Here is a 57,153-nt window from a genome sequence, read left to right as displayed (position 1 = left end):
AATAATTGCCATAAGCTTTCATATGGAATGATATTTAATGCGTTCTGCTCTTACCGCTTTCAGACCGTTCCAGCCTGACACGCCGCTGCGAAATGCATCGACGATCTTTATTCTCACCACCTTGTTCTATTTTGTGGGCGCGGAATTACGTCTCGTGGAGGCCTTGTCGCTGTTCTGGCCACTCAATGGCGTGATGGCAGGGATCTTTGCCCGTTATGTTTTCCTGAATCGCCTGCATTACTATGCGGTATCCTATGTCGCGATGCTGTTGTACGACGCGGTCACGACCAGCTGGGGGATGGCCTCCGTGGTGATCAACCTGTCTAACATGGTCTTTATCGTCGTTGTGGCCGTGCTGGTTCAGCGTGACAAGCGGCTGATGAAGAAAACCCCCGATCCGCTTAACGCATTACGCCTGTTCAACTACTGTCTGATCGCCGCGCTGCTGTGCGCGTTGCTCGGCGCGGTAGGTTCGGTCGGGATTGACAGTCATACGTTCTGGCCGTTGTTCGCCGACTGGTTTAGCGAGCAGTTCTCAACCGGCGTGCTTGTTGTGCCGTGTATGCTCACGCTGGGCATGCCCGTGCGCGAATTCAGGTTGCGTCTGGAGCAACTGTTACCGGTTATTGCGCTAATTGTCTCGGTGGTCGCGTCGGTGGTGATCGGCGGAGCGGGGAGCCTCTCTTTTCCTCTGCCTGCGCTTATCTGGTGTGCGGTACGCTACCCATTGCCTGTGACCTGCTTGCTGACGTTTGTCACGGGCGCCATAGAAATTATTCTGGTCGCCAATTCGGTGATTAATATTGCCGTGGCGACGCCGTTTACCACCCCAATGATGTTTTCTGCCCGGCTGGGTATTGCCACGATGGCGATCTGTCCGGTGATGGTCTCCGTCAGCATGGCTGCCATTAATTCCCTGATCCGTCAGGTTTCCCTGCGGGCGGATTATGACTTCTTAACGCATGTTTACTCGCGTTCCGGGCTTTATGAGGCGTTAAAACACGAAGAGACGCACCGGCACTCGCGCTTTCTGACCGTCATGCTGCTGGATATCGATTACTTCAAAAGCATTAATGATAACTATGGCCACGAGTGTGGTGACCGCGTGCTGGCGTCATTTGCCAGACAGGTTCAACAGGTTGTCGGCGAAGACGGCATGGTTGCGCGAATGGGCGGGGAAGAGTTCGCGGTGGTGGTAAACTCTGGTAATGCGCAAAACGGTTATGAACTGGCGGAGCGTATCAGAACCACCGTCGCCAGCCATCCTTTCACGTGGCGCCACCAGACGCTCTATCTGACGGTCAGTATTGGCCTCGGAAGCGGAAAGTCTGAGTCATGGCAGTTGACCGAGGTCTTCAACACGTTGATGGCCGAAGCGGACGATCATCTTTATCGTTCAAAAAAAGCGGGTCGAAATCGTACCAGTGCCCGGATGTCGGACGAGCAGGTTGCCGCGACCTCCGGGAGTGAAATATAGCTGCGTTAATCGTCATAAGGCATTGACGTGAATAGCAAGCGGCTTAACAGGATGTTCGAACACTGACAATGTCTCTGTTTAAGCTACGCTTTTAGTAACGCTTTACGTCAGGAGACATTATGAAAGCACCTGCAACCCCTGAAAATGAAACAGACAGACTGAACTCGCTGCGCGAATCCGGTTTGCTTGAGATCGACAGCTCCCCGGCGTTTGACCGGTTAACACGTCTGGCAAAGCGCTTCTTCCAGGTGCCGCTGGCGATGGTCAATCTGATTGATGAGCATTCACTTATTGTGAAGTCGGCCGACGGGCAGGCACCCAATTCCGTACCGCGTAACATTTCGTTTTGTGGCCATACGATCCTCACCGAAGCACCACTGGTGGTGGGGGATATGCTGCAGGACGATCGTTTTGCGGATAATCCGCTGGTGGCCGGTGAACCTCGCGTGCGTTTTTACGCGGGCTTCCCGCTGCGCCTGCGTGACGGCGCGAGCGTGGGCTCGCTCTGCCTGATTGACTACGCGCCCAGGGAGTTTTCAGCGGCCGATCTCGCCGTGCTGGGGGATCTTGGCGCGCTGGCTGAAGATGAGTTTGCCGCTATCAGCGCGGCGACAACGGATGAATTAACGGGTTTATTCAACCGTCGGGGCTTTAATCAGCTGGTGCGGTTCACGCTTTCTGTTGCCCGGCGCCGGGCTGAGCCGCTCACGCTCGGCTGGCTGGATTTGGATCGCTTTAAGGAGATTAACGATCGCTACGGGCATGAAGAGGGCGATAAGGCGCTGAAAGCCATGGCGCAACTGATGCGTGCTTCTTTCCGTGAAGCGGATCTGCTGGTGCGTTTTGGCGGGGATGAGTTCGCTGTGCTGTTCGCGGATACCGACGAGCAGGGTGCCTGGATTGCCATGCAGTATCTCGCTGAGCAGGTGGAACACTATAACGCCCGCAAGCTGCATCCCTGGTCGCTTCATTTCTCATGGGGTCTTAGCGAATTCGATCATAACGGCAACGACCTGCAGCAGTGGTTAAAAGATGCCGATGAAAAGATGTACGCCATGAAACAGCAGCGCCAGCGCGCCCGGTGACATAACAAAAGCCTATGTCCGATCTGCTTGCGTTAATAAGTTGTTAAATACAAAGTGAGTGTATTCAACGTAAGGAAAAACAATGAATACCTCACTGCAAATCAAAAATCTCACCCGGGAAGAGATCCTCACCCATCTTGATGCGCTGGCCGGGATCCTCGAAAACTGCGTAAACGGCGGGGCATCCGTCAGCTTTATGCTTCCTTATGGACTGGATAAGGCCCGTATTTTCTGGCGCGGTATTGCCGAAAGCGTCGCGCGTGGCGAGCGGCTGGTGCTTGCCTGCGTCGATGCGCAGGACGGCGTCATCGGAACGGTGCAGCTGATCACAGATCAGCCGGAAAACCAGCCGCATCGCGCCGATGTGGCGAAGCTGCTGGTTCACGAGAAAGCGCGCCGGAAAGGGGCCGCGATGGCATTGATGGAAGCGCTGGAAGCTGAGGCCAGAGCCAGAGAGATTTCGGTGCTGGTGCTCGATACCTCCACCGGCAGCGGGGCCGAGACTTTCTACCAGCGTGCCGGCTGGCAAAAGGTTGGTGAAATCCCGCGCTATGCCCTGATGCCGGACGGTGCCATGACATCCACGTCCGTGTTTTATAAGTTCTTATAATTTTTCTGCACAACTACGCGACGTATTGATCAAAACAGGGTTTCTGGTCGTTAAGTTTTGATAAGTTATCGTACCAATCTTATCAGGCTGTATGACTAATCATAAAAGGAACCTCTTGTGAACACGCTCAACCGTCGCGATTTTCCCGGTGCTCTGTATCCCGAACGCATCATTCAGTTTGGTGAAGGCAACTTCCTGCGCGCGTTTGTCGACTGGCAAATTGACCTGTTAAACGAACATACCGATCTTAACGCCGGCGTAGTTATCGTCCGTCCGATTCAGAGCGACTTCCCGCCGTCACTGAATACGCAGGACGGTCTCTATACCACGCTCATTCGTGGTCTGAATGAGAAGGGTGAGGCGGTGAGCGCGAGCCGGCTTATCCGCTCCGTTAACCGGGAAATCGACGTCTACGACCAGTATGATGCGTTCCTGAAGCTGGCACACAATCCGGATATGCGCTTTGTTTTCTCGAATACCACCGAAGCGGGTATCAGCTACCACGAGGGTGACCGGTTCGACGATGCCCCTGCGGTGAGCTATCCGGCGAAGCTGACGCGTCTGCTGTTTGAGCGCTTTAGCCACTTCAACGGTGCGGCTGACAAGGGCTGGATCATCATTCCCTGCGAGTTGATTGACTACAACGGTGACGCACTGCGTGAACTCGTCTTGCGCTATGCGCAGGAGTGGGCGCTGCCCGCCGCCTTTATTCAGTGGCTCAACGACGCCAACAGTTTCTGCTCGACGCTGGTTGACCGTATCGTGACGGGGTATCCACGTGACGAAGCGGCTGCGCTTGAAGCTGAGCTGGGTTATCACGATGGGTTCCTGGACACGGCCGAACACTTCTATCTGTTTGTTATTCAGGGACCTGCATCCCTTGCCCGCGAACTTCGTCTGGATAAGTACCCGCTAAATGTACGGATTGTCGACGACATCAGACCCTACAAAGAACGCAAAGTTGCCATTCTGAACGGGGCGCATACGGCGCTGGTGCCGGTCGCCTTCCAGGCCGGGCTGGATACGGTAGGCGAGGCGATGAATGATGCGGAGATCTGCGCGTTCGTCGAAAAAGCAATTTATCAGGAGATCATTCCGGTCCTCGATTTGCCGCGTAACGAGCTGGAATCTTTCGCCAGTGCGGTGACTGGGCGTTTTCGTAACCCTTACATCAGACACCAGCTGCTTTCCATTGCGCTTAACGGTATGACCAAATACCGTACCCGCATCCTGCCGCAGCTGCTGGCAGGGCAGAAGGCAACGGGGCAATTACCGGCACGTCTGACGTTTGCCTTAGCCGCGTTGATCGCGTTCTACCGCGCGGAGCGTAACGGGGAGAGCTATCCGGTGCAGGATGATGCGTGCTGGCTGGAACGCTATCAGCAGCTCTGGGCGCAGCACCGCGATCGGCAGTTGAGCACCCGTGAGCTGGTGCAGTCGGTGCTCAGCGCGCGCGAACACTGGGAGCAGGACTTGACACAGGTAAGCGGTCTTGTCGACCAGGTCACGCTGGACCTTGATGCCATTCTGCTGAAGGGCATGCGCGCTGCGGTTAAACCGCTTTGTTAATGCGTTCACCCGGCTTCGGCCGGGTTTGAATACGATCTATTTAGTTACAACATACTATTAGCTTTGTTTTTAAAAAGCACATGCAGCACTGTGCGGATTTCGCTAATCAGGGGAGAAAATGCAATGTCCCGTTAACAAGCTTGCAACGGTGACGTGGATCTCGTTTAATAGCCTCGCTCTTTTCTTTCCTGAAACTCACTATGATCGTTCGTCCTAAACAGCACTGGCTACAACTGATTTTTGTCTGGCACGGTTCGGTACTGCCTAAGATCTATACCCGATTGCTGCTCAATTTCCTGCTTTCTATTGCCGTTATCCTGATGTTGCCGTGGTATACCTCACTGGGCATCAAATTTACCGTGGCGCCATTCAGCATTCTCGGCGTGGCGATCGCTATCTTTTTGGGTTTCCGAAACAACGCCTGTTATTCGCGCTACGTTGAGGCTCGCCTGCTCTGGGGGCAGTTGATGATAGCGGCACGCTCGCTGTTTCGCGAGGTAAAAAACACCTTGCCTGACGATAAGCACCTTGGCGAATTCGTGCGACTGCAGATTGCTTTTGCCAACTGCCTGCGGATGACCCTGCGCCGGGAGCTGAACGCAGAGCAACTCTCTCGCTATCTTTCTCCGGATGATTTACGTCAGGTGATGAACGCCAGCGCGCCCGCGAACCGTATTTTACTGATCATGGGGGAGTGGCTGGCCGTGCGTCGACGTAACGGGCAACTCTCAGACATCCTGTTTCACAGCCTGAATAACCGTCTGAACGATATGTCCATCGTCCTGTCCGGCTGCGAGCGCATTGCGACCACGCCAGTACCGTTTGCCTACACGCTGATTTTGCACCGTACGGTCTATCTGTTCTGCATTATGCTGCCGTTTGCGCTGGTGGTGGATCTGCACTACATGACGCCCTTTGTCTCGGCGCTGATTTCATACACCTTTATCTCGCTGGACACCCTGGCGGAAGAGCTGGAAGACCCGTTTGGCACAGAAGATAACGACCTGCCGCTGGACGCCATCTGCAACATGATGGAACGCGATCTGCTGCAGATGAACGACGAAGAGAATATTCCGGAAAGGCTGGTGCCGGATAAGCACTATCAGCTGACCTGACGGGCGTTCCACTCGTCGCGGGTGATCTCCCACAGCTCGGAGTCCAGCATCCCGCTGACGTAGGCTTTCTTCTCCGTCCTGATAAGCCGCATGCCGCTACTGTCTGAAATACGACGGGAGCGGCTGTTAGCAGCGGCCTTCGGGGCCCGCAAAACGGATTTGTTTAGCGTGTTGAACCAGTAATCCGTCGCGGCAATGCTGGCTTCGCGCATATATCCCTGACCCTGGAACTCCGGCGCGAGCCAGAACCCGCGGTTGTTATCCTCGACGTCGTACAGGCAAATAATGCCCATCAATTCATCCGGCACCTCACGTCGCCGGATGCTCCAGAACCAGGCAATCCCTTTCGCCATATCCGGCAGCGCCACGTTGTTGACATAGTTTTCCGCGCCGTTATCCGGATAGGGCCAGGGCACGGAAGAGACCATATAGCGGACAATCTCCCAGCGCGGATACAGCGTTTGTATCTGGACGGCATCTTCCGCAACCAGTGGTTTCAGCAGTAAACGTTCTGTCGTGAGCGTCGGTATCGTCATGCGCGGATCTCCCTATTTAGGCGTTATGCTTTTGTTTGCGTTCTAGTATTTTCATCTCTATCACATTCTGTTGAGACGTGCTGTGGTTATTCACTACCAAAGATGGGTTGCATCTCTAATGGCGAAATTTTAATGGAATTTTTGTCTCTTTTAGTTGGACGCGTATTCCAGAATCTCTTGCAGCATGGCAGAGAGATAGAGGAAGCTGTTACCCGTGGGGATACCCGACCCACTCCCGAGCTTGAACGGTATTTTTCGCGCCCCCTCAGCGAGCTTCCGCGTCAAAATCCTTATCCGGTAGCTATGCTGTTACCTCTGTTTTTAGTGGCGTTTGCGTTAAACCTTTTGCCTTTTCTCAGCACGTTGCAGGGTTTGTCTCCTTTACATCATGCATTGAGCTTTTTCTTACCATCATTGACGATGACAGGCGCGCTCATTGTGACAAGCGCACTACTGGCTCGTGGTAAGACGTCGGGATTGTCGGGCTTTATGGCGTTGTTCATCATCCTGCTGATAACGACCCTCGTTCAGGTTCTACATATCCTGCTTTCTCATGATGGAAGCCTCTGGCCACTCGTCATTGCATCTTTCGCGCTGTTACTTTGTCGGATGGTGATGAACAGCAGCGGCTTTGTGCTGTTTACGCTCTATTGTCGTACTCAGCGTCTTGCCAGATCGGCACGGGAAATGCGGCTAAAAAGCCGTTAAAGGGGGAGCTGATGACATTACGAAAAGCCAGGCCACAGGAAGCCGAAACACTCTGGAATATTCGCAACCAGGCGATTCGTCACGGCTGTAAAACCAGTTACGACGCAGAGGTCATTGCGCGCTGGACGCCTGATCTGATGCCCGAACGCTATCGGCAGATGGTCATTGAATACCCTTTTTACGTGGTTGAAGATGAAAAGGGCGATGTTGCGGCAAGCGGCTATCTCGATCTGGATACCCATTGTCTGGAGGCGATTTTCACCTTGCCCGCAGCCTTCGGTAAAGGCATGGCGACCCGGATTATTGAGGCACTCAAACATGAGGCCCGCAGCCGGGGGATAACCCGCCTGACCCTCGATGCGACGCCTAACGCCCAGTCGTTTTATCAGAAGCTTGGGTTTGTTACGCTGAGAGAACATAATCATCATTCGCGTATGGCGGGGGCTTATTTACGCTGTTTTGAAATGGCAATTGACCTGTAATGTGAGGAAAACATGGCAGTTACGGTAAGACCTTTACGCGCAGAGGATTATTCCCAATGGCGACCGCTGTGGGATGGTTACACCCATTTTTATGATTGCTTCCTCGAGGAATCCGTCACCGCAGCGACGTGGGAAAGGGCGCTCTCAGCGCATTCATCGATGTTCTGCCGGGTCGTGGAGAAGGACGAAAAGGTCATCGGTTTCGCGATGTGTGTTCTGCATGAAGGCACCTGGTCAACCGCGCCCATCTGCTACCTGGAAGATCTGTTTGTTGATGCTACCGAACGCGGGGCGGGAGCCGGTAAGGCGCTCATTGACGCGCTGATTGACGAAGGCAAGCGCGAAGGGTGGTCGAAACTGTACTGGGTCACCCGGGAAAACAACCCGGCGCGTAAACTCTATGACAAATATGGTGAAGCTGACGATTACGTCCGCTATCGTCTCTCCCTCTAAAACTTCAGCGCCTGTGTTTGTATCACACTGTATCAGCGTCCCGGATACATACACAGGCTTGCAATAAACCCGCTTTCGCACATATCCGCTATACATTGAGGTGTTGTGATATCCCCGTGAATTGTACTCAACCGGAGATACCAACATGTTCAGCAAACTTGCTTACTCAACCCTCGCACTGACCGTTTCGCTTGGCACCGTGATGTCCTGTCAGGCCGAAGTCACTGGCACAAACGTCGCCGCAGCCTTTGATCATCCTCAGCAAATTAACGCCGGTGATCTGAATGTCGGTTATGTCGACATTGGCCCGAAAGACGGTCAGCCGGTTATTTTACTGCACGGCTGGCCCTACGATATTCACAGCTATGCCGAGGTTGCACCCGCACTGGCGGCAAAAGGGTACCGGGTCATTGTGCCGTCTCTGCGCGGCTACGGTACCACGCGTTTCCTGTCAGCAAACACACCGCGCAACGGCCAGCCCTCGGCGATGGCGAAAGATATCGTTAATCTGATGGATGCCCTGAATATCAGGCAGGCGGTATTTGCAGGATATGACTGGGGCGCCCGGACGGCGGATATCGTCGCGGCGCTGTGGCCTGAGCGCGTAAAATCACTGGTGTCGGTGAGCGGGTATCTCATCAGCAGCCAGCAGATTGGCAAACAGCCGCTGCCGCCAAAAGCAGAGCAGCAGTGGTGGTATCAGTTCTATTTCGCCACCGCGCGCGGTGCTGAAGGCTATGCCAAAAACACGCATGACTTTGCGCGCTTAATCTGGTCGCAGGCCTCGCCTGACTGGAAATTTAGCGATGCGGTCTTTAACGCCAGCGCCAAATCCCTCGATAATCCGGACCACGTCGCGGTGACGCTCAGTAATTATCGCTGGCGTTTAGGGCTGGAAAAAGGCGAGCGTAAATACGACCGCTACGAGCAAAAACTGGCCACGCTGCCGAATATCACCGTCCCAACGATCACCATCGAAGGCGGCAACAACGGCGCGCCGCATCCGGCACCGCAGGCCTATGCAGCTAAATTTACCGGCAAATATGAGCACCGCACCTTCGGCGCAACCGTGGGGCATAACCCGCCTCAGGAAGATCCACAGGATTTCGTCAAGGCAGTTATCGACGCGGATAAGCTGTGAAATGTGCTATTTTCAGTACGTTACCCTTCGGTCTGGAGAGTTCGGTGGAACATATTGACCACATCCTTGTCGTCGATGACGACAGGGATATTCGTGAACTGATTGTCGATTATCTCGATAAGTCTGGCTATCGCGCGACGGGCGCGGCCAACGGCAAAGAGATGCGTAGCGTACTGGATAAACAGCATATCGACCTGGTGGTGCTGGACGTCATGATGCCCGGCGATGACGGTCTCACGCTATGCCGGCAGTTACGCAGCGGCAAACATAAAGATCTGCCCATCCTGATGCTGACGGCGCGCAATGAGGAGACGGACAGGATCCTGGGTCTGGAGATGGGGGCGGATGACTACGTGGTGAAGCCGTTTGTCGCCCGTGAGCTTCTGGCACGCATCAAAGCGATTTTACGGCGTTTTCGCACGATGCCGCCCAATCTACAGGTGACAGAAGCAGGGCGGCTGGTGATGTTCGGTGAATGGCAGCTCGATACCGTTGCTCGCCACTTAATCGACCCGGAAGGGGTGATTGTGGCACTCAGTGGGGCGGAGTATCGTCTGCTGCGCGTTTTCCTGGACCATCCGCAACGCGTGCTGACCCGTGACCAATTGCTCAATCTGACGCAGGGTCGTGACGCCGAACTGTTTGAACGTTCTGTCGATCTGCTGGTAAGCCGGGTGCGCCAGCGTCTCAATGAAGATGCCCGCACGCCCGCCTATATCAAAACCGTGCGCAGCGAAGGTTACGTCTTTACGATGCCGGTGACCATCAAAGAGGTTAACGAATGACGCTCTGGCCACGCTCTCTGCTGGCCCGTTTGCTGATCGTCGTGCTGTCCGGTTTGCTGCTGGCTAACGCCCTGAGCCTGACACTGGTCATGACTGAACGCATGCACAGCGCGCGCACGGTGATGCTCGGTAATCTGGAAAACGATGTCGCAACCAGCGTCGCCATTTTAGACCGCTTACCGGCCAGCGAACGCGCCGCCTGGTTGCCTCGGCTTGAACGAGGTAACTATCGTTATATTCTGGGTACAGGGGAACCCGGCGCAGCGCCGACGGATAAGCGTTCGCAAGATGCCATCCGAACCTTAAAAGCGACGCTTGCCGCGCATTACCCACTTAGCTTTACCGCGGTTCCCGGCGCCATTTCGCATATTCAGGCCCATCTTACATTACGCGATGGCGCGCCGCTGACCATTGACCTGATCCCGCGCATGCCGCCCGTCGCCAGCTGGCTCCCGATCGTTCTCGTTTTGCAGCTGCTGGTTCTGGCCGTCTGCGCCTGGATCGCCGTGCGGCAGGTGGTACGGCCTTTTTCACACTTTACCCGCGCGGTGGACGCGCTGGATCCGGCGGCCAGCACGCCAATGACGGAAAAGGGGCCGCTTGAGGTGCAGCGGGCAGCGCATGCCTTCAACGCCATGCAGGCGCGCATTCAGTCTTATCTCCGGGAACGCGCACAGATCCTGGCCTCGATTTCCCACGATCTCCAGACGCCCATTACTCGCATGAAGCTGCGTGTCGAAATGGCCGGGGAACCGGAACTACGCGACAAGCTCCTCAATGATCTTGATAGCATGTCTCGTCTGGTGCGAGAGGGTATCGCGTATGCCCGGTCATCAGAATCACTGGAAGAGACGTCGCTGAAGCTGGAGCTGAACGCCTGGGTCAACAGCATCGCCAGCGATTATCAGGACATTGGTAAAAACGTGCAGTTTCAGGCAAGCGAAACCCGCTTGCCCATCGTCACGCGTCCACAGGCGCTTCGTAGAGTGATGACTAACCTGCTGGATAATGCGCTGAAGTTCGGCGGCGGTGCCGTCATTGCCATTGATATTTCGTCTGCCGAAGAGGTGGTGATTCACATTGTGGACGACGGGCCGGGAATACCCGAAGCCGAACTGGAGGCGGTTCTGCAGCCGTTTTATCGGGTTGAAACCTCGCGTAATCGCGATACCGGCGGGACAGGACTCGGCCTGGCGATTGCCGCGCAACTGACCGTACAGCTGGAAGGAAAACTCAGGCTGGCGAACCGCGCCGGAGGTGGACTGGATGTCGCCATTACGCTACCGCGTCGTTCGTAAAATTGTACGGCTTTGTATCTCCCGGCCTGGGTGATACAGAGCCAGACAAAAACCGCGCGTTTACACATATCCTGAACACATCAGGACGATGAAATAGCCTCACTGCAGTGTCGCAGGACGTGTAATGTGAGGTCATTATGTTTCTGTTAATCGCTTTTCTGGGTGGGATGATAAGCCTGCTCAGCCCATGTACGCTCCCGGTTATTCCACTCCTGTTTGCCGGTTTTCAGGGGCAACGACGACATATTTTGGCCCTGCTCGCAGGGATGGTCGTGATGTTCACCCTGGTGGCGATGGTCGTCACCGTCGCCAGCGAGTGGATAACAGAGGCGACCATTGTCGGGCGCTGGATCGCGCTCGTCATTCTGGCCACCGCCGCGCTGGCCTTAATTTTCCCGTCTTTCGCCCAGCGTATTGCCGGTCCGGCCGTCAGCGCGGGAAATGTCCTCAACACCCGAAGCGGGCAAACGCGCGGAATGGCATCGGCTTTTCTGGCCGGGCTTGCGGTAGGACTGCTCTGGTCTCCCTGCGCGGGCCCCATCCTGGGAGCGATCTTCAGCATTAACATTGCGGGGCATTCCGCCATTACCACCGGCGCACTGCTGGCTGCCTATGGCAGCGGATGCGCGCTGATGCTGGGATTACTCGTCACTGGAGGCCGCACGCTAATGACCCCGCTGAGAGCAAAATCGGCACTCATGGCGAAGCTGCGTCAGGGGGCGGGGGTGGCGATGTTAGCGTCAGTCGTCCTGAATGCGACGGGGATGACCTCGTTGCTGAAAGGCGCTAACGGCGTCGCAGACCGTCTTGAGACCGCGCTCTTAAACCTGGCAAAACCCACAACCGCGACGGTGAAGCTCCAGCCGGTGGCAATCGCTGAGCCCAGCAGCCAACTGCCTCCGCTAAGTGGTGGAACAGGATGGATTAATGGTGACCCTGTCACGTCTGAATCATTGCGAGGGAAGGTTGTTCTGATTGATTTCTGGACCTGGGACTGCATTAATTGCCAGCATACGCTCCCATATGTGCGGGAGTGGGCTACAAAGTATCAATCGCAGGGTCTGGTGGTGATTGGGGTTCACACCCCGGAATACCCTTGGGAAAAACCGCTTTCGTCGGTTAAAAATGCGGTGAAAAAGTGGCAACTGCCGTATCGGGTCGTGACGGATAACAACTATCAAATCTGGAATGCGTTCGGCAACCAGTACTGGCCAGCGCATTACTACTTTGATGCCAAAGGGCAGCTGCGCTATACCGCCTTTGGCGAGGGGAATTATGCGCAGCAGGAAAAGGTTATCCAGCAGTTGCTCAAAGAAGCCCGCCTGTAATCGGATCAGGGCTGGCGTTGAGCCACGATAAACAACCGAGGAAAAGCCAGCAGTATCTGCCCGTTTTCCTGAAGCGGATACTGCTCTTCCAGCAGTTCATGGTAGCGTTTCAGGAAACGTTTCTGTTCGCTCTCATTCAGTTCCTGGAGCCAGGGCCGCAGGCCGGTGGCGCTTACCCAGTCAATAATGGCCTGATGAGAGCTCATTTTGTGATAATAGGTTGTCCGCCAGATATCCACGTCACAGCCAGCCTCCGACAGAATATCGTAATAAGCATGTACGCCCGGCAGAGGTTCGCGGCCCCGGTCTGGGTAGTCTTGCTCCAGCGCCACTTCACGCATCGCCACATGAGTAGGTTCCAGCCAGTTGTCGGGCATCTGGATCGCCAGCACGCCATTTAACTTAAGCAGGGAGACAAGATGCGGCAGGAGATCGTAATGGTCCGGAACCCATTGCAGCGACGCGTTGGCATAAATCAGGCTCAGCGGCTGGCCAGGCTTGTACTGCCGGATATCGGCCTCAACAAAGTGGCAGTCAGGTAAGGCGGCGCGTGCTTCCTCGAGCATAGCAGGGGAGTTATCGACCCCGGTGATGTGCGCAGAAGGCCAGCGATGCTTCAACAGTGCCGTGCTGTTGCCCGGACCGCAGCCCAGATCGGCGATAGTCGCAGCCTCATCCAGAGGAATTCTGGCGAGCAATTCGGCGGCTGGACGCGTTCTTTCTGCGCCAAATTGCAGGTAAAGAGAAGGGTTCCAGTCGGCCATCATCAATTCTCCGTCTTACATGATTCAGCAAGAATAGCACAGGCAGATGTCTGTAAAGCGGTACCGACGAGGGTTTTGGGCAGATGAAATCAGCAGAGTCAGTAAAACGAAGGGAAGGTAGAAAAAATAAGCAAACGGAAATATTACCCCTTAAAAGATTAAGGGGCAATGTTTTTATTGTAATTATTTTGTGATTATTGTTTTTTAATATTTTATCGGCAAAGTGCTTCTTATGCTCTGTACCCGAAACTTTAAATATTAGATAATCATCGATGGGTATATCCCTGGTGTTTCGTAGGTCTTTGACCTCCTGACCGCTTAGTTTTGCGAGAACTTCGTGGTCAGGTACTTTTTAAGTATAGGGAATATGCGGCACAATGAAAGCTGTCCTTAAAGACAGGTGATAATAGTTTCAGGTGTTATTATCAGGAACAAGAGCATGAATTCTGTCATTGAATTTTTTTTACACGACTACGATGATTTACCACCAGCATTAGCACACGAACTCTACCGACTCAGAAGAAAAACTTTTCGGGACCGACTCGACTGGAAAGTGGAATGCATCGAAGGTATGGAAAAGGATCAGTTTGATTCCCATAACACGACATACTTGCTGGGGATGTATGATGGACAGCTGTTATGCGGCGCGCGATTTATTAACGCAACGCAGCCGACAATGATAAGCGAGATCTTTCACAACTATTTCGATAATCCCATTGTTTTTCCAGCAGATGTTCCCTGCTGTGAAGTGAGTCGCTTATTTTTAGATAAAGAAACACGAGACTCTGCAAGTCTGCAGGGCGTGCCCGCCAGTAAAGCATTGTTTCTTGCAATGAATATTTATTGCCTAAAGAAAAAATATCACGGGATGTACGCGGTAGCCAGTCGTGGTATGTATGCCATATTTCGCCATGCAAACTGGAAAGTTGAAGTAATTCAGCGCGGTGTCTCTGAAAAAGGGGAGGTTATTTATTATATTTATATGCCTGCCAGCCCCAGCATTATTGAAGACATTATTAGCAAAGATAAATCCAGTCACTGGCTTCGCGAAATGCTCGAGCATTTACGCCATTTATAACCAGTGGCTGAGGCTCAGTCCTCCAGTAACCGGAGTTCCGTTCCAAGTTTTATTGCGTGTCTGGCATTATTTACACCGAGTTTTTTCATTATATTGCCCATGTGAAATTTAACGGTGCGCTCAGCAATAGACAAAATAACCGCAATTTCTGCGTACGTTTTCCCGGCGCTGACCCATTTAAGGATTTGGCGCTCGCGTGGTGATAAGAAAACATTCTTTTTCTGCTGATGCTGACTATAAAGATTGAGTGTCTTCTGATGTAACTGAACCAGGAAGCGTAGAAATTGCGGTCGATATTTCTCTATGTCAATGCCAGAATGCTTAGGACTGATGACGGATAAGACCACAAGATTATTCAGATAGTCATGCAGAGGAAACGTCTGTCCCTGGTAAATATCATACTGGACACTTTCGTCGAAAATGCGTGTCAGGTTGTAACCATCCGACAGGACGACATCACTTTCCCAGAAAAAATCGTCAACACAGCGCAAAGCCCGAATAATGACAGGGTCAATGAACTGATATTTTCTTTCAAGATAGATATTAAACCACTCGGGACTATTATTGAGTATCCTCATCTGCGAAGGATCTTTCTTGTTCATAATAGCGTAGGCGAAGACGATCCCTTTGAAATCCTCAAAAAACGCGTCCAGCTCACTCTGAATTTGCGTGTTGATCGTTATGTCGTTGTAATATGTATCCTTCACGTGAGTTGCTGCCTCCTGTTCGAGTGGAGGACCAAGTATAATATGCTTCGTTATCTGTAGCGAGTCGCATTTTAATCCAGACAACCGATAAGACAGGCTACCTCAGCAGGCAGCCTCGTGAACGTTTGGCATTTTTGAATGATAAATGCAGGTGACTGAGGGAATTGTTGATGATTTTATCGAATTTCGGAATCGCTCACTAAATATAGTAGGCTGCAAAATTTAGGAGGTTTTCCGCTTTTCATCCGGGTAGCGCACAAGCGTACCGATTTCATGCGCCTTCAAATCAGGATGTAAACCAGTAGGTTACAGAATACCTTTCAAGGCAACATGATAAAGCAGCATGATGGTTTTACCGTCGACAATCTTGCCCGTTTCAATGCTGCGTAAAGCCTCTTCAAGCGTCATTTCCAGCACATCGATATCTTCCCCCTCAGCCATGATCCCACCGCCTGCGCCGGTTCTGTCATCTGGCTGGTACTCGGCAAGATAAAAATAGAGTTTTTCCGTGACGGAGCCTGGGCTCATATAGGCTTCAAAGATTTTCTGCACGCGCGAAACGTGAAAGCCGGTCTCTTCTTCCGCTTCTGCTTTTATGCGGCTTTCGGGATCCATGTTGTCCAGCAATCCCGCGGCAGCTTCAATTAAATCGTCCTGGTGGCCGTTGATAAAGACAGGGAAGCGGAACTGGCGCGTCAGGATCACCGTCTTTTTCTCACGGTTATAGAGAAGAATCGTCGCGCCGTTGCCACGGTCATAGACTTCCCGATGCTGCCGTTGCCATTCACCATCACGCCGCTGGAGGTCAAAGGTATATTTTTTAAGGATGTACCAGTTGTCAGAAAGGGTTTCACTGTCGATGATGCGCACATCTGCACGTTTTGATTGCACGATTGTTCCTCCTTACGTAGAGTAATGATCATAAACAGCAATATCATGCATGTTCAAGATGAAACATGCAACATCAGGAATTCATGATGCTCACCAGTCAGCGAAAACAATTGATCCTTGAAAAGCTGGGTGCCGAAGGCCAGGTCCAGTCAAAAGCGCTCAGCATTCTCTTTGACGTCTCTGAAGACACCATCCGGCGCGATCTGCGCGAGCTGGCGGCAGAAGGGCGTTTGCAGCGTGTTCATGGCGGCGCGCTGCCGTCATCTTCCGCTATAGCTCCGTTTGCAGAACGGCAATCCGTGAAGATGGATGCAAAAAAAAGGGTGGCCCGGAAAGGAGCACAGCTGATTTCATCAGGCCAGGTGGTGATTGTCGACGGTGGCACGACTACCTCGGAGCTGATTACATTTTTCCCTCCTGACTTGCGCATCACCGTGGTGACGCACAGCCCAAGTATTGCTCTGGGGCTCGTTGATCATCCTTCCATTGAGGTGATTTTAATCGGCGGACGCTTGTATAAACACTCGATTGTTGCGGTCGGCGCTGCGGCCATCGAAGGCATAGAGAATATACATGCAGACCTGTTCTTTATGGGGGTGACCGGTATTCATCCCGATGCGGGGCTGACAACCGGTGATTTCGAAGAGGCATGCATCAAACGTGCATTTTCCGGCAGAGCCGCGGAAACGGTCGTTCTGGCGTCTCCGGAAAAGATCAACACCGCGTCGTCGTTTGTGATTGGCGATGTATCTTCAGTGAATACCATCGTCGTTGAAGACGGTACGGATAAGGCGTGGATCCGCGCGGTATCGGAAAAGGGGGTATCCGTCGTGCTGACCTCAGATCGTGACCGCCTCTGACAGCCAGCCTTTAACGTCAGGCTGGCTGTCGTCCAGGCTTACGCTTCTGGAATGTTCTCAAGCGCGGTATACACGCTGAGACCATATTTTCTGGCTACCTCAATGTCCATATCGGCACCTTTAGACGCACCGGCAATACGATAAATCGCATCGCATTTTGCGATGAGCCGGTGAGCAACGGGGTACAGCATCGCTTCGCTGATTTCATCACCCACCGTTTTTGAGCCTGCGGCTTTTGCCAGCGGCAGCGCAAGCCATTCACCAATGACCGGGATGTGGCCACGCTGGTAAACGGCTAATGCTGCGTTTTCGAGACGCGCCAGATTCTCGTCAATTCGCGCCTGAACACCATCGGTTCCGCTGCGATAGGGACCGGCAATTAAAATCAACTGTTGTGTCATTAATACCTCTGTCAGCGTTATTGCATGAAACTGCACATTTACAGAGGATACCTTACGCCATTACCGGCCTGAAATACAACTCCTCGTGCAACATCGTGCACAAAGTCGCATGAGCATTTTGACAAAGGCGTTGTGCTACCGGCTCTCCGGTGCATGGCACACGGCCTCGATGTTATGACCATCAGGTGAGATGACAAAAGCGGCATAATAATTTTCACCGTACGGTCGTAATCCCGGCCCGCCGTTATCACGTCCGCCAACGCGCAGCGCGGCGTGGTAAAAATCATCAACCTGCTGACGTGTAGTAGCCACAAACGCCAGATGCAGAGGCGCAGGTTTATCATTTGTCTGGAAAAGGCAAAGTGAAACGTCGCCAGCGCTCATTTCAACACCGTAATCTGGCGCGCCTTCATCAATGAGTTCCACACCAAGCGGGCGAAGCGCCTCGAGGAAGAAGGTTTTGCTTTTTTCATAATCACTGACGCCGAATTTAACATGGTCAAACATTATCGACTCCTCAAAAGAGATAGAGAAATGAAGAGTATAGAAGGTGAGAGGAGTCGAATATGATCAAGGGCGTGTCTATGTGACAGATGTCTCGCTACAGAGCAGACCGTTTCCGTCCAACAAATGTCCAGCGCAGATAGTCGTAGAGCCAGTTAAACAGCATCGTGTACGGCAGGAAAAACAGTACAAGACCGATCTCTACAAAAAAAGCCTCCGTCACCGTTAAATTCAGCATCACCATTGCTACAGGAATTAACGTGATGATAAGGCCAACTTCAAAACAGGCCGCATGGAGCGCGCGGACCAGAAATGTTCTTTCAAATCGGTATTTTTTCTGAAGAGAGTCAAAGAGTTTGTTAAACACAAAATTCCAGGCCGTGGCGGTTAGCGCGGATATCACGGACAGCGAGCCTGACTGGAGTACCGACACGTTCATCAGCCAGGCAAGCGACAGCGCGATAATAACGTTGGCCGTCACTTCAAAAATGACCGCGTGGAAAATCCTTTCTTTGACACTTTTATCTAATTCAATTTCCATAAGTTTACGGCAGCAGTGGTCAAAGGCTGAAGTATATCAAACGTCTTTCAACCATGTGTAAACGTAGAGGTTGGGTTGTGTGGGTATCATGACAGCATGAACGCGTGAAAAGGCGACTGCACGAGCTCTGAATGGGCTAGGACAATCACGACCGAATAAATCCAGATTTTGAGGAACCATACATTGGTGCGCATAATGTATATTATGTTAAATTGCATTTATAGGTCTATTCTCCATGGTGCTCTCATGTAGCTCCAGAAATTAGTACGTTGGTGTCCTCCCTTCTCGATAAAATCCACCGTCGATAACAAACCATTTGTGAGAAAAACTCACAGCACCATTCGATAGCACATGCTGTTCCCCTTCATACCAGTGCAATAACCTGTCGCATACAGAATTGCTGGTAATAAAAGAAGGAACACCGAATGAAGTATGTGAATCTGGGTCGTAGCGGTTTGAAAGTCTCCCGTCTTTGTCTCGGTTGTATGAGCTATGGTGACCCCGAACGTTTGCCTCAACCCTGGTCCCTGGATGAAAAAGCGTCACGTCCGCTCATTCGTCAGGCGCTTGAAGCTGGCATTAATTTTTTTGATACCGCAAATATCTACTCGGGCGGAAGTTCTGAAGAGATCACAGGAAAAGCGCTGAGAGAAATGGCCAGACGCGACGAGATCGTTGTGGCGACAAAGACCTTCTTTCCATGGCGCAACTCACCCAATACCGGGTTTCTTTCCCGCAAGGCCATTTTTCAGTCTATTGACGATAGCCTGATGCGCTTAGGTATGGATTATGTGGATCTCTTTCAAATTCACCGCTTTGACCACTCCACGCCTGTTGAAGAGACCATGGAGGCTCTGCATGACCTCGTTAAATCAGGAAAAGTACGTTACATCGGCGCATCATCTATGGAAGCCTGGCGCTTTGCAAAAATGCAGCATACTGCAGAGCGTAACGGCTGGTCCCGATTTATTACGATGCAACCGCAATACAACCTGCTTTACCGGGAGGAAGAGCGCGAGATGCTGCCCCTGTGTGAAGACCAGGGCGTTGGTGTGATCCCCTGGAGTCCGATGGCACGCGGCAGGCTCACGCGCGACTGGAGTGTCACGTCCCGACGAACGCAAAACGATGCCTTTGCGTTAAAAATGTATGAGAACGCAGCCCTGCTGGATAAGCCCGTTGTTGATGTTGTTGCCAGAATTGCTGAAAAGCACGATGTGCCAAGAGCCCATGTTGCAATTGCCTGGTTGCTATCAAAAACGGTCATCACAGCACCGATCATCGGCGCGACGAAACCAGAACATCTTTCCACGGCTATCAGCGCGCTGGACTTTTCACTTAGCGATGCAGAAATCACGGAACTCGAGGCACACTATCTGCCGCACCCCGTCGACGGGATCATCCCCCCACTTCCGGATACGCCACCTTCACTCACGCCGCCTTCAGCAATACAGGACTGTTAATGCCCTACCCTCGCCCGGCGTTGCCGGGTCCCCCAGTAAAGGTTTAACTTTTATCAAACTGACTCTCGGTTAACGGGTCTGCGCGACCACCCTACATACGGTAATTACCAGGCATAAGCCTGGGGCGCTTCTCCCCCGGGTCCGGGCCAGATTTCGTCGAGACAGCTCATGGTGTCGTCTGATAGCGTGATTGTCGTTGCGTGAAGCGCCTGATGGAGTTGTTCGACCGTACGAGGCCCGATAAGTGGAGCAGTAACGACAGGATTCTGCAGGAGCCACGCAAGCGCCACATCGGAAGGGGTTTCGCCGAGGTCCTCACATAATCCTTCGTAGGCTTCCAACTGAGGACGGTGTTGTTCAATTAGACGGGCAAACGCGGGCCTTGCACGGCGCCCGCTTGCCATCTTTTTCAGTGCGCCGCCAAGCAACCCTCCGGCAAGTGGGCTCCAGGGGATCAATCCCATGCCAAAATGGCGGCATGCGGGAATGACCTCCAGCTCAACAGTTCGGGCAGTTAGATTGTAGAGACTTTGCTCAGCAACCAGGCCAAGGGAATGACGGGCCGTAGCAACTGACTGCGCAGTCGCAATGTCCCAGCCCGCGAAATTGCTGCTACCGATATAAAGCACTTTTCCCTGCTGAACAAGGAGTTCCATGGCCTGCCAGATCTCTTCCCATGGCGTATAGCGATCGATGTGATGCATCTGATAGACGTCAATATGGTCGGTCTTAAGCCGTCGCAAACTGTCCTCGCAGGCCTTGCGAATATGGTAAGCAGAAAGACGGCGATCATTCGGACCTGGCCCCATTGGCTGATAGACTTTCGTCGCCAGAACGATACGGTCACGGCGTCCACCCTGCTGGATCCAGCGACCAATAATCTCTTCGGACAGCCCCGATCCTTGCTGGATATCGGGTGATTGTTCGGTGCCATACACGTCTGCTGTATCAATGAAATTTATACCTGCCTCAAGCGCTTCATCCAGAATGCGGGCGCTGGTTTTCTCGTCGGTGACGTCACCAAAATTCATGGTTCCGAGACAAAGGCGGCTGACTTTCAGGCCGGTGCGGCCAAGATGCGTATAGTTCATACACGGCTCCGTTAGGTGAATGTTCCGCCCTGACCGACGGCCAGAGCGCATAATTTTCAAGAATAACGAAGCACAACGTGTTCAGTGAGAGGCGATGAGTGGATGGAATTGTGAAATAAATTCAGCAACGGATTAGCGCTAATCGGTCTATGGTGTATATCATTTCCGTATCAATACATTCGGGCCTTAACGCACAAGGAAAACGATTCTGTATGCAAATAAGCAGAGCGGATGTCGCCGATCTCATTTATTTCATGGCTATTGCACGTCATCGCAGTTTCAGCCGTGCGGCGATTGAATTAGGTGTCAGTGCATCAGCGCTTAGTCATGCCCTGAAGGGACTGGAAACCCGGCTCGGGGTTCGCCTCCTTAATCGCACGACCAAGAGCGTTACACCTACGGCTGCAGGTGAAGAACTGGTTCAGTCTGTCCTTCAGCCTTTCGACAAGATAGAAGGCGCGCTTGAATCGCTTAACCGGTATCGTAATACCCCTACCGGACGTATCCGCATCAATGCTGCCGTTGAAGCGGCCAATCTTTTGCTTGCGCCAGTTATGCCCGCGTTTATGGATCGCTATCCCGATATTGAAATCGATATTGTGGCCAGCAACCGTATGGTTGACGTCACTGATGCGGGCTTCGATGCCGGTATCCGCTATGGTGGCACCGTCCCGGAAGACATGGTTGCCCGGCGTTTATCTGCCGATATTCGCTGGGTTATCGCAGCATCCCCCGACTACCTTGAACGCTACGGAACGCCTGAACATCCTGATGATTTATTACACCATCGCTGTATAAGCAATCGTCTCGGCGACGATCGGATTTATCGCTGGGAACTTGAGCGAGACGGCGAAACGTACCAAATCACTGTGCCAGGCTCTGTGACGGTCAATCAGGCTGAAACGGGCCTTGTGGCCGTATTAGGCGGAGCCGGCCTGATGTATTTTCCGGAGCCTCTTGTTGCACCCTATGTGAAGGATGGCCGGCTCCGCCTGGTGCTTACGGAGTGGTCCCCGCTGGAGGAAGGTTTTCATATCTATTATTCAAGCCGCCGGCAACTACCGACCGGGCTTCGCCTTCTGATTGAGTTCATACAGGAGGCCCGACCGCTAGGGTTGTGAAATAGCGCCTCCATACTGAACGAGGCGTTATCGTCCCGTAGCGGATATCAGAAAATCAATCAGGGCCTTCACTCTTTTCGTTTTACCCGCGTTTTTGGGGTAATAGAGATACACTGGCGGGTAGGTTTTCCAGTAGCTCTCCATCACGGGTATAAAGCGCTCCCTGTCCGGCTGTAACTGCAAGATGGGTTCAAACAAACGTCCGATTCCCAGGCCGTTACGGATCCCGTCTGCCATAACGTCAATATCGTTGCTGATTAACTGCCCGGGCATCTCAACCGTCAACTGCTCTCCGCGATCGTTCAGAATCAACGGAAGGATGCGGTTGTTAGTAATAAAACGGTAGCCAATTAGCTTGTGTTGACTGAGGTCAGCCGGCACCTCGGGCATTCCATGCTCGCTGATATAAGCTGAGGATGCATATAACCCTTCACGAAAGGGTTTCATTAACGGCCGCGCCACCACCCCACCTTCGAGGATATCGCCAAAACGGATCCCAAGATCAAAACGCTCTTCGATAACATTCACGGTACCGTCGTAAACCGAAATTTCAAGCTGTATACCCGGATATTGCTGACAGAATTTCGCCATTGCAGGCTTAAGAATTAACAGATAGGCAAAACGCGAGAGCGTGATTCGCACGATACCTGAGGGCTCCTGATTCTGGTCGCGAATGCTTTCAAGCGAATGTTCCAGCGACTCCACCGCCGCAGCGGTCTGTTCCAGCAACAGCTGCCCAGTTTCCGTCAGCTCAATACGGCGGGTCGTACGCACAAAAAGCGGATGGCCAATATGATCTTCCAGCAGCTTAAGCGCATTGCTGACGGAGGGAGGCGTAATTTCCAGTTTTCTTGCGGCTGCCGAAATATTGCCCTCACGTGCAATGCTCTGAAAGATCCGTATCTGGTTATACAGGGCGTTATTCATAATGTTTTCCTAAAGCAATCTCCGCCTGATTATTAAGTACAGTCTAAAGATGCTTAAGTCAATGCTCCTCTAATCTTCGTGAAATTCGCCTCTTATACTTTTATCTCTTTCTACAACGACCTGAGTTCAGGAGACTATGATGCGAATTTTATGTCTGGATATCCCCGCACCTGGAGCATCGCTGGAAAAATATGCTCCACACCTTAACGCTGAAGCGCTGCACGCCTGGGGATTGTATAAATCCGGCTTCATCCGCGACATCTACTTCCGTCAGGACAGACCTGGCGTCGCTATTTTTCTTGAATGTGACTCTGTCGATGAAGCGATGAACGTAATGGCCGAATTCCCGCTGGCAAAAGCTGGCTTATTAAGCTTTGAGTGCATTCCGCTTGGCTCCTTTATTAACTGGGAAAATCTCTTTGCCGCTGAATTTAAAAATAAATAGTGAGGGCCGATATGAAACCTGCAGATAAACCCGTGCTGTGTGTCGTTTCCAGCCATCCGATTAAAGGCGCATCCGGTGTACCAACCGGTTTTTTCCTGGCCGAGCTGACCCATCCGCTGAAAGTACTGGAAGATGCCGGACTAAAAACGATGATCGCCAGCATTCGCGGGGGACAGCCGCCGGTGGATGGATTTGACCTCAGTGATCCTGTCAACGCCTGGTACTGGAACGAAACCGATTTTCAGCAGCGCCTGGCAACAACACCAGCGTTATCCGAGCTAAACGGTACCGATTACAGCGCCGTTTTCTTTGCAGGCGGCCATGGAACCATGTGGGATTTCCGCGACAGCCAGGATGCCCAGCGTATTATCCGCGAAATATATGAAAGTGATGGCATTGTCTCAGCCGTCTGCCACGGACCTGCGGCACTGGTTGACGCAAAGCTCAGTAGCGGCGAATACCTGGTGAAAGGCAAAAACGTGGCGGCCTTTACCAACAAGGAAGAGGAAGAAGTTCACACTACAGATGTGGTTCCCTACCTGCTTGAGACTGCACTCCGCGAGCATGGCGCGCTTCATCATGAAGCCCCGAACTGGTCTGAAAATGTGGTTACTGACGGTCGCCTTATCACGGGGCAGAATCCCGCTTCAGCGCACGGTGTCGGTGTGGCGCTGTTAAATGCCCTCCGCCAGTCAGCTTAATCCATTCATCTCTTTTTCACCGTTACTCACCCTCTTTGGCCGGTTTCCGTCAGCAACGTTCCGGCCTTTTTACAGGAGCTGAATATGAAAACACTACCTCCCGTCGCGCTGGGCACATGGTCCTGGGGCACAGGTTTCGCCGGTGGCGACACCGTCTTCGGCAATCATCTTTCTGATACTCAGATGGCAGACGTGTTCACCACGGCCATGAGTAAGGGCCTCAATCTCTGGGATACCGCAGCAGTATATGGCTTGGGGAGTTCCGAGGCAGCGCTGGGAGCATTAGTCCGTCAGTTCCCCCGCGAGGATATGATTTTATCCACCAAATTCACACCGCAGATTGCGAACGAACAGTCAGCGCAGCCTGTCAGCGATATGCTTGAGGCCAGCCTTGGGCGTCTGGGTGTGGACGCGATTGATATCTACTGGATCCATAATCCCCTCGACGTTGAGAAATGGACGCCAGGACTGATCCCACTTTGACAAAGCGCTAAGGTCAAACGCGTAGGTGTTTCCAACCACAATCTGGCACAAATCAGACGCGCCAATGAAATCCTTAACGCTTCCGGTTATTCCCTCAGTGCAGTACAAAATCACTACAGCCTGCTCTATCGCGCTTCTGAAGAGGCCGGGATCCTTGATTATTGCCGACAAAATAACATCACGTTCTTTGCTTACATGGTTCTGGAGCAAGGCGCGCTCAGTGGCCGTTATGATTCAAATCATCCCATGCCTGCCGGGAGTGGCCGGGCCGAAAGTTATAACGCGGTACTGCCGCAGATTGAAAGATTAACCGCCGCCATGAAAAAAATGGGAGCCGAAAGGAATGCCAGCGTTGCACAGATAGCCATCGCATGGGCTATTGCAAAAGGTACCCTTCCCCTCGTTGGTGCGACTAAAGTCCATCACGTTCTGGACGCCGCCTGCGCTTCAGACATCCAGTTACGCGATGAGGAAATCATCATGCTGGAACAATTCGCCGCAGAGACCAGAGTGGATACACGAGGCGCCGGGGAAAAACCGATGGTGTAAAGCCCATCCGGAACAGACTGTCATGAATCACATTCACGTATGGACAGTTCCGGGCGATCCTAATCTGTATCACTTTTACTGCTTTGTATGAAGGGTGAGAATATGAAAATCATTTGCCTTGAAGAACATTATCTCGACAGCGAGTTAGGCCGAGCGTGTATGCCTGTTGCGCTTGAGCAGGCGCCTTTCCTTGGCGACTGGGGAAAAACCGTCGCTGATGGTCATAATCCTGACCGAAGCCGGCCGCAGATAGAAAAGAATGCGCTGATAAACGCGAAAGGCGCTGATTTGGGAAGCCGCCGCCTCAGGGATATGGATGAGGCTGGAATTACCCTTCAGATCCTTTCTGTGGGCGGATTCCCCCAGCTGGCACCTAAGGATGAAGCGGTAACATTAAATACGGCGGCAAACGACCGCCTTGCCGGGGCGGTAAGAAATCATCCGGATCGCTTCGCGGCATTTGCCACTCTTCCCTGGGCACAGCCGGAAGAGGCTGAAAAAGAGCTTGTCCGCGCAGTTGAAGAACTGGGGTTTAAGGGGGCACTTCTGAATGGCCGACCCTCTTCATGCTTTCTCGATAATCCTGACTATGACTCCCTGCTTTCCCGCTTTAATAAACTGAATGTGCCACTCTATCTTCATCCCGGATTACCGTTTAACAGCGTGCAACAGGCCTACTTCACGGGCTTCAGCGCAGAGGTCAACGCCCGGCTCTCTATGTTTGGCTGGGGCTGGCATCACGAAGCCGGGATCCATTTGTTACGGCTGATGTTATCGGGCGTATTTGATAAATATCCCCACTTGCAGGTAATCAGTGGCCACTGGGGGGAGATGCTGCCCTTCTGGCTGCAGCGTCTTGATGACAGCCTTCCACTGGCTGTAACGGGTCTGTCACGCACGCTAACGAGAACCTTCCAGGAGCACGTTTACGTTACCCCGTCAGGTATGCTGTCGCTGCCGCACTTCCAGTTTATCTACGCGTTAATGGGGGCAGAAAGGATCCTGTTCTCCGTCGATTATCCCTATCAGACCCTGGACGGTGTAAAAACCTTTATCGACAGTCTGCCCGTCAACAAGGCTGAAAAAGAGGCCATCGCATTTCGCAATGCAGAACGTTTACTGGGCATCACGGCGTAGTTCACGGGTTCGTGATGACCGGTACAATGAGAACAGTCGACCATTATTAGTTTTTGTCTAAAAGTGAATGAGTCTTTACTGCTCTAAAAAAAATAATGGTGTCACTCTATACTGGGTTAAACATTCACCAAATATATTTAACTCATTGAAATGAAAAATATCCTTATTGTTTCAGGCCATCCTGAGCTTACCCATTCCGTCGCCAATGCCACGATCATTGATGAAGTGGCGACCGCCCTTCCCGATGCTGAAATTCGTCGTCTGGACTGGCTCTATCCGGACGGCAAATTCAATATCGCTGCGGAGCAGGAAAGCCTGCTCAGGGCCGATGTGATTGTCTGGCAGTTTCCTTTTTCCTGGTATGGGCTGCCCGGGTTAATGAAACAATGGCTGGACGAGGTCTTTGTCCACGGCTTCGCGCATGGCTCAACGGCGAAACTGGGCGGTAAAAAGCTGCTCCTCTCCTTCACTACAGGGGCGCCACAGGCGCTCTATACCGCTGACGGTTTCTTTGGCCATGCCATTGAAGAGTATCTTATTCCGTTCGAGACCACGGCAAAACTGTGCAATCTTGAGCTGCTGGCGCCGGTTTATACCTGCGGTATCAGCTATGCCGACCGGGATGCCGACAAAATCGCGCAGCAAAAAACGCTTGCCCGGGAACACGCTTCAAGGCTTGTCGATCTGCTCAATTCCGTCGTGAATAATCCAGAGGGAGAATAACGATGCAGTATACCCGGCTCGGTAAAAGTGACTTACTGGTCTCCCGCATCTGTATGGGATGTATGGGGTTTGGCGACCCGTTAACGGGCCAGCATCGCTGGACGCTGGACGAAACAGCAAGCCGGGACATCATCCGCTACGGTCTCGAAAACCGCCATCGCCTATCAGAACGGCTCCAGCGAACGATACGTTGGCCGGGCGCTGCGGGAGATGGCAAAACGCGAGGACGTGGTGCTGGCCACCAAGTTTCTGCCACGAACCGCCGCGCAAATTGCCGCCGGGATCGGCGGAAAAGAGGCAATAGCCCGATCACTCGACCAGAGCCTGCAGAATCTGGGGATGGACTACATCGACCTCTACATTTACCACATCTGGGATTACAACACGCCAGTTATTGAGGTGCTTGAAGCGCTTCATGCCGCCGTTAATGAGGGCAAAGTGCGAGCTATTGGTATTTCCAATTGCTATGCCTGGCAGCTTGCGAAAGCGAACGCCCTTGCCGAACGCGAAGGGCTGACGGCCTTTGTTTCCATGCAAAGCCACTACAACCTGATTATGCGTGAAGATGAACGAGAGCTCTTCGGTCTGTGCGCTGAAGATGATATCGCCATGACCCCCTATAGCGCGCTGGCCAGCGGTCGTCTCTCCCGGAAAGAAGGCCACACGCGGCGAGCCTCCGAGGATGCCTATGCCCGCGGAAAATATGACAGCACGGCTGAACAGGATCGGAGCATTATCGAGCGCGTCGCCGAGCTTGCTGAACGACATCAGGTGTCCATGACGGAAATATCTCTCACCTGGCTGCTGACAAAAGTCACGTCACCTGTCGTAGGGGCCACAAAAAAAGATCACGTCGATGGCGCGGTAAACGCCGTAAATCTTCAACTGAGCCCGGAGGAAATCCGGTTTCTGGAAGAAACCTACCAGCCGCACGTTCTGACGGGGATCATGGCGCAAAACACGCCGCAAACGAAAGACGTTAGTCAGGTCTGGACGCGGTAGCAAACAGTAATTTCAGTAAAAGGATCATCGTGAAAAAGCCCCTTATGCTTTTAATTTGTATGCTCATAAGCAGCCCTGTCTTTGCAACAAAACTGGACGCGCCGGATAAGCGAGTGATGAATATCTTTGAGCTCGGCGTCAGGCACGATCGGGACAAAGATTTTGCAGACGTAGCCAGACAGACGATTTCCGCTTCGGTTGATCATGAAGCAGGTACGCTGGCGATGTACGCCCTGCACCGCAGCGACAATCCACGTCAGGCATTCATGGTCGAACTTTATGAAAACGAAAGTGCTTACCGCAAACATCTGAATGCCGAACCATATAAGGCATTCGCTGCCCGGGCACCTGACATTATCGATCGGAAAAATAAAATCACCCTGGAGCCCCAATTTCTGGGGGACAAACACATCATACCGGATGAGCGAACCATTAATAATCTGGTGATCGTCGAGGTAAAGCCTGAATTTCAGACCGAGTTTAAAAACATCGTCCTGCCCGAAATGGCGGAATCGCTCAAAGTAGAGAAAGGCGTATTAGCGATGTATGCCGCTACAGATTCACAGACTCCGAACCGCTGGTATTTCTATGAGATTTACGCCAGTGAGGAAGCGTATCAACTGCACCGACAAACGCCACACTTCCGTGACTATCTCAGGCAAACGGCGCATATGAGCGCCAGTAAGGACGCTATCCCGGTAAAACCGGTATTTCTTCGTAACAAAAGCGGAATCAAACAGGATCCGCACCGTTGACCAGTGAGGAATAACATGAAAAGCGTAATTGCAGCGGCGGCCATGTCGCTTGTTATTTCTGATTTTGCTACTGCTGAGGAAACAAAAGGTAAAGCGATGATGAAAATTGAACCTTCAACAACTTCGGAAGCTGATATTCGTTCCGTCTCACCGGCTCTTGCGCGCTTTGGTCGAGAAGCGATTACTGAAGATCTGTGGACACGCGATGCCCTCTCGCCCAGGGATCGTAGTATGGTGACCGTCGCCATGCTAATTGCCAGAAACCAGCCTGGCGACCTTAAGCACTATATAGACATTGCCCTTGATAATGGCGTTACGCCAGCGGAGTTGTCAGAAATCATTACCCATCTGGCGTTCTACTCAGGTTGGTCAAATGCCATGTCAGCCGTCAGCGTGACCAAAGCAGTATTTGAAACTCGTGGCGTCACGGCAGATGTACTTCCTGAAGCTTCTCCGGACCTGCTTCCTCTCAATCAGGAAGCAGAAAAGCAGCGTTCAGAGACAGTGGAAAAAAATGTTGGCCCAATATCTCCGGGCCTGGTTAAATTCACTACAGATCCACTGTTCCTGGATCTCTGGCAAAGACCCGCGCTGAAACCCCGCGACAGAAGTATGATTACGGTCAGCGCGTTAATCGCATCCGGACAGAGCGCGCAGATTGGCTATCACCTCAATAGAGCAATGGATAATGGACTTTCTGTTGAGGAAGCTGGTGAGATCGTTACCCAAGCCGCGTTCTACGCTGGCTGGCCAAACGCATTTACTGCTGCTCCGGTTGTCGGAGAGGTGCTAAACAATCGATCATCGAGTAAAAGGTAATATTACTGAACACTAAAACCTGACGCACATCACAAAATTAGAACGAACAGTTCATGAACCAACAGGCGTGACATCGAGTGATTTATGGACAGCGTTTAACACAGTTATGAACCAAAACTGAGTTCATAACTGTGAGTTTGAATCGCCATTTGATTAATATGCATTTAAAACAGTTTGTTATACTGTTTCTGGTGCTGTCGTAAATTATGTATATTCCTCAAACCCAGAATAGTTAAATACGATATGCCAATAACCATTCTCTACGTGATAACCCGGCCTTCCCACTAACAAACGCCCCTTTTTTAAGGAGCGTATCAGTAACGTCAATAATCACTGAGAGGCTTCGCAGCCGATTAATTCTCTGTCATCTGGCGACGATGTTGTTGCGCCTGCTGCTGATGGCTAGCCGAAGACTGTCCGTTATTCGCCGTTTCGTGTGCAATCGCCGCTTTCTCGTGTTCATTCATCGCAGAAAACGACGTCGCTGTTTCGTTAGTACTGCATGGACCGTTTTTGATCATCTCCTTATGCATGTCAGCCATGCTCTGGTGTGCAGCTTCTGTGTTGTTTTGCATCATGTCATGAGACATTGCTGCCTGTTCGTTGTTGTTTGTCTCTGCAGCCCAGCTGGATGCAGAAACCGCCAGGATGGCAATAACAGATAAAAGGAACTTTTTCATGGTTGTATCTCCGAAATTAAAGTGCTCAACAGTTGGTGGCCTTCTTTATAATGAATTATAAAAACCGGCCGCTGTTTATCGCATGACTGGCGAGTGACATTTCTGTCACTCCAGGGGCTTAATCCCTACCCTGTTCCGGGACTCAAGGAGTGAGAGAGGCAAAACTTTGATTATTCAAATAATTAGAAGAGCATCCCGTCGCCTGCAACACTGTAACGAGGTGGCTACCAGCATAAGCAATACCTGCCCGACACAGCTGCAACAGCTAAAGACTCGGTTGGCTGAAGAAATGGGCAAACCTGTGGGTCTACACACCATGGGTATTCCGGCGGCAATCAGCACTCTCGGGATAATTGTCAGCTTCGCGATTCCTCAGCTGTGGTTGGGCTATGGCGTACTCGCCGCACTCGGCCAGCCAGCCGAACGCGTATTCGTGTGGGTTGTGCTGATCGCCCTCCTGTTCGCAAGCGTCAACGGCGTGACGATGTTTATGATTGGCAAAGGCAGCATGCGCGCCGTGCGGTTACATCTTACGCTGGCGGTGATGAGTCTGGTATTAACGGCAGCCTATTTGCTGGCCGCGCTGAGCGGTAGCGCTGCTCCGGGCGTCAGTCTGACCGCTGCGATGGTGAGTACTGTCATGCTGGGGCTTAGCGGCAGCTGCATCTTCTCTACCGCTTTCTATAAGATGCTGCTATTTACTCTGCATAACAGAGCCTGGCGCAAACTGATCAGCAAGGCGCGCTAAGCATTCAACCCGTAAAAACCCGCCGCTACCGGCGGGTTTTTTTATGGCTTTTTATGTCTGCGCAACCAAATTAACTTATACGCCGCAGGAATAATAAACAGCGATAGCAGCGGTGCCGTAATCATCCCGCCGATCATGGGCGCCGCTATCCGGCTCATGACTTCTGACCCTGCGCCGGTCCCCCAGAGAATGGGCAGCAGACCCGCGATGATCACCGCGACGGTCATTGCCTTTGGCCGCACGCGCAGCACGGCACCATGATAAAGCGCCTCATCAAGCCCCTGTTCGGTGAACGTTTCCTGGCGGGACAACGCCGGATGTGCTTCAACGGCATGACGCAAATACATCAGCATGACCACCCCAAATTCTGCCGCCACCCCGGCCAGGGCGATAAACCCGGTGCCGGTTGCAACTGACATATGAAAACCCTGCCAGTAGAGGAACCATATCCCGCCGACCAGCGCGAACGGCAGGCTCATCAGGATCAGCAACGCTTCATCCACGCGACGGAACGCCAGATAGAGCAGAATGAAAATGATCATCACCGTCATCGGCACCATCAGCTTCAGTTTCTTGTTGGCGTGTTCAAGCAGTTCAAACTGTCCGGAGAATGACACGCTGGTACCCGGCCTCAGCTTTACGTTCTGACTGATGGCCGTTTTAATGTCGTTCACTACGGACACCATATCCCTGCCGCGGGCATCGATATAAATCCAGCTTGCAGGTCGGGCATTCTCCGTTTTTAGCATCGTGGGGCCGGAAACAACGTTGATATCCGCCACATCACCCAGCGTGATCTGCTGTTTCATCGGCGTCAGGATCGGCATCTGCCTCAACGCGTTCGGGCTGTTCCGGTAGTCCTGAGGATAACGAATATTAATCGGGTAGCGGGCCACGCCTTCCACCGTTTCCCCCACCGTCGCGCCGCCGATGGCCGAGGAGACGAACAGCTGCACATCGCCCACCGTCATCCCGTAGCGGGAGGCTTTTTCGCGGTTGATATCAACATCGATGTAGCGCCCGCCTTCCAGACGTTCAGCGAGGGCAGACACCACGCCCGGCACCGTTTTGGCGACTGCCTCTATGCGCTGCGCCGTGGCGTCGATATCAGCCAGAACGGTACCTGAAACCTTGATACCAATGGGGCTTTTAATCCCGGTTGAAAGCATATCGATGCGGTTGCGGATGGGCGGAACCCAGAGATTCGCCAGGCCAGGCAAACGAACGGTCTTATCGAGCTCGTCAACGATCTTGTCAATCGTCATGCCGGGTCGCCACTGATCCTCAGGCTTAAGCTGAATGGTGGTTTCGACCATTTCGAGCGGCGCGGAATCCGTGGCCGTTTCGGCTTTACCGGTTTTACCGAACACCGACGCTACCTCAGGTACGGTTTTGATGAGTTTGTCTGTGGTCTGCAGGAGCGCCGCCGCTTCTGCCGGAGACACGCCTGGCAATGTCGAGGGCATATACAGCAGATCGCCTTCGTTGATCTTCGGTAAAAACTCGCCACCCACCTGGCTCAGGGGCCAGATCACCGTGAAGATGGATAATGCCGCAACCAGCAGGGTTGTTTTAGGCCAGTGGAGCACCCGAATCAGAAGCGGATGATAGGCGTTAATCAACAGTCTGTTCAGCGGGTTACGGGTCTCGGCGGGAATTTTACCCCGGATCCAGAATCCCATCAGAATGGGGATCACGATGATGGCCAGCGCGGCCGCGCCCGCCATGGCATACGTTTTCGTGAAGGCCAGCGGACCAAACAGCCGCCCTTCCTGTCCCTCGAGGGTAAAGATGGGTATGAACGACAAGGTGATGATCAGCAAGCTGATAAACAGGGCTGGCCCCACTTCAACGGAGGCACTGGTGATCACCTGCCAGCGGGTGGCGTTGTCAATCTGCTCCCCCGGATGCTGGTGATCCCACTCTTCCAGCCGTTTATGCGCATTTTCAATCATCACGATGGCGGCATCCACCATTGCACCGACGGCAATGGCAATACCTCCGAGCGACATAATATTGGCGTTCAGCCCCTGGAAATGCATGACGATGAAGGCAATACACAGGCCAAGCGGCAGAGAGATAATCGCCACCAGCGCTGAGCGAATGTGCCAGAGGAACAGCGCGCAGACGATGGCCACCACGATAAACTCTTCGAGAAGCTTGCCGCTCAGGTTATCAATGGCCCGGTCGATGAGCTGGCTGCGATCGTAGGTAGTCACAATCTCAACGCCTTCCGGCAGGCTGGCCTTCAGCGTCTCCAGCTTATCCTTCACCGCCGTGATGACCTCGCGCGCGTTTTTACCCGAACGCAGGATCACCACGCCGCCCGCCACTTCACCCTGCCCGTTCAGCTCGGCAATACCGCGGCGCATTTCCGGCCCTGTTTGTACGCGGGCAACGTCACGCAGATAGATCGGTACGCCGTTCTCGCCGGTTTTCAGGACGATGTGATTGAAATCATCGATGGTCTGCAGATAGCCGCTGGCCCGCACCATATACTCCGCTTCCGCGATTTCTACGGACGATCCCCCTGCTTCCTGATTAGACGATTCAAGGGCCTGCTTAACCTCCGGCAGGCTGACGCCATACTGTGCCAGCTTTAACGGGTCAACCTGAATCTGATACTGCTTCACCACGCCGCCGACGGAGGCCACTTCGGCCACGTTCGGGATCGTTTTCAGCTCAAACTTCAGGAACCAGTCCTGCAATGAGCGCAGCTCGGCGAGATCGTGTTTTCCGCTGCGATCCACCAGCGCATATTCAAATATCCAGCCCACGCCGGTGGCATCCGGGCCGATCTCGGAACTCACGCCAGCAGGGAGTTTGCCCTGAACCTGGTTCAGGTACTCCAGCACGCGCGAACGGGCCCAGTACAAATCAGTGCCATCTTCAAAAATGACATAGACATACGAATCACCAAACTGCGAAAAGCCGCGCACGGTCTTAGCGCCGGGAACCGACAGCATGGTGGTGGTGAGTGGATAGGTCACCTGGTTTTCAACAATCTGCGGGGCCTGGCCGGGATAGCTGGTTTTGATAATCACCTGAACGTCAGACAGATCGGGCAAGGCATCAACCGGGGTGTTGATGATGGTCCATGTCCCCCAGACGCTGAGAAACAGCGCCCCCATCATAACCAGGAAACGATTAGCCACTGACCGCCGGATAATCCATTCAATCATCATCGTCTCCTTAATGGCCAGAATGGGCGTCGTCAGGGGTTTCAGCGTGGCGCATGCGCTCCAGCGCACCGGTAATATTGGCCTCCGAGTCAATCAGGAACAGACCGCTGACGACGACTGACTCCCCCTCTTCCAGCCCGCTACCAATGCCGGACTGCTGCTGAGATTCATGCAGAACGTGGATCCTTTTCGGTACAAAATTCCCGTTAGCGTCAACGGTAATAACACGCTGCTCTTTGCCGGTATCGATAACGGCCTGAGACGGAATCAGCAGCATTTCCTGACTTTGGGTATTCAGCTTCAGGTAGGCATTCATGCCCGGTTTCAGCAGCTCATCCTTGTTGGAGACCTGCAGGCGCACCTGCAGCGTACGGGTGGTTTGATCCACGCTCGGCAGAAGACTCCACTTTTCAACCGGGAAGGATTTATCCGGCCAGGCCGGTACCGAAACAGCAAACTGCGAGGTATCTTTCAGCAGATACGCAATCGATTCTGGGACCGCCGCGCCGATCCAGACCGGATCCATCCCCTGAATTTGCGCCACGACCTTATCTTTCGAAATATTCATCCCGGTGCGCAGGTCAAATGCCGTGATCACCCCGTCGATGGGCGCCCTGATGGTAAACCGGGTCTGGATAGTGCGGGTCGCACGCAGCCGCTGAATATCCTCATCCGGCATACCCGCCAGCCTAAGCCGTTCCAGAACCCCTTTAATCTGCGTGGGCGTTCCACCGGTGCCGGAGAGCAGCAGGAACTCGCTCTGCGCTTCGACCCAGTCCGGAATGGTAATATCAATCAGCGGCGTGCCTTTCTTCACCTTATCGCCGATCGTCAGCGGGTAGACTTTCTCAACGAACCCATCCGCACGCGCCTGCACAATGACAAACTGATAGTCGTTATAGCTGACGTTGGCCGGGATCGTCTGGGCATAATTCAGCGTTCCGCGCGTCACTTTTTGCGTTTTTAATCCTAAATTCTGGACCTGCGTCGGATCGATACGGATACCGCCACCGCTTTTATCGTCATTTTCGTCCGCATATTTCGGGACCAGATCCATATCCATAAACGGTGATTTACCGGGCTTGTCGAATTTCACGTCAGGCTTCATCGGGTCATACCAGAAAAGGACCTTTCTTTCCGCAACGCTATTTGCTGTTTTTTCAGATGAATAGAGTGTCTGCCATGCCGTCACGGATATCAGCCCTCCGGCAATAAGGCTGCTGACTATCATGGCAGCGTATTTTATTTTTAATGAGGCCATGCCGTTTCTCGCTATTTAATGCTCTTTAGTAAAGAGATATTGCCCTGCTGAACAAATGAAAAATCAACGTGACTGCCGACCTTTAAGGCGTTGATGCTCTCATCGGCCTCAATAAAGGTGAAACGCATGGTCATCGCGGGCCAGCCAATCGCCGGGATGGCCTCATGAGAAATCGTGACTTTTTTATTTGTGAGATCAATGTCTTTCACGATACCGGTCCCCGTAATAACCTGCTCAGCGGCCCCTTCACGGGCGGCGCTCATCGCCTCGTGCTGATGAACCTCAGCCTGAAGGCCGGCAGAAAACGTCACGGCGATCGCACCGAATACCACGGCTGTAAGTGAATTACGCATTTTAGTTTCCTCTTTAAGTACAGTTATTCGACCCAACCGCCGCCCAGGGCGGTGAAGAGCGTTATTTCATTAACCTGTCGGGCATAAATAAGGTCGAGAAGGGTCTGGCGGGTGGAGAAAAGAGAACGTTCCGCGTCCAGCACGTTGATATAACTGACCGCACCGCTGGCATATAATCCTCTGGCACGCTGGAGCGTAATCTGGAGCGAATCAAGATAACGACGCTGAGCGTCAATTTGCTGGTTAATGCTGTCCCGCAGCGCGAGCGCATCGGCGACCTGTTTGAAGGCGGCCTGTATTTTTTGTTCGTAATTCACGACCGACTGCTGCTGACGAATTTCAGCCAGCTTCAGGTTAGACTTATTCCTGCCCGCATTAAAAATGGGAATATCGATTTTAGGGATAAAATTCCACATCCCGCTGCCCGCGGTGAACAGGCTGGATAATTCCGTGCTGCCTGTGGAAAGCCCGCTGGTCAGGGAAATCGACGGGAAAAAGGCGGCACGCGCGGCGCCGATATTCGCATCGGCCGCGTTAAGCTGATACTCCGCCTCCATAATATCCGGGCGCTGCAGCAGTATCTCTGAGGAAAGATGAGGCGGGAGTTTTACCGGCGCAATATCGCTGGCGTTCATTCCACTGTCGCCCGGCAGCGCACGGTACGTCCCGAGAAGCAACTGCAGGGCATGATTGGCCTGCGCCAGCTCCCCCTCACGTTTGGCAATCTCTGCCTGCGTGCTTTCGATCTGTCCCCGGGCCTGCTCCAGCGCGAGTACGTTCGTACTGCCCGTCACCAGCTGTTGCTCAACGAATGCATAAGACTGCCGGTAATTTTCCAGCGTTTCCCGCGCGATACGCAGCTGTTTATACGCCAGCTGCTGGTTGAAATAGCTCTGGGAAACGTTAGAGACGAGCAGGATATGTACCGCGCGACGGGCCTCTTCCTGGGCATAATAGTTTTGTCGATCAGCCTCACTCATGTTCTTCAGCCTGCCGAAAAAGTCGAGTTCGTAACTGAGCGCAAGACCCGCGTCGTACTGCTGCGAAGTCGGTTTGTCACTTTTCAGTCCCCCGCTGTACGTGATACCCGCGGATTCGTTCAGCTGCGGATAACGCCCCGCCTCCGTCACGTTGAACTGCGCCCGCGCCTCTTCAACCTTCAGGACGGCCATTTTTATATCGCGATTATTGTTCAGGGCTTCCGTAATCAACCCGGCTACCTGCGGATCGACAAAAAAGGTGCGCCAGCCGGTGTCCTGATACCCCGCCACCGCGGGCGTCAGGCCGTTGCGTGAAAGCGAAAACTGCTGGGGGACCGGTGACGCCGGGCGCTGATAGTCGGGAGCCAGCGAGACGCAGCCTGCCAGGATGAATACCGTACTGATGCTAAGTCGTTTTATCAGGAACATAACGGTTCAAATGAAGTCCAGAGTATTTTTAGGGCTACTCTACTGAACGCTTCCTGTTTGACGGGTGACGGCATAATGACAATGTTGTCATTTTTAACGTAAGTCATTGTGAACGGTAGCGGGCGCCATAGAATGTCATCAGCAGCCAGTCAGGGGAGCAAGATGAAAATACTGATCGTTGAAGACGAAATGAAAACCGGTGAGTACCTCAGCAAGGGACTCACTGAAGCGGGGTTTGTCGTGGACCACGCTGATAATGGCCTGAACGGCTACCATCTCGCCATGACCGCTGAATACGATCTGCTGATTCTGGATATTATGCTGCCCGATGTGAATGGCTGGGATATTGTCCGCATGCTCCGCTCTGCCGGCAAAGGTATGCCCATACTGCTTCTGACGGCTCTCGGTACGATTGAACACCGGGTAAAAGGGCTTGAGCTGGGTGCAGATGATTATCTGATCAAGCCATTCGCCTTTGCCGAGCTGCTTGCCCGGGTAAGGACGCTGTTAAGACGCGGAAATACGGTGATCGCAGAAAGCCAGCTTCAGGTAGCAGACCTGACGGTTGACCTCGTGTCGAGAAAAGTCAGCCGGGCCGGTAGTCGGATTATGCTCACCAGCAAGGAGTTCAGCCTGCTGGAGTTTTTCATGCGCCATCAGGGGGAAGTGTTACCCCGCTCCTTGATTGCCTCCCAGGTATGGGACATGAACTTTGACAGCGACACGAACGCGATTGACGTGGCGGTAAAGCGGCTGCGCGCAAAGATCGATAATGACTTTGAACCGAAGCTGATCCAGACGGTGCGCGGCGTGGGCTATATGCTGGAGGTACCGGATGCGCGTTAAGCCCCTCCGACGCCCGTTCTCTCTTGCGCTGCGGCTGACCTTTTTTATCAGCCTCTCCACCATACTGGCCTTCTTCGCCTTTACCTGGTTCATGCTGCACTCCGTTGAGAAGCACTTTGCCGAGCAGGATATCAGCGACCTTCAGCAGATCAGCACCGCAATGCACCGCATTCTGCACTCACCGGCAGATCCCGACCAAAAGAAAATCAGTAAGATCAAAGAGTCGATCGCCAGTTACCGCAACGTGGTCGTCCTGCTTCTGGATCCGCAGGGCAATACCCTGTTCAGCTCGACGCAAGGGGCGGCATTGCGCCCGGCAATGAAGACGGCGGACTTTAGCGAACACCGTCGTGCACAGGATGTGTTTCTCTGGACGGTAGAAGACCCGGCCCCCCCCATGCATGCCGGGTCCGCCATGAAAATGGAAACGTACCGGATTATCGCCTCCTCAGGAACGGCGACGCTGCAGGGCAAAACCCAGGACTACGTCATGCTGATCGGGCTCTCCATTAATTTTCATCTCCACTATCTTGAGGCGCTGAAAAAAAACCTTCTGGCGATTGCCGCGGTTATCAGCCTGCTGATTATTCTTGTCATCCGCATCGCGGTGCGTCAGGGACATTTGCCCCTGCGTAACGTCAGCAACGCCATTAAAAACATCACCTCCGAAAACCTGGATGCACGACTGGAGCCGTCCCGCGTCCCCGTTGAGCTGGAACAGCTGGTCATCTCCTTCAACCAGATGATCGAAAAGATTGAAGATGTCTTTACCCGTCAGGCTAACTTTTCCGCCGATATCGCGCACGAAATCAGAACCCCTATCACCAACCTGGTGACGCAAACCGAAATCGCGCTGAGTCAGAACCGTTCTCCGAAGGAGCTGGAGGATGTGTTGTACTCCAGCCTTGAAGAGTACAACCGGATGACCCGCATGGTCAGCGACATGCTGTTCCTTGCACAGGCCGATAATAATCAGCTCATCCCGGATCGGGTGATGTTTGATTTGAGCGCCGAGGTCATGAAGGTGTTTGATTTCTTCGAAGCCTGGGCGGAAGAACGCCACATCGCGCTGACATTCAATGGGATGCCCTGCCTGATAGAAGGCGATCCGCAGATGTTCAGAAGAGCCATCAATAATCTGTTATCTAACGCCCTGCGCTATACGCCAGCGGGCAAAACGGTGACGGTCTCACTGCGAAAACAGGATAACGACGTTGAGCTGGTGACAGAAAACCCCGGTACGCCGATCCCGCCGGCGCATTTGCCGAAGCTGTTTGACCGTTTTTATCGCGTCGATCCGTCCAGGCAGCGTAAAGGCGAAGGCAGCGGCATTGGGCTTGCCATCGTGAAGTCCATCGTCACGGCACACCACGGAAAAGTCCGCGTGGAATCGGATGCGGTGTCGACGCGCTTCATCCTCACCGTGCCGGGGAAAGTGCTCTGAGCGTCAGCAAACCGCGCGGCACACTTCAAGGACCTTTTCCCTGAGCCAGCGATGCGCCGGGTCCCGTTCCATGCGCGGATGCCACATCTGGGATACCGTAATAGTGCGGGTCTTAAAGGGCAGTTCAAAAACGTGCACGCGCTCGGTCATCGCCTGATTGAGCAGGTATAACGCTGGCACCATGGCAATCAGATCGGACGCCAGCGCCACGGATAACGCCGTCGGAAAGCCGGGCACCACGCTGGCGACCTTGCGCTTCATCCCGCGCTCCGCCAGCGCCTCATCGACAAACCCGTGCAGCGATCCGTCCGGCGAGGCCACCACATGCCCCCAGGCGACATAGTCACTCAGGCTGACCTCCGGCTGCTCTGACAGCGGATGCCCCTTGCGCACCGTGCCAACAAACCGATCCTGGAAAAGCCTTTGCAGCCGTATTTCAGGCCCCATGTTGCCCTGCACGCCGATCTCCAGATCGACAAGTCCCTCACGCAAGTAGCGCGACGTTTTTTCCGGTTTCGGTGAGAAGCGGATGCACACCCCGGGCGCAACGCTCGCCACCGCAGCAATAAGCAGAGGCCCAAACGCCACCACAAAACCGTCATTGGCCCGGATGGTGAACAGCCGTTCGAGGTTTTCCACCTTCAGCGCGTCGGTGGAGGGCTGCAGCACCGCCCTCGCCTCGTGCACGGCGCTTCTGGCGCGGTCCCGGGTGGCTTCGGCCCAGGGCGTCAGCACCATGTGACGACCGGCCCGCACCAGGATCGGATCGCCGGTCACCTCCCGCAGCCGGCTCAGGGTGCGGCTCATGGCGGAGGTGCTCAGGTTCAAACGTCGCGCCGCGCCCGCCACGCTGGCTTCTGCCAGCAAAACGTCGAGCGCAACCAGAAGGTTAAAATCAGGATCGGACACGATGGCTCCTCAGATATGGCGTTACGTGCAATGATTAAGTGCAAATGCTGCGTCTTCCGCCCTGTATACCGCATGATTATAGTTTCGTCATCACGATTCTTATTCGGAGTAACGACGATGACGCTCTTTTCAAACCAGCCCGGCGATGAAGGTTTACCCGGACATGAACGCGCCAGGGTGATGGCCGCCGTTATGACCACCACGCTGATGGGTGTTTTTGACGGTACCATGATCAACATCGCGCTCCCCTCCATGGCAAGCGCGATGCAGGTCCCCGCGAACGTTGCGGTCTGGTTCGCCAACGGTTATCTGCTGTCAGCGGCGATGACGTTGGCCATCTTCGCGGCGCTGGCGGCCCGCGTGGGCTATCGCCCAATCTTTCTGGCCGGGCTTGCCACCTTTACGCTCACTTCGCTGGGCTGCGCGCTGGCAACAACGCCGGAAATGTTAACCGGGATGCGAATTCTGCAGGGCATCGGCGGCGCGGCGACCCTGAGCATCGCCCCGGCGATCCTGCGGTCCGTTTTTCCGGGCCGACTGCTGGGCCGTATTCTGGGGCTGCACGCCCTGCTTATCGCCTCCAGCACGGCGATAGCCCCGGTGCTCGGCGGAACAATACTGGACGCTCTGAGCTGGCAATGGCTGTTCGCCATTAACCTTATTCCGGGCAGCATCGCCCTGCTGCTGGCATGGCGGGCCTTGCCGCGGGAATCGGCCGTTGACCGCACTCCCTTTGACGCGCCGGGCGCCGTGCTCTCCGCCGTCCTGTTAGGTTCGGCGATCATGATGGCCGACAGCCTTCAGCACGTGACGGAGCACATTAACCGGCAGGCCGTCTGCTGGGGCGTTCTCGCGCTGGTCAGCGCCTTCGCCTTTACCTGGCGTATCCGGCGCGCGCAACATCCGTTACTGCCGCCGGTGATGTTCAAAAACGGGCGCTTCACCCTCGCCGCGCTGACCTCGCTGGCCTCGTTTGTGAGCCAGGGGATCACGTTTGTCGCGCTGCCGTTCCTGTTTCAGAGCGTGTATGGCTACAGCCCGGTGGTGTCGGCGCTGCTGTTTACCCCGTGGCCGATTGGCATCGTGCTGATCGCGCCGCACGCGGGTCGCTGGGCGGATACGATCTCCGCGCCGCTGATCTCGACCCTCGGGCTTATCGTCTTTGTCGGTGGGTTGCTCCTGCTGGCCACGTTGCCGGAAAATCCTTCCGTGTGGAATATCTGTCTGCGCAGTCTGGTATGCGGTATTGGATTTGGCTGCTTCCAGAGCCCCAATAACCGGGAAATGCTCGCTAACGTAGCGCGGGAATATGCCAGCTATGCTTCCGGCGTGTTGTCGATTGTGAGGACATTCGGCCAGTGTCTCGGCGCCGCCGTGGTGGGGGTTCTGCTGGGGGCAGCGGCAGGATGGGACCATCAACATGCTATCCAGGTTGCACTGTGGCTAGCCGTCATCGCCTCGACGGGTTCGGTGGTATTTAGCCTGAGCAGGCTGCGCCCTGCGCGGTCTACAGGCAAGCGTTGCACAATGTAGGCCGGGTAAGCGCAGCGCCACCCGGCAAGAAAGACGGCGCGTTTGTTTACTCCAGCGCCAGCAGCGCAAAGCTCGCCAGCCAGTGCCCGCCGCTATAGTGGCTGCCGACCACATGCCCGACGCTTGCGGCCAGATGTTTCGTCACCGCCTCGCGCAATGCCGGTTGCGCCGGGTGGCTGGCAGGAAGCGCTTTCGCAATGTGCTTCATACACCACGCACGGCTAAGGTTTAACCCGTCCAGATGGGCAATTTTCGGGTCGGTACGATCGCTCACTTCCGCCGGGTTCATCAGTGCCGTAACGGCGCCCACCTCCGGCAGAAACGCGTCAAACCAGGCCGGGAAGTCTTCAGACACCTTGCTCATCAGCAGCGCCTCCGTCAGCGCGCCGGAAATATACTCGTCTCCGCCGGGCTCATAATGAGCCGGATAGCGCGTGTCGGCGAGATAAAACCGCTCCGCCGCTGCCACAATCGCCTGTTCAAGCGCCTTGTCTCCGACTGCGCGACCGTAATCGAGCGCCAGCGCGAGGGCAAACGCGGTGTTGTAGTGCGTCCCGACGCGGATCGGATAGGTGAGCTTACCGAGGTAATCCACCAGCCGGTTGCGAATATCCTGGGTGAGCGGCGCCAGCGTCTGGTACCAGCCTGCGGCCTGCGGCAGCGACGACTGCTTCAGCTCCTGAGCCAGCGCCAGCAGCCAGCCGTAGCCATACGGTCGCTCAAACGAGGCGCGGAACGGCGCGGTAAAATAGGCCAACTCCTTCGCCACGTTCTCTTCGGTCATGTGCTCGTCAAAAAGCGCGACGATCGCGTCCCGGCACGGTAATTCTGGATAGAGGCGCACGCAGCGCAGCAGCAGCCAGTAACCGTGCACCGCCGAATGCCAGTCAAAACAGCCGTAGAAAATGGGATGCAGCTCGCGCGGCGGCAGAACGTCACCATCATCATTCAGCAGGTGCATAATGTGGTTCGGGTATTCCTGGCGCAAATAGGTCAAAGGCATGCGGGCAAACGCGTCGGCCTGATGTTGCGTTAATTCCATGACAGCTCCTTAGCGAAACACGAGGAAATACATTAAGAACACGTTCACCACCAGCAGGGTTAACGCGGTCGGGATCTGGATCTTGATCACCTGATATTTGTCTTTCAGCTCCAGCAGCGCGGCGGGAACGATATTGAAGTTCGCGGCCATCGGCGTCATCAGCGTGCCGCAGTAGCCTGCATACATGCCAATCGCCAGCAGCGGCGCAGGGTTGCCGTGATGCACGTTGATCAGAAACGGCAAGGCGATACCGGCACTTAACACCGGGAAGGCCGCAAAGGCATTACCCATAATCATGGTAAACAGCGCCATACCCACGCAGTAAATCACCACCAGCATAAAGCGGCTGTCCGGGTTCACAAACAGGCTCACCACCTTCTGTACCGAGTCGCCCGTGTTGGCCACCACGAACACGCCGCCGAGCATGGCCAGCATCTGCGGCAGGATCACAGCCCAGCCGATGGTATCGACAAGACGACGGGACTGACGAACGGCATGCAGCGGTGTGCCTTTGGTCAGCCACCAGCCGGTGAGGATTGCCGCGACGCAAGCCACGCACAGCGCCGCCAGGGTGAGCTGCTTCTGATCGAGCAGAAACACGCCGCCGACCGAAACGCCCTTCAGGAATAACGTGCCCAGCACCGTCACCACTGGGATCATCAGTGCCGGCAGGAACAGCCAGTTTTTAAGCCGGTTTGACGACGCGACGCGCTCCTCCTCGGTGGACATTTTATAGTGCCCTTTCCCGACGAGGCCAAACCCCGCCAGCAGCGCGATGGCGATAACGCCGCCGCCGATAATCCGGTACGCCAGCGATTTGCCGAGTTCCTGAACCATCAGATCGCCAAACAGGAAGATCCCGCCAAACAAGAACCAGAACAGCGCGGTGGTAAAGCGCTTCGGATTGGCGCGATCGCGCAGGGTCATCACAACCAGCAGCATCACGACAAAGCCAATCAGGTAGTACACGCGGTTGATGGTGATAAGCGTCATCATTGCGCGGCCTCCTGCGTACCCTGCTCTGCACGCCAGGCCATCACGTCGCGACGGATACTTGCATCGAGGCGCAGCAGGCGCGTCATATGAATAATCAATGCCGCAATGGCGGTTGGAATGGCCCAGAGGCCGATATGCAGCGGTTCAATGCCCTGAATACCATTCTCTTTCAGGAACGCGTCGATCAGCAGCACTGCCCCAAAGGCAATAAAGATATCTTCCCCAAAGAAAACCGCGATGTTGTCGCACGCGGCGGCATGGGCTTTGATTTTGTCGCGAATGTGCTGCGGCAGCTCGCCATATTCGTTCAGCGCCGCCCCTTCGGCCATCGGCGCCAGCAGCGGGCGCACCGTCTGCGCGTGACCGCCCAGCGACATCAGGCCCAGCGCGGCGGTGCCTTCCCGCGCGACAAAATAGAGCATCAGAATACGCGCGGAGGTGGCGCTGGCGATCTTCGCCACCCAGGCCTGGGCGCGCTCTTTTAGCCCGTAATATTCCAGCAGACCAATCACCGGCAGGATCAGGATGAAGGTGGCCAGCGATCGGCTATTGACGAACTTCTCGCCAAAGGTTTCCAGCAGCATGCCGAAATCCATGCCGACCAGCAGACCCGTCGCCAGCCCCGCTACCACGACCACCAGCAGCGGGTTGAAGCGCAGTGCAAAACCAATAACCACGATCGGTATCCCGATCAGCGGCAACAGCGTAGTACCGTCCATAACGTTTACCCTATCGAAAGTGAGCGTTGCGCGCCGACGGCTATTTTTTTAATTTGCGGCGAGCGATGTTGTGTTTTGTTGGCAGGCTTCGCAAAACCTGCGCTAAAAAGCTATATCTGAACCTCAAAAACATGTAAACAAATTATCAATAAAATGTTCTTATTTTATCGATGAGTTTACATTTCTGGCTAAGGAACGTTATGACCTCAGAAAAGAGTGCTTCACCCGATCGCGACGATATCAACGATGGCCGGATCGTCTCTTCCCGTCACCTGGTATCCGAGCGCTGCGCGGAGTTATCAGAGCTGGAATATGCGCTGATCATGACCAGCAACGCGTTCAACAAATGGATGGTGCGCTGCATGACGGCTGCCGGCGAGCCCGATATGGGCGCCTTTGACGTTTCGCTGCTGCATCACGTGAACCACCGCGACCGCAAGAAAAAGCTGGCCGATATCTGCTTCGTCCTCAACGTGGAAGATACCCACGTGGTGACCTATGCCCTGAAAAAGCTGGTCAAAGCAGGCTACGTGACGAGCGAGAAAGCGGGTAAAGAGCTTTTTTTCTCCACCACGGAGGAAGGGAAAGCGCTGTGCATGAAATACCGGGACGTGCGGGAAGCGTGTCTGATTGCGATCCACGCGGAGAGCGGCATTGCCGGGAAGTCGATTGGCGAGACCGCGCAGCTGTTACGCACGATCTCCTCCCTGTATGACACCGCCGCCCGGGCGGCGGCGTCACTGTAACTAAGGACGGCGGAACAGCGTAATGCTGCGCCCGGCCAGTTCGTACTCAACGGTTTCGGTGATCGCTGTCCCGGTGGCAGCGTCATCCGCCGTAGACAGCTCCAGCACCCATCCCCCTTCGCCAAATTGCGGGATCTGGAACGGCACGGTGCCTTCAAACGGGTTGAACAGCATCAGCACGTCGTGCCAGATACCGTCCTCCTGCCGCAGATCCGGCCTGCTGATGGAGACCCCAAGCGTCGAGCCTTCATCCCACTGCTCGGCCTGCTGTGGACCGCCTCCGGCATTGAACCAGCGGATCTCCAGCCCGTCGCGCCAGCTTTCACGGCGCAGCAGCGGCTGTTGCGCGCGAAGGGCAATGAGACGACGGGTAAACTCACGCAGCGCAGCATCATTTTCTGACAGCCCCTTCCAGTCGATCCACGAGATCTCACTGTCCTGGCAGTACCCATTGTTATTCCCCTTCTGCGTACGGCCAAACTCGTCCCCCGCCAGCAGCATCGGCGTGCCGTGGGAGAGCAGCAGCGTGGTCAGGAAGTTACGTTTCTGCCGTTCGCGGGTAGCAATAATATCCGGGTTCTCGGTTGGCCCTTCCTCGCCGTAGTTGTACGAGCGGTTATCGTTATGCCCGTCGTTATTGTCCTCACCGTTGTCGGCGTTGTGCTTCTCGTTGTACGACACCAGGTCATTCAGCGTAAAGCCGTCATGGGCGGTGATGAAATTGACGCTGGCCCACGGACGGCGTCCGCGCAAATCGTACAGATCGCCGGAGCCGAGAAGCCGCGCGGCAAAGTCCGTGGAGACGTTGTCCCCCTTCCAGTACTCGCGAACGGTGTCGCGGTATTTGTCGTTCCACTCTCCCCAGCCTGGCGGGAATCCGCCCACCTGATAGCCGCCGGGACCGATATCCCAGGGTTCACCAATCAGCTTCAGTCGGGATAAGACCGGATCCTGAGTCATGGCGTCAAAAAAACCGCCGCGCGGGTCAAACCCTTCGGGCTCGCGGCCCAGGATCGTCCCGAGGTCGAAACGAAAACCGTCAATGTGCATCGATTCCGCCCAGTAGCGCAGGGAATCCATCACCATCTGCAGCACGCGCGGATGCGAGGTGTTGACCGTATTTCCCGTCCCGGTGTCGTTGATGTAGTACCGGTGCTGGTCCGGGAGCGTGCGGTAATAGCTGTAGTTATCAATCCCCTTAAACGAGAGCGTCGGGCCAAGCTCGTTCCCTTCCGCCGTGTGGTTGTACACCACGTCCAGAATCACCTCGATGCCCGCGTCATGATAGGCGCGCACCATGTCGCGAAAACCCTGGATCCCCGCCGGACCGTAGTAGCGCGACGCCGGAGCAAAAAAGCCCAGCGTGTTATAGCCCCAGAAGTTCTTCAGGCCGCGGTCGAGCAGATGCTGGTCATCCGGGAACCAGTGAACCGGCAGCAGCTCCACCGAGGTAATGCCCAGGCTTTTGATATAGTCGACCGAGGCTTTATGTCCCATGCCTTCAAACGTGCCGCGCAGCTCGGGCGGTATGGCCGGGTTCATCTGGGTAAAGCCTTTCACGTGGCTCTCATAGACAACGGTATGCGGCCAGGGCACGTTCGGCCGGTTGTTGTCCTGCCAGTCAAAGGCATTCGGGTCGATGACCCTGCCTTTCGGCGTAAACGGCGCGCTGTCCCGCGTGTCAAAGCTCAAATCCAGCTCGTCATGCCCCAGCTCATAGCCGAAATGGGCATCGTTCCAGTCGATGTCACCCACCAGTTCGCGGGCGTAGGGATCGATAAGCAGCTTATGCGGGTTGAAGCGATGACCGTTTTCCGGGTCGTAGGGGCCGTAGACGCGATAGCCATACAGCGCCCCCGGCTTCAGGTCAGGCACATAGCCGTGCCAGACCTCATGGGTATACTCGGGCAGCTCCAGCCGGGCGATTTCCGTTTTCCCGGACGGGTCAAACAGACAGAGTTCCACCCGTTCAGCGTGAGCGGAGAACAGCGCGAAGTTAACGCCCTTCCCGTCATAATTCGCGCCCAGTTGTTGGCCATGACCGGCCCGAATTTCAAACGTTGTATCCTTTGCCATTTTCGTTCTCCACGATTATTCGCAGGTAAGCAGAACCAGTACACATCCCTTTTCTGGCGTTAACGCCAGCGTTTCTTGCAGCATGCGGCTTTCGCCGCTGAACAGATCCCGATAGCGCTTCCCGGCCAGTTCGTCGGGTAACGCGACCGTGGTATTGACCCACAGCTGATGATTATCGGTGACGTCAAAAACCAGACGCGGCACGGCGACAATCAGCGCCTCGTCGTCCTTAACACGCGCATAGACAATCAGGTTCTCCTCGCGATCGCCGCTGACCTTAAGCGGCAGCCAGTCGCCGTAGCGGAAAAGCGCGTCGTAGTGCGGTCGAAGCCGCAGCAGCGTGGCGGTAACAAACTGCTTCACCCTGCCGTCCCGCCAGCATGCCGGGTTGTCAAACACCCCGGCATCCGCCGCGCTGAGGCTCTGCACCAGGGCCGGAAAGTCCGGCTCGCGTCGGTTATCCGGGTCGACAAGGCTGAAGTTAAGCGCCTCGCTGCCCTGATAAATATCCGGCACGCCGGGCGCCGTCAGCTTGATCACCGTCTGGCTGAGGCTGTTCATCAGCCCGGCGCGGATAAAGGGCTGCATCGCCTCGCTGAAATCGTGCAGGAACAGGCTATTGTCCGGTGAAAGCAGGTGCCGCGCGTAGCTCAACACCACGCTCTCATAGCTCTCGTTACTGTCAATCCAGTCGGTGCGCTGTTTCGCCTCGCGCAGCGCTTTTTCGAGGAAGCCGAGAAAACGTGCTTCCAGTGATGCCAGCCCGTCAGCGTCGTCCGGTGTCAGCGTGGCAGGCCAGACGCCCGCCAGCGCCTGGTAGATCATCCACGTATCGGCGGCGTTCGGCGCGGTACCGTCATTGAGAAAACGCACCTGGGTCTGGTTCATCTGCCGCCAGCGGGCCAGATTTTCCCCCCAGCGTTCCGGGGCTTCCGTCAGGGTGTAAAGGCGCGCCCGGGCATCTTCCCCGCGCTTGGTATCGTGCGTAGAGGTGCCCAGCAGCGCGTCGGGCTGACGGGCCAGACGAATGCGCATCTCCTGGTGGAAGCGGGATAAGGAAAACGCGCGCGGGGTCGGGTCGGCACCGACTTCATTGAGCGCAAGCTCGAGGTTGTGGCGAAAGAAAAGCGTGTCTTCAACGGACTTCGCCATCAGCGGCCCTGTGAGCTGCTGGAAGCGGGTCCTGAACAGCGCGGCGCTTTCGCGGCAATCTTCCGGCAGGTCGCCGGTAAGAATGCGCACGATCAGGCTGAGCGCCGCTTCCGACGTCTCCACGCTGGCAACCACGCGGTTGAGCAGCGCCACGTCCGGCGGGGTTAACCCCTCGCGAGTGCCATAGGTGCGGTAGACCGGAAACGCAATAAGCAGTTCGCGCAGCGCGTGGCGGATTTCCTCGCGCGGCAGCGCAACCTCATTGCGGCGTGCCAGATCCTCAGCAAGGTTTAGCAGCGTGGTGAATTCACCCTCAAAATTACGATCGGCCATCAGGCCTTTGGCATCGCGCAGTTCCGCGTGGCGATCGACCGTGATGCCCAGCGTCTCGTCATGGATTTTCTCCAGACGCCCCAGGCTATCGTCGTCGACCAGCACTTCCGCCAGCGAGGCGATAAACTCGTAGCCGGTGGTACCGGATACCGGCCAGTCAGCGGGGAGCTGTTCCCCTTTGGCGAGAATCTTTTCGACTGTAATGTAGCAGTCGGGCCCGGTGGCCTGCCGCAGGCGCTGCAGATAGCCCAGCGGATCCGCCAGGCCGTCGACATGGTCAATGCGCAGACCATCCACCACGCCCGCGTGGACCAGCTCAAGGATCAGCCGGTGCGTGTCGTCGAAGACCGCATCATCTTCAACCCGAACGCCGACCAGTCCGGTGATCTCAAAGAAGCGCCGCCACGAGAGCTGCTTTGGTGCCTCCCGCCAGGACATCAGCCGCCAGCTTTGCGCGTTGTGCAGCTCGGCAATGCTCTTCTCCTCGCTGTACGTGCCGGGGTTGAGCGGATACTCGGCGTCATAGTAAACCAACGCGGCCTTTTTCGTGACAGGGTCACGTTTTAGCGTGATAGCTCCCTTCTCCAGCTCCGCCTCAAAGGTGTCCCCAAGAAACGGCAGCGTTAGCGGTCGCGACCCGTCGATATCGAAGTAGCGGAAATAGCGGCTCTGCTGGCCATATTCAATCACATCCCGCCACCATGCGTTTTCCAGCGAGGTGGACATGTGATTGGGGACAATGTCCAGAATCAACCCCATACCGGCCTGTTTGAGCGCGGCGGCCATACGGTCAAACCCGTCTCGCCCGCCGATGGCAGGGTCGATTTCATTCGGGTTGGTCACGTCATAGCCGTGGGTAGACCCCGTCGTGGCAGTGAATACGGGCGACGCGTAAAGGTGGCTGATGCCGAGGTCCTTCATATACGGCACCAGCGCTACAACGCGGTCGAAGGTCATGCCGTTACGGAACTGAATTCGGTACGTGGCGGAAGGGATCATAACGATGCTTCTCCATCAGCAAAGCGAACGACAATACCGTTCGGGGGTAAAACGTCAGTGACCTCCGGCGAGGCAAAACGCGTCTCCCCCGCCAGAGCGGGCAGCGCGACGGGCTTAATGCCGATATTAAGCGCCAGTGAGAGCGTCCCCGACGGAAAGCGCCAGCATACCGCCACCATGCCGGGCGCGGTCTTGAGCACATGGCCCTCAACGGCGCCGCCCGGATGCAGAAGCGGAACGATATAGCGATGGCGCAGCGTCAGCAGATGGCGCGTATAGCGCAGCCACGTCTTGCCCTCGTCGGTGGCGACTTTATGCCAGTCGAGCTTTGAGCGAATAAACGTGTTCACGTCGTTCGGGTCCGGGACGGTTTCATCGTGCCCGGCATGGCCAGTAAACTCTTTCGCGCGCCCTTCCCGCACCGCCTTTGCCAGTTCGCCGTGAAAGTCGGTGAAGAACAGGAACGGATGCGTTTCCCCAAACTCCTCGCCCATAAACAGCAGCGGGATATGGGGAGAGAGCAGCAACGCGGCAAGCAGCACCCGCGTCTTGTCGGCACCCGCGAGGGAGATAAGCCGCTCGCCCTGGGCGCGATTGCCGGTCTGATCGTGGTTTTGAATAAAATCGACGAAGAACTGCGGCGGCTGCGTGCGGCACTCCACCCCGCGAGATTCTCCGGTTTGCAGAGACACCTCGCCCTGGTAAACAAACCCTTCCGCCAGCGCCCGGGCAAACTTTTTCTCCGGCTCAAAGGCAAAATCCTGGTAGTAGGCGTGCGTCTCACCGGTGGCAAATACGTGGGCGGCGTTGTGGAAGTCATCGTTCCACTCGCCGGTAAACAACGGCGCGTTGCCCTGTTCATCGCGCGGATGCAGGAAAATCACGTTGCGGCTGTCTTCCGTGGTCAGGTGAACGTGACGGTGCGGAATGGCCTCGCGAATTTTTGCGGCAATCTCCTCGAGAATATGCGTGTCCGAGCCGTCTTTAATCTGGTCGATGGCATCAAACCGCAGACCGTCCAGCCGGTATTCCGTCAGCCAGAAGAGCGGCGCGTCGGTCATGTACTGTCTCACCGGCTCGCGCTCGTAGGCGATGCCGTTGCCCCACGGCGTCATCCGCTGTGCATCGAAAAACGCGGACGACAGCAAAGGCAGATAGTTCCCCTCCGGGCCGAAGTGGTTGAGCACGATATCCAGTACCACGGAAAGCCCCAGCCCGTGCGCGGCGTCGATAAACGCGTGGAAATCCTCCGGCGTACCGTAGGCAGAGTGAGGGGCATACAGCAGCACGCCGTCGTACCCCCAGCCGCGGGAACCGCCAAACTGAGAGACGGGCATCACTTCAAGCTGAGTAATCCCGAGTTCTGCCAGATACGGCAGCTTGTCGATGGCCGCCCGGAAGGTGCCCTCCGGGGTAAAGGTGCCGATGTGCAGTTCGTAAATGATTGTCTCTTCCCACGGCCGCCCTGCCCAGTCGCGGTTGACCGGCTGGTAACGTCGGGGATCGATCACCACCGAGGGTCCGTTAACGTCGCCCTTTTGCGCCCGCGAGGCGGGATCGGGCACCGCCATGCCGTCCTGAAGAACAAACTGATATTCTGCACCGTGCGTGACGCCAGGGACGTCTGCCTGGAACCAGCCGCCGCCTGTTGCCGTCATCGGCACATCGGTGGCGGCAAGACGTAGCGTAAGTTCTTTCTGTCCTTCTGCCCAGACGCGAAAACGTACAACGTCATCGGAAATAAACTCAGCACCCCACTGCTTTTGAAATGTCCTGAATTCCATTCATTGTCCTCGAATGACCCACATTTTACGCGGAACGAAGTACAAGCTTAGTTCAGGATTAAAAGTGCGTGAGCTCAGCGGATTTAACCGCTTCGTCTATTCTTTATGAAATAACTCACTATCGGGAATACTATGCAGATTCGAAAAGGATTAAATACGGACCTCGTCCGTCTTGAATGTTGTGACTTTTCTTTCACCATTAGCCACATTGCGCGAGAGCCCTTTATCCATTGTGATTTGCATATTGAAGCCGTCGCCGAGCCGTGGATAAAAACCTACGAACTTGACATTCAAACGCTTGAAAACCATTGCGTTAATCCGGACGCCATATTTCTTGTGGCGGAAACGGATGATGGTGAATTAGCCGGATTTATTACCGCGTCAATCGGCTGGAATAAGTTTATTTCAGTGGATTATATTGCCGTTGATCGCACCAGACGCAGAACCGGCGCCGCGCAAAAATTAATGGCCGCCGCCCACGTCTGGGCCCGCAGCGTAAACGCGCCGGGATTACGACTCGAAACGCAAAATGTGAACGTCTCTGCCTGCCTGTTTTACCGTCACTACGGATTTACCCTGGGCGGGTACGACCGTTATCTCTACAACGCCTTGCCGGAAAAAGACGAGGTCGCCCTGTTCTGGTATTACATGCTGGTCTAGCGGAAACACATTGCCACATCGCGGTCATATTTCTGTCACTGAATTTCATTACGCTTTCGGGATTTTAACCAGGGTGTTGAGGAAAAAAGCGTGAATTCAATGGCTAAGGCATTACTGCTGGCATTACCTGTTATGAGTGCAGCGGCAACCGCGACGGCTGCCGGGCGCGACCTGTGTGAACCGAAAGCGTACGAAATGGCGCTGCGCTATCAGCAGAAATCGGCAGAGATTATGGCCCTTCAGCTGCAAACCTATCGGTTTGCCACCGAGCGCTTCAACGAGAAGTTAAAAGATCTGAAAACGCCCGAAAATTACGCCGTGGTGATGGACCTCGACGAAACGGTGCTGGATAACACACCTCTGCTGGTGCGCGACGCGGAGCAGTGTCACGACTATACACAATGGGACACCTGGAGCGACTGGGAGAAGCAGGGAAAACCCGGCTTAATCCCGGGAGCAAAAGCGTTTCTTGACCACGTGAATCAGAGCAAGGTCCGGATCTACTATGTCTCGGATCGTATGCAGGAAAATAAAGCCGACACGCTGAAGACGTTAAACGCTCTCGGCCTGCCGCAGGTGTCTGACGAAAGCGTGCTGCTGGATACGGTCAGCAAGGAAGAGCGCCGCCAGAGCATCCTCAAAAAGCAGCAGATCGTGATGCTGTTCGGCGACAGCCTGCCGGACTTCGCCGTGCAGTTTAAAAACAAAAAGCCGAGCGAGCAGCAGCGTGAGCTGGTTGAAGCCAGCGCCGAACACTTCGGCAACGACTGGATTGTGCTGCCTAATGCCGCTTATGGCGCCTGGTCCAAAGCCACGCTCGAGAGCTGGAACGCACCGCTGAAAAAATAAGCTCTTACGGGCCGGAAAAGGCATTGCCCGCCTTCCCGGCCCTTCGGTTGACTATCCATCCCGTTTATAGGTCCTATCATTTCTGGGCAGGTTCTTATAATTTTACGGAGCAGTAAGATGAGCACTTTCAAAGGAGACTCGTATGCTTACCGTGAAAAAACTTGCTCTTTCCACGCTGATTTCCAGTTCACTTCTTTTCTACCCTGCGCTCCAGGCCTCTGCAGAAACGCCGCAGCACGTCGTTAAACAACCGGCGGGCGGTTACAGCGTGCAGGTCGGCGACGTGCTTGTCACCTCGTTTACCGACGGGACCGTCGCGCAGGATCTGCACAAGCTGCTGCGCCGGACAACGCCGCAAAACATTGATGCGCTGCTCGCAAAAAATTTCCAGACCAACCCGGCTGAGGTCTCCATCAACGCGTTTCTGATTGCGATACCCGGACATAAAATCCTGGTGGATACCGGCTCGGGCCAGCTCTTTGGTCCTGATACCGGCGGACGTCTGGTTGAGAGCCTCGCCACGCAGGGAATAAAACCCGAGGACATCACTGAAGTCCTGCTGACCCACGCCCACTCCGATCATGCGGGCGGCCTGGTGAAAGACGGCAAGGTAGTGTTCAGCAACGCGCGCGTTTTCGTTGGCAAACCGGACATCGACTTTTTCTTTAACGACGACAATCAGAAGAAAACCGGCTACGGCAAGAACTACTTCGACGTCGCGCAGAAGACCTTAAAACCCTACCTTGACGCGGGTAAAGTGGTGCCGTTTAGCGGCACATCGGAGATTCTTCCGGGGCTTACCGGCACGGTTCATCCCGGACACACGCCGGGTTCAGCCTTCTACACCCTGACAAGCAAAGGCGAGAAGATCACCTTTGTCGGCGACATCATTCACGCCGCGGCGGTCCAGTTCCCGCAGCCTGCGGTGACCATCACCTACGATGAAGATGAGAACAAAGCGGCAAGCGTACGCGAGCATGCGTTCGCTGACTTTGTGAAAAATAAAGACCTCATTGCCGCGCCCCATCTGCCTTTCCCGGGCATCGGCTATGTGACGAAAGGCGAGAAAGGCGGCTATGCCTGGGTCCCTGTGACCTATACCAACCGGGACGCCAGCAGCGCGAAATAAGATGACGCGGATATCTGACATGGACATAGACCTGCTCCTGACGCTGGACGCCCTGCTTCAGGACAGGAACATCACCCATGCGGCCGCGCGGCTGGGCATCAGCCAGCCCGCGCTCTCTGCCCGTCTCGCGCGTCTGCGCACGCTGTTTGGCGAACCGCTGTTCATTCCCTCCCCGCATGGACGCGGGGTGTTACCCACGCCGCGCGCGGAAGCGCTCAGGCCGCAGGTGACAGGCGTGCTGCGCGGCATCAGCGCGATGTTTGCGCCCACCGCGTTTGACGCGCAAACCAGCAGCCGGACCTTTGTTATCGCGCTGCATGAAAACCCGGCGCTGATGCTCGGCACCGCGCTGCTTAACCAGGTGGGTACCGATGCTCCCGGTATTCGCCTGCGCTTCGCCCTGCCCGAGATGGCCGAACTGCCGCAGCAGCTGGAGAACGGCGATGTGGATCTCTACATCGGCGTGAGCGCGGGCGCCCATGACGGGTGGGTAAGGCGCAAACTCCTCGACGACGCGTTTGCCACCGCCCAGCGAAAAGGCCATCCGCGCGGAACGGGTGCGTTAGATCTGGAGATCTACTGCGCGCTTTCTCATCTGGTGGTGTCGTCGGCGGGCGATCCGTTTACTGGATTTGTCGACCAAACCCTCGCCGGGCTGGGCTATCAGCGACACGTTGCCATGTCCACCCAGAGCTACGCTATGGCGCCTGCGCTGGTTGCCGGTACCGACCTGGTGTGCACCCTGCCGGAACGGATGCTGAAGCAGTTTGCCAGCACGCTGGATCTCTTTGCACCACCGCTGCCGCTCCAGCCCATTACCATCAACATGTACTGGCACCCCAAAAACAGCCAGGATCCGGCGAACGCCTGGCTGCGCGAGCAGCTCCTGCGGGCAGCAGGACGTCAGGTGTGATCGAGCGTGACCAGAAACTTTTTTAGCACTTCTGAGCGAATAATCCGGTGGCAAACCAGGGTGAGTTCGCTCTCCCGCAGCCGGTCAAGGATGTCCACGTAGACGACGTTCTCAACGCTCACCGCCTTTGCCGACGCGGGAAGCAGCGCCACCCCAAACCCCGCCGAAACCAGGCTGATGACCGTGGGCACGTCGGTCGCGTTTTGCACCACGTCCGGCTGAAAGCCCGCCCCGCTGCAGGCGTCATAGAAGTACTGCTCCAGCCCCATTCCTTCCGGGTCGCGCAGGGAGATCCATTTTTCGTCTTTCACCGACGAAAGCGTCAACGCGGCGGACCCGGCCAGCGGATGCTGACGATACAGCGCCAGCACCGTTTTCTCCGAGGCGAACGGGCGGCTTTGCAGATCGTCCGGCAGCGACGGCAGCGGCGCGCGGATGATGGCCACATCCAGCTGGTTGCTCTGCACGGCGGCGTAGAGCGTCTGCACGTTTCCCGTCATCAGCGACATGGTAATGGCGGGCCAGCGGCTGTGCATCTGGCGCAGCGCGGCGGGCAACCTGCCGTCAAACATCGCGCTCGACACGCACCCGAGGTTTAACACACCCTGCTCGCCCCGTGCCGTTTGTCTGGCGTCCAGCACCGCCTGTTCGGTCAGCGAGATGGCAAGCCGGGCTTTCACGAGAAATGCTTCGCCCGCGGGCGTCAGGGTCAAGCGGCGGTTCGCCCGGCTGAAAAGCGTGACGCCTAAACGTTCTTCCAGGGCCTTTATCTGCTGGCTCAGCGCCGGCTGCGCCATGTTCAGACGCTCGGCGGCCCGGTGCATATGGAGCTCTTCGGCCACGACGATGAAGTGGCGCATCTGGCGAAACTGCACGAGACGACCTCCCGAATTGATATTAATTTACTTATCAATTTAACAGTAATGATGCAATTGATGCTATTGGTCATTGCCATAAAAATGGAGGTATTCAACCGAGGGAGGAAAATATGGAAAACCAGATTAACGATCTCCGCAGCGCCATCGCCTTACTGCAGCGCCACGAAGGGCAGTACATTGAAACCGATCGTCCGGTCGATCCCAATGCGGAGCTGGCGGGCGTCTACCGCCATATCGGCGCAGGCGGCACGGTCAAACGTCCAACCCGTACGGGCCCGGCCATGATGTTCAACAGCATTAAGGGCTATCCGCACTCCCGCATCCTGGTGGGCATGCACGCCAGCCGCGAGCGCGCGGCGCTCCTTCTGGGCTGCGAGCCCTCTGAACTGGCAAAACACGTCGGCCAGGCAGTCAAAAAGCCGGTTGCGCCGGTTGTCGTCCCGGCCTCGCAGGCCCCCTGTCAGGAGCAGGTCTTCTACGCTGACGATCCTGACTTCGACCTTCGCAAGCTGCTTCCGGCCCCAACCAACACGCCGATTGATGCGGGTCCGTTCTTCTGTCTGGGGCTGGTGCTGGCAAGCGATCCGGAAGACAGCTCGCTGACGGATGTCACCATTCACCGCCTCTGCGTGCAGGAGCGCGACGAGCTTTCCATGTTCCTTGCCGCCGGGCGCCATATCGAAGTGTTCCGCAAAAAGGCGGAAGATGCCGGAAAGCCGCTGCCGGTGACGATCAACATGGGTCTCGACCCCGCCATCTATATCGGCGCGTGCTTTGAGGCCCCAACCACGCCGTTTGGCTATAACGAGCTGGGCGTCGCTGGGGCGCTACGCCAGCAGCCGGTTGAGCTGGTGCAGGGCGTGGCGGTCAAAGAGAAAGCCATCGCGCGGGCGGAAATCATCATCGAAGGTGAACTGCTTCCGGGCGTGCGCGTGAGAGAGGATCAGCACACCAACACCGGCC

The 57,153-nt window shown here is 55.0% G+C and carries 54 protein-coding genes and 2 pseudogenes (1 of these 56 running past the window's edge); 34 read left to right on the top strand and 22 right to left on the bottom strand.

Going from position 1 to position 57,153, the window contains the following annotated elements:
• The first annotated feature begins 37 nt into the window (after positions 1–37).
• The 5 genes from BFG58_RS03280 (at position 38) to BFG58_RS03260 (ending at position 5,856) form a co-directional block, all read left to right on the top strand.
• Positions 38–1,477 carry a GGDEF domain-containing protein gene (locus tag BFG58_RS03280; RefSeq protein WP_048030476.1) on the top strand — a complete coding sequence of 480 codons (1,440 nt, stop codon included), beginning with the start codon at positions 38–40 and terminating at the stop codon, positions 1,475–1,477.
• A 119-nt stretch (positions 1,478–1,596) separates the two neighbouring features.
• Positions 1,597–2,562, top strand: coding sequence for a sensor domain-containing diguanylate cyclase (locus BFG58_RS03275; protein ID WP_048030475.1), 966 nt, complete (start codon positions 1,597–1,599; stop codon positions 2,560–2,562).
• A gap of 82 nt (positions 2,563–2,644) precedes the next feature.
• Positions 2,645–3,172, top strand: a complete 528-nt coding sequence (locus BFG58_RS03270) for a GNAT family N-acetyltransferase (protein ID WP_048030473.1) — start codon at positions 2,645–2,647, stop codon at positions 3,170–3,172.
• Between the two features lie 117 nt (positions 3,173–3,289).
• Positions 3,290–4,741, top strand: coding sequence for a tagaturonate reductase (locus BFG58_RS03265; RefSeq protein ID WP_069719234.1), 1,452 nt, complete (start codon positions 3,290–3,292; stop codon positions 4,739–4,741).
• A 200-nt stretch (positions 4,742–4,941) separates the two neighbouring features.
• Positions 4,942–5,856 carry a bestrophin family protein gene (locus BFG58_RS03260; RefSeq protein WP_048223212.1) on the top strand — a complete coding sequence of 305 codons (915 nt, stop codon included), beginning with the start codon at positions 4,942–4,944 and terminating at the stop codon, positions 5,854–5,856.
• Here the strand turns inward: BFG58_RS03260 and BFG58_RS03255 are convergent.
• Positions 5,844–6,392, bottom strand: a complete 549-nt coding sequence (locus tag BFG58_RS03255; RefSeq protein ID WP_045910544.1) for a GNAT family N-acetyltransferase — start codon at positions 6,390–6,392, stop codon at positions 5,844–5,846. The genes BFG58_RS03260 and BFG58_RS03255 overlap by 13 nt on opposite strands.
• 132 nt (positions 6,393–6,524) lie before the next feature.
• On the opposite strand from BFG58_RS03255, the gene BFG58_RS03250 reads away from it, so the two are divergent.
• From BFG58_RS03250 to BFG58_RS03220, 7 genes are all read left to right on the top strand, one after another.
• Positions 6,525–7,100 carry a hypothetical protein gene (locus tag BFG58_RS03250; RefSeq protein ID WP_069719233.1) on the top strand — a complete coding sequence of 192 codons (576 nt, stop codon included), beginning with the start codon at positions 6,525–6,527 and terminating at the stop codon, positions 7,098–7,100.
• Positions 7,101–7,111: 11 nt separating this feature from the next.
• Positions 7,112–7,582, top strand: a complete 471-nt coding sequence (locus BFG58_RS03245) for a GNAT family N-acetyltransferase (protein WP_069719232.1) — start codon at positions 7,112–7,114, stop codon at positions 7,580–7,582.
• Between the two features lie 12 nt (positions 7,583–7,594).
• The gene (locus BFG58_RS03240) at positions 7,595–8,035 is read left to right on the top strand and encodes a GNAT family N-acetyltransferase (protein ID WP_069719231.1); all 441 of its coding nucleotides are present in this window, start codon (positions 7,595–7,597) and stop codon (positions 8,033–8,035) included.
• A gap of 145 nt (positions 8,036–8,180) precedes the next feature.
• Complete coding sequence (locus BFG58_RS03235) at positions 8,181–9,176, top strand: alpha/beta fold hydrolase (RefSeq protein ID WP_063621625.1); 996 nt, start codon at positions 8,181–8,183, stop codon at positions 9,174–9,176.
• A 44-nt stretch (positions 9,177–9,220) separates the two neighbouring features.
• Positions 9,221–9,961: a response regulator gene (locus tag BFG58_RS03230; protein WP_069719230.1), complete on the top strand. Its 741-nt coding sequence runs from the start codon at positions 9,221–9,223 to the stop codon at positions 9,959–9,961.
• Positions 9,958–11,259: an ATP-binding protein gene (locus BFG58_RS03225; RefSeq protein ID WP_069719229.1), complete on the top strand. Its 1,302-nt coding sequence runs from the start codon at positions 9,958–9,960 to the stop codon at positions 11,257–11,259. The genes BFG58_RS03230 and BFG58_RS03225 overlap by 4 nt, the downstream gene beginning before the upstream one ends.
• A 137-nt stretch (positions 11,260–11,396) precedes the next feature.
• Complete coding sequence (locus tag BFG58_RS03220; protein WP_069719228.1) at positions 11,397–12,587, top strand: cytochrome c biogenesis protein/redoxin; 1,191 nt, start codon at positions 11,397–11,399, stop codon at positions 12,585–12,587.
• 5 nt (positions 12,588–12,592) lie between these two features.
• Here the strand turns inward: BFG58_RS03220 and tam are convergent, their stop codons facing one another.
• Complete coding sequence (gene tam, locus BFG58_RS03215; RefSeq protein ID WP_048224425.1) at positions 12,593–13,351, bottom strand: trans-aconitate 2-methyltransferase; 759 nt, start codon at positions 13,349–13,351, stop codon at positions 12,593–12,595.
• A gap of 439 nt (positions 13,352–13,790) precedes the next feature.
• Between tam and BFG58_RS03210 the strand changes: the two genes are divergently transcribed.
• Complete coding sequence (locus tag BFG58_RS03210; RefSeq protein WP_048223222.1) at positions 13,791–14,429, top strand: acyl-homoserine-lactone synthase; 639 nt, start codon at positions 13,791–13,793, stop codon at positions 14,427–14,429.
• 14 nt (positions 14,430–14,443) lie between these two features.
• Here the strand turns inward: BFG58_RS03210 and BFG58_RS03205 are convergent, their stop codons facing one another.
• Together BFG58_RS03205 and BFG58_RS03200 are read right to left on the bottom strand one after the other, a co-directional pair.
• Positions 14,444–15,136, bottom strand: a complete 693-nt coding sequence (locus BFG58_RS03205; RefSeq protein ID WP_048030459.1) for a LuxR family transcriptional regulator — start codon at positions 15,134–15,136, stop codon at positions 14,444–14,446.
• Between the two features lie 306 nt (positions 15,137–15,442).
• Complete coding sequence (locus BFG58_RS03200) at positions 15,443–16,027, bottom strand: NUDIX domain-containing protein (protein WP_069719227.1); 585 nt, start codon at positions 16,025–16,027, stop codon at positions 15,443–15,445.
• An 86-nt stretch (positions 16,028–16,113) separates the two neighbouring features.
• Here BFG58_RS03200 and BFG58_RS03195 point away from each other — a divergent pair, with 86 nt between their 5' ends.
• On the top strand, positions 16,114–16,887 hold the full coding sequence (locus BFG58_RS03195; RefSeq protein WP_048030458.1) for a DeoR/GlpR family DNA-binding transcription regulator: 774 nt from the start codon (positions 16,114–16,116) through the stop codon (positions 16,885–16,887).
• 38 nt (positions 16,888–16,925) lie between these two features.
• On the opposite strand, the gene BFG58_RS03190 is transcribed toward BFG58_RS03195, so the two are convergent.
• From BFG58_RS03190 to BFG58_RS03180, 3 genes are all read right to left on the bottom strand, one after another.
• Complete coding sequence (locus tag BFG58_RS03190; protein ID WP_048223225.1) at positions 16,926–17,288, bottom strand: DUF4406 domain-containing protein; 363 nt, start codon at positions 17,286–17,288, stop codon at positions 16,926–16,928.
• A gap of 135 nt (positions 17,289–17,423) precedes the next feature.
• On the bottom strand, positions 17,424–17,795 hold the full coding sequence (locus BFG58_RS03185) for a VOC family protein (protein WP_069719226.1): 372 nt from the start codon (positions 17,793–17,795) through the stop codon (positions 17,424–17,426).
• 94 nt (positions 17,796–17,889) lie between these two features.
• Entirely contained in the window at positions 17,890–18,333 is a 444-nt protein-coding gene (locus BFG58_RS03180; RefSeq protein WP_063621632.1) for a PACE efflux transporter, read from the bottom strand.
• Positions 18,334–18,758: 425 nt separating this feature from the next.
• Between BFG58_RS03180 and BFG58_RS03175 the strand changes: the two genes are divergently transcribed.
• Positions 18,759–19,796, top strand: a complete 1,038-nt coding sequence (locus BFG58_RS03175) for an aldo/keto reductase (protein ID WP_069719225.1) — start codon at positions 18,759–18,761, stop codon at positions 19,794–19,796.
• 104 nt (positions 19,797–19,900) lie between these two features.
• Here the strand turns inward: BFG58_RS03175 and BFG58_RS03170 are convergent, their stop codons facing one another.
• Entirely contained in the window at positions 19,901–20,887 is a 987-nt protein-coding gene (locus BFG58_RS03170; RefSeq protein ID WP_069719224.1) for an aldo/keto reductase, read from the bottom strand.
• A 212-nt stretch (positions 20,888–21,099) separates the two neighbouring features.
• Here BFG58_RS03170 and BFG58_RS03165 point away from each other — a divergent pair, with 212 nt between their 5' ends.
• The gene (locus BFG58_RS03165; protein WP_015705386.1) at positions 21,100–22,008 is read left to right on the top strand and encodes a LysR family transcriptional regulator; all 909 of its coding nucleotides are present in this window, start codon (positions 21,100–21,102) and stop codon (positions 22,006–22,008) included.
• A gap of 27 nt (positions 22,009–22,035) precedes the next feature.
• On the opposite strand, the gene BFG58_RS03160 is transcribed toward BFG58_RS03165, so the two are convergent.
• Positions 22,036–22,935, bottom strand: a complete 900-nt coding sequence (locus tag BFG58_RS03160; protein WP_045617329.1) for a LysR family transcriptional regulator — start codon at positions 22,933–22,935, stop codon at positions 22,036–22,038.
• A 139-nt stretch (positions 22,936–23,074) separates the two neighbouring features.
• Between BFG58_RS03160 and BFG58_RS03155 the strand changes: the two genes are divergently transcribed.
• The 8 genes and pseudogenes from BFG58_RS03155 (at position 23,075) to BFG58_RS03120 (ending at position 29,549) form a co-directional block, all read left to right on the top strand.
• Positions 23,075–23,380 carry a hypothetical protein gene (locus BFG58_RS03155; RefSeq protein ID WP_045910563.1) on the top strand — a complete coding sequence of 102 codons (306 nt, stop codon included), beginning with the start codon at positions 23,075–23,077 and terminating at the stop codon, positions 23,378–23,380.
• 11 nt (positions 23,381–23,391) lie between these two features.
• Entirely contained in the window at positions 23,392–24,081 is a 690-nt protein-coding gene (locus tag BFG58_RS03150; protein ID WP_069719223.1) for a type 1 glutamine amidotransferase domain-containing protein, read from the top strand.
• A gap of 84 nt (positions 24,082–24,165) precedes the next feature.
• Positions 24,166–25,113 (top strand): annotated as a pseudogene (locus BFG58_RS03145) (aldo/keto reductase).
• A gap of 102 nt (positions 25,114–25,215) precedes the next feature.
• The gene (locus tag BFG58_RS03140) at positions 25,216–26,250 is read left to right on the top strand and encodes an amidohydrolase family protein (protein WP_069719222.1); all 1,035 of its coding nucleotides are present in this window, start codon (positions 25,216–25,218) and stop codon (positions 26,248–26,250) included.
• Between the two features lie 150 nt (positions 26,251–26,400).
• Entirely contained in the window at positions 26,401–26,973 is a 573-nt protein-coding gene (locus tag BFG58_RS03135) for an NAD(P)H-dependent oxidoreductase (protein WP_069719221.1), read from the top strand.
• Positions 26,974–26,975: 2 nt separating this feature from the next.
• A pseudogene (locus BFG58_RS03130) lies at positions 26,976–27,975 on the top strand (aldo/keto reductase).
• Positions 27,976–28,034: 59 nt separating this feature from the next.
• Positions 28,035–28,730, top strand: a complete 696-nt coding sequence (locus tag BFG58_RS03125) for a putative quinol monooxygenase (RefSeq protein ID WP_050595296.1) — start codon at positions 28,035–28,037, stop codon at positions 28,728–28,730.
• 15 nt (positions 28,731–28,745) lie between these two features.
• Complete coding sequence (locus tag BFG58_RS03120) at positions 28,746–29,549, top strand: carboxymuconolactone decarboxylase family protein (protein WP_069719220.1); 804 nt, start codon at positions 28,746–28,748, stop codon at positions 29,547–29,549.
• 353 nt (positions 29,550–29,902) lie between these two features.
• Here BFG58_RS03120 and BFG58_RS03115 read toward each other — a convergent pair whose 3' ends face one another.
• Positions 29,903–30,229, bottom strand: coding sequence for a copper-binding protein (locus tag BFG58_RS03115; protein ID WP_069719219.1), 327 nt, complete (start codon positions 30,227–30,229; stop codon positions 29,903–29,905).
• A 301-nt stretch (positions 30,230–30,530) separates the two neighbouring features.
• Here BFG58_RS03115 and BFG58_RS03110 point away from each other — a divergent pair, with 301 nt between their 5' ends.
• Positions 30,531–30,977, top strand: coding sequence for a hypothetical protein (locus tag BFG58_RS03110; protein ID WP_254665183.1), 447 nt, complete (start codon positions 30,531–30,533; stop codon positions 30,975–30,977).
• A 41-nt stretch (positions 30,978–31,018) separates the two neighbouring features.
• Here the strand turns inward: BFG58_RS03110 and silA are convergent, their stop codons facing one another.
• From silA to BFG58_RS03090, 4 genes are read right to left on the bottom strand one after another with little or no spacing between them, the layout of a single operon-like run.
• Positions 31,019–34,159 (bottom strand): Cu(+)/Ag(+) efflux RND transporter permease subunit SilA, encoded by a 3,141-nt coding sequence (gene silA / locus BFG58_RS03105; protein ID WP_069719218.1) that lies wholly within the window; start codon positions 34,157–34,159, stop codon positions 31,019–31,021.
• 10 nt (positions 34,160–34,169) lie between these two features.
• Positions 34,170–35,420 (bottom strand): efflux RND transporter periplasmic adaptor subunit, encoded by a 1,251-nt coding sequence (locus BFG58_RS03100; RefSeq protein ID WP_069719217.1) that lies wholly within the window; start codon positions 35,418–35,420, stop codon positions 34,170–34,172.
• An 11-nt stretch (positions 35,421–35,431) separates the two neighbouring features.
• Positions 35,432–35,773: a cation efflux system protein CusF gene (cusF, locus tag BFG58_RS03095; RefSeq protein WP_069719216.1), complete on the bottom strand. Its 342-nt coding sequence runs from the start codon at positions 35,771–35,773 to the stop codon at positions 35,432–35,434.
• A 23-nt stretch (positions 35,774–35,796) separates the two neighbouring features.
• Positions 35,797–37,182: an efflux transporter outer membrane subunit gene (locus BFG58_RS03090; protein WP_069719215.1), complete on the bottom strand. Its 1,386-nt coding sequence runs from the start codon at positions 37,180–37,182 to the stop codon at positions 35,797–35,799.
• A gap of 162 nt (positions 37,183–37,344) precedes the next feature.
• Here BFG58_RS03090 and BFG58_RS03080 point away from each other — a divergent pair, with 162 nt between their 5' ends.
• Positions 37,345–38,028: a copper/silver response regulator transcription factor gene (locus BFG58_RS03080; protein WP_069719214.1), complete on the top strand. Its 684-nt coding sequence runs from the start codon at positions 37,345–37,347 to the stop codon at positions 38,026–38,028.
• The gene (locus BFG58_RS03075; RefSeq protein WP_069719213.1) at positions 38,018–39,472 is read left to right on the top strand and encodes a Cu(+)/Ag(+) sensor histidine kinase; all 1,455 of its coding nucleotides are present in this window, start codon (positions 38,018–38,020) and stop codon (positions 39,470–39,472) included. Before BFG58_RS03080 ends, BFG58_RS03075 begins: the two co-directional genes overlap by 11 nt.
• A 3-nt stretch (positions 39,473–39,475) precedes the next feature.
• Here the strand turns inward: BFG58_RS03075 and BFG58_RS03070 are convergent, their stop codons facing one another.
• Positions 39,476–40,381: a LysR family transcriptional regulator gene (locus tag BFG58_RS03070; RefSeq protein ID WP_048223255.1), complete on the bottom strand. Its 906-nt coding sequence runs from the start codon at positions 40,379–40,381 to the stop codon at positions 39,476–39,478.
• 117 nt (positions 40,382–40,498) lie between these two features.
• Between BFG58_RS03070 and BFG58_RS03065 the strand changes: the two genes are divergently transcribed.
• Entirely contained in the window at positions 40,499–41,914 is a 1,416-nt protein-coding gene (locus BFG58_RS03065) for an MFS transporter (protein WP_069719212.1), read from the top strand.
• Positions 41,915–41,960: 46 nt separating this feature from the next.
• On the opposite strand, the gene BFG58_RS03060 is transcribed toward BFG58_RS03065, so the two are convergent.
• Genes BFG58_RS03060 through BFG58_RS03050 form a run of 3 tightly spaced genes read right to left on the bottom strand, consistent with a single transcriptional unit; the run spans position 41,961 to position 44,671 of the window.
• A complete protein-coding gene (locus BFG58_RS03060; RefSeq protein WP_069719211.1) occupies positions 41,961–42,956 on the bottom strand; it encodes a DUF2891 domain-containing protein in 996 nt (331 codons plus the stop codon).
• Between the two features lie 9 nt (positions 42,957–42,965).
• A complete protein-coding gene (locus BFG58_RS03055) occupies positions 42,966–43,952 on the bottom strand; it encodes a DUF979 domain-containing protein (protein WP_024908532.1) in 987 nt (328 codons plus the stop codon).
• A complete protein-coding gene (locus BFG58_RS03050; RefSeq protein ID WP_008501655.1) occupies positions 43,949–44,671 on the bottom strand; it encodes a DUF969 domain-containing protein in 723 nt (240 codons plus the stop codon). Before BFG58_RS03050 ends, BFG58_RS03055 begins: the two co-directional genes overlap by 4 nt.
• Positions 44,672–44,871: 200 nt before the next feature.
• Between BFG58_RS03050 and BFG58_RS03045 the strand changes: the two genes are divergently transcribed.
• A complete protein-coding gene (locus BFG58_RS03045) occupies positions 44,872–45,417 on the top strand; it encodes a winged helix DNA-binding protein (RefSeq protein ID WP_024908533.1) in 546 nt (181 codons plus the stop codon).
• On the opposite strand, the gene glgX is transcribed toward BFG58_RS03045, so the two are convergent.
• From glgX to treZ, 3 genes are read right to left on the bottom strand one after another with little or no spacing between them, the layout of a single operon-like run.
• A complete protein-coding gene (glgX, locus tag BFG58_RS03040; RefSeq protein ID WP_069719210.1) occupies positions 45,418–47,493 on the bottom strand; it encodes a glycogen debranching protein GlgX in 2,076 nt (691 codons plus the stop codon). It lies immediately after the preceding gene.
• Positions 47,494–47,508: 15 nt separating this feature from the next.
• Positions 47,509–49,977: a malto-oligosyltrehalose synthase gene (gene treY / locus BFG58_RS03035; RefSeq protein ID WP_069719209.1), complete on the bottom strand. Its 2,469-nt coding sequence runs from the start codon at positions 49,975–49,977 to the stop codon at positions 47,509–47,511.
• A complete protein-coding gene (gene treZ / locus BFG58_RS03030; protein ID WP_069719208.1) occupies positions 49,974–51,761 on the bottom strand; it encodes a malto-oligosyltrehalose trehalohydrolase in 1,788 nt (595 codons plus the stop codon). The genes treY and treZ overlap by 4 nt, the downstream gene beginning before the upstream one ends.
• 132 nt (positions 51,762–51,893) lie before the next feature.
• On the opposite strand from treZ, the gene BFG58_RS03025 reads away from it, so the two are divergent.
• From BFG58_RS03025 to BFG58_RS03010, 4 genes are all read left to right on the top strand, one after another.
• Entirely contained in the window at positions 51,894–52,421 is a 528-nt protein-coding gene (locus BFG58_RS03025; RefSeq protein ID WP_045910584.1) for an N-acetyltransferase, read from the top strand.
• 90 nt (positions 52,422–52,511) lie between these two features.
• Complete coding sequence (locus BFG58_RS03020; RefSeq protein ID WP_045910585.1) at positions 52,512–53,270, top strand: 5'-nucleotidase, lipoprotein e(P4) family; 759 nt, start codon at positions 52,512–52,514, stop codon at positions 53,268–53,270.
• A 142-nt stretch (positions 53,271–53,412) separates the two neighbouring features.
• The gene (locus BFG58_RS03015) at positions 53,413–54,399 is read left to right on the top strand and encodes an MBL fold metallo-hydrolase (protein WP_008501663.1); all 987 of its coding nucleotides are present in this window, start codon (positions 53,413–53,415) and stop codon (positions 54,397–54,399) included.
• Between the two features lies 1 nt (position 54,400).
• Entirely contained in the window at positions 54,401–55,312 is a 912-nt protein-coding gene (locus tag BFG58_RS03010) for a LysR family transcriptional regulator (RefSeq protein ID WP_031274893.1), read from the top strand.
• Here BFG58_RS03010 and BFG58_RS03005 read toward each other — a convergent pair.
• Positions 55,303–56,187, bottom strand: a complete 885-nt coding sequence (locus BFG58_RS03005; protein ID WP_045354115.1) for a LysR substrate-binding domain-containing protein — start codon at positions 56,185–56,187, stop codon at positions 55,303–55,305. The genes BFG58_RS03010 and BFG58_RS03005 overlap by 10 nt on opposite strands.
• A 113-nt stretch (positions 56,188–56,300) precedes the next feature.
• On the opposite strand from BFG58_RS03005, the gene BFG58_RS03000 reads away from it, so the two are divergent.
• Positions 56,301–57,153, top strand: the 5' portion of a protein-coding gene (locus tag BFG58_RS03000) for a UbiD family decarboxylase (protein WP_069719207.1). 638 nt of this gene lie beyond the right edge of the window; 853 of the gene's 1,491 nt are visible here — the first part of the coding sequence; it begins with the start codon at positions 56,301–56,303; the stop codon falls past the right edge of the window.

It is taken from the genome of Enterobacter sp. ku-bf2 (genome assembly GCF_001742765.1).
Taxonomy (GTDB): Bacteria; Pseudomonadota; Gammaproteobacteria; order Enterobacterales; family Enterobacteriaceae; genus Enterobacter; species Enterobacter quasiroggenkampii.
Note: the sequence above shows the minus strand (reverse complement) of the source record. Positions and strands in the feature narration are given on the sequence as shown.

Excerpts from the sequence above, each read along its gene's own strand:
- BFG58_RS03140 (WP_069719222.1), top strand. The coding sequence starts at position 25,216 with ATGAAAATCATTTGCCTTGAAGAACATTATCTCGACAGCGAGTTAGGC.
- BFG58_RS03210 (WP_048223222.1), top strand. The coding sequence starts at position 13,791 with ATGAATTCTGTCATTGAATTTTTTTTACACGACTACGATGATTTACCA.
- silA (WP_069719218.1), bottom strand. The coding sequence starts at position 34,159 with ATGATTGAATGGATTATCCGGCGGTCAGTGGCTAATCGTTTCCTGGTT.
- BFG58_RS03025 (WP_045910584.1), top strand. The coding sequence starts at position 51,894 with ATGCAGATTCGAAAAGGATTAAATACGGACCTCGTCCGTCTTGAATGT.
- BFG58_RS03075 (WP_069719213.1), top strand. The coding sequence starts at position 38,018 with ATGCGCGTTAAGCCCCTCCGACGCCCGTTCTCTCTTGCGCTGCGGCTG.
- treY (WP_069719209.1), bottom strand. The coding sequence starts at position 49,977 with ATGATCCCTTCCGCCACGTACCGAATTCAGTTCCGTAACGGCATGACC.
- BFG58_RS03060 (WP_069719211.1), bottom strand. The coding sequence starts at position 42,956 with ATGGAATTAACGCAACATCAGGCCGACGCGTTTGCCCGCATGCCTTTG.
- BFG58_RS03195 (WP_048030458.1), top strand. The coding sequence starts at position 16,114 with ATGCTCACCAGTCAGCGAAAACAATTGATCCTTGAAAAGCTGGGTGCC.
- tam (WP_048224425.1), bottom strand. The coding sequence starts at position 13,351 with ATGGCCGACTGGAACCCTTCTCTTTACCTGCAATTTGGCGCAGAAAGA.
- BFG58_RS03180 (WP_063621632.1), bottom strand. The coding sequence starts at position 18,333 with ATGGAAATTGAATTAGATAAAAGTGTCAAAGAAAGGATTTTCCACGCG.
- BFG58_RS03245 (WP_069719232.1), top strand. The coding sequence starts at position 7,112 with ATGACATTACGAAAAGCCAGGCCACAGGAAGCCGAAACACTCTGGAAT.
- BFG58_RS03125 (WP_050595296.1), top strand. The coding sequence starts at position 28,035 with ATGCTCATAAGCAGCCCTGTCTTTGCAACAAAACTGGACGCGCCGGAT.
- BFG58_RS03160 (WP_045617329.1), bottom strand. The coding sequence starts at position 22,935 with ATGAATAACGCCCTGTATAACCAGATACGGATCTTTCAGAGCATTGCA.
- BFG58_RS03175 (WP_069719225.1), top strand. The coding sequence starts at position 18,759 with ATGAAGTATGTGAATCTGGGTCGTAGCGGTTTGAAAGTCTCCCGTCTT.
- BFG58_RS03280 (WP_048030476.1), top strand. The coding sequence starts at position 38 with ATGCGTTCTGCTCTTACCGCTTTCAGACCGTTCCAGCCTGACACGCCG.
- BFG58_RS03115 (WP_069719219.1), bottom strand. The coding sequence starts at position 30,229 with ATGAAAAAGTTCCTTTTATCTGTTATTGCCATCCTGGCGGTTTCTGCA.
- cusF (WP_069719216.1), bottom strand. The coding sequence starts at position 35,773 with ATGCGTAATTCACTTACAGCCGTGGTATTCGGTGCGATCGCCGTGACG.
- BFG58_RS03090 (WP_069719215.1), bottom strand. The coding sequence starts at position 37,182 with ATGTTCCTGATAAAACGACTTAGCATCAGTACGGTATTCATCCTGGCA.
- BFG58_RS03165 (WP_015705386.1), top strand. The coding sequence starts at position 21,100 with ATGCAAATAAGCAGAGCGGATGTCGCCGATCTCATTTATTTCATGGCT.
- BFG58_RS03225 (WP_069719229.1), top strand. The coding sequence starts at position 9,958 with ATGACGCTCTGGCCACGCTCTCTGCTGGCCCGTTTGCTGATCGTCGTG.
- BFG58_RS03170 (WP_069719224.1), bottom strand. The coding sequence starts at position 20,887 with ATGAACTATACGCATCTTGGCCGCACCGGCCTGAAAGTCAGCCGCCTT.
- BFG58_RS03260 (WP_048223212.1), top strand. The coding sequence starts at position 4,942 with ATGATCGTTCGTCCTAAACAGCACTGGCTACAACTGATTTTTGTCTGG.
- BFG58_RS03100 (WP_069719217.1), bottom strand. The coding sequence starts at position 35,420 with ATGGCCTCATTAAAAATAAAATACGCTGCCATGATAGTCAGCAGCCTT.
- BFG58_RS03055 (WP_024908532.1), bottom strand. The coding sequence starts at position 43,952 with ATGATGACGCTTATCACCATCAACCGCGTGTACTACCTGATTGGCTTT.
- BFG58_RS03185 (WP_069719226.1), bottom strand. The coding sequence starts at position 17,795 with ATGTTTGACCATGTTAAATTCGGCGTCAGTGATTATGAAAAAAGCAAA.
- BFG58_RS03275 (WP_048030475.1), top strand. The coding sequence starts at position 1,597 with ATGAAAGCACCTGCAACCCCTGAAAATGAAACAGACAGACTGAACTCG.
- BFG58_RS03235 (WP_063621625.1), top strand. The coding sequence starts at position 8,181 with ATGTTCAGCAAACTTGCTTACTCAACCCTCGCACTGACCGTTTCGCTT.
- BFG58_RS03080 (WP_069719214.1), top strand. The coding sequence starts at position 37,345 with ATGAAAATACTGATCGTTGAAGACGAAATGAAAACCGGTGAGTACCTC.
- BFG58_RS03065 (WP_069719212.1), top strand. The coding sequence starts at position 40,499 with ATGACGCTCTTTTCAAACCAGCCCGGCGATGAAGGTTTACCCGGACAT.
- BFG58_RS03155 (WP_045910563.1), top strand. The coding sequence starts at position 23,075 with ATGCGAATTTTATGTCTGGATATCCCCGCACCTGGAGCATCGCTGGAA.
- BFG58_RS03150 (WP_069719223.1), top strand. The coding sequence starts at position 23,392 with ATGAAACCTGCAGATAAACCCGTGCTGTGTGTCGTTTCCAGCCATCCG.
- BFG58_RS03270 (WP_048030473.1), top strand. The coding sequence starts at position 2,645 with ATGAATACCTCACTGCAAATCAAAAATCTCACCCGGGAAGAGATCCTC.
- BFG58_RS03250 (WP_069719233.1), top strand. The coding sequence starts at position 6,525 with ATGGAATTTTTGTCTCTTTTAGTTGGACGCGTATTCCAGAATCTCTTG.
- BFG58_RS03240 (WP_069719231.1), top strand. The coding sequence starts at position 7,595 with ATGGCAGTTACGGTAAGACCTTTACGCGCAGAGGATTATTCCCAATGG.
- BFG58_RS03010 (WP_031274893.1), top strand. The coding sequence starts at position 54,401 with ATGACGCGGATATCTGACATGGACATAGACCTGCTCCTGACGCTGGAC.
- BFG58_RS03015 (WP_008501663.1), top strand. The coding sequence starts at position 53,413 with ATGCTTACCGTGAAAAAACTTGCTCTTTCCACGCTGATTTCCAGTTCA.
- BFG58_RS03255 (WP_045910544.1), bottom strand. The coding sequence starts at position 6,392 with ATGACGATACCGACGCTCACGACAGAACGTTTACTGCTGAAACCACTG.
- BFG58_RS03045 (WP_024908533.1), top strand. The coding sequence starts at position 44,872 with ATGACCTCAGAAAAGAGTGCTTCACCCGATCGCGACGATATCAACGAT.
- glgX (WP_069719210.1), bottom strand. The coding sequence starts at position 47,493 with ATGGCAAAGGATACAACGTTTGAAATTCGGGCCGGTCATGGCCAACAA.
- treZ (WP_069719208.1), bottom strand. The coding sequence starts at position 51,761 with ATGGAATTCAGGACATTTCAAAAGCAGTGGGGTGCTGAGTTTATTTCC.
- BFG58_RS03135 (WP_069719221.1), top strand. The coding sequence starts at position 26,401 with ATGAAAAATATCCTTATTGTTTCAGGCCATCCTGAGCTTACCCATTCC.
- BFG58_RS03190 (WP_048223225.1), bottom strand. The coding sequence starts at position 17,288 with ATGACACAACAGTTGATTTTAATTGCCGGTCCCTATCGCAGCGGAACC.
- BFG58_RS03050 (WP_008501655.1), bottom strand. The coding sequence starts at position 44,671 with ATGGACGGTACTACGCTGTTGCCGCTGATCGGGATACCGATCGTGGTT.
- BFG58_RS03220 (WP_069719228.1), top strand. The coding sequence starts at position 11,397 with ATGTTTCTGTTAATCGCTTTTCTGGGTGGGATGATAAGCCTGCTCAGC.
- BFG58_RS03120 (WP_069719220.1), top strand. The coding sequence starts at position 28,746 with ATGAAAAGCGTAATTGCAGCGGCGGCCATGTCGCTTGTTATTTCTGAT.